The following is a 47,124-nucleotide window of genomic DNA, read 5'->3' on the forward strand; positions in this document are numbered from 1 at the left end:
AGTCCAGGTCGTGGAGCCAGATCGGAAAAGCCTGCAGCGCTGCAGGCTTTTTTTTGCCTTGGATTTTTCCGGGGTGGTCAAAGCGCACAGTGTGACCAGCATGAATGCATCTCAAGTCCTACGATTCAGAGGTAAATATCATGAAAGTCGCTGCAGTCGTTTGAACCAAAGACAGGCCGGGTAAAACTGTCAGTCGCGACAGGCAGAGATCGGCCGATTCTGTTGAAAAAGTCGGAATTTCAGGCTGGAAGAAGGCGACGTTGGCCCTCGCTTCAGAACCTGGTCACCACGTTGCGTGGCTTTCCAGTTCTGCGTTGACCGTTGCAGCTTGGTTAATAGGTTAATTTGAGGGTTTTTGCTGATTCCGGGCGTACCTATCCCGTGGTCGGCGGCCCTTGTGAGGTCAGTTTCGCCAGTCGTCTTAAATTCTGTACCGCAGCGGCCAAGGTAAATTCGTCGTTTGCACCGGTCATTCCTCGTAGCCTTAATCGATCCAGTTTCAGGATTCGTTTGAGATGAGCGAACAACATTTCGACCTTTTTGCGCTCATGGCGAGAGCGCACGTATTGTGGTGTTGCGGCAATTCGCCGAGCAACATTGCGTGCCGCCTCATGGACGCTACGGGCGATTTTTCGGAACGAGGTGTTTGGGCAGCAGCGCTCTTTCATTGAGCATTCAGAGCAGTCTGTTTGCCGGGATCGAAAGATGATGGTGTCGGCTTTCGTGACATGTGATCGCTGGTTCTTGAAGGCCCGCCACTCACTGCGCAGGGCTTGCCCCGTGGGGCAACGATATTCCTGCGCTTCTTCATTCCATTGAAAATCACTGATCGAGAGGCTCTCGTTCTTACGCTCGGTTTTGTCCCAAACCGGCACATGCGGCTCGATGTCTTTTTCGTTCACCATCCAGGCCAGCATCGGTGCGGTGCCGTAAGCGGTATCGCCGATGAGCCGATCCGGCTTGATGTCGAACTGTTCTTCGACCCGCTCGATCATGGTCTTGGTGCTCTCGACCTCGGCGGTTCGATGCGCTGGGGTCGGCTCCACATCCATGATCACGCCATGCTCGACATCAATCAGATAGTTCGTCGAGTAGGCGAAAAACGCCGGGCCTCCTGGCGCTGCGGTCCAACGAGAAAGTGGATCAGTCAATGACAGGCGCTTAGGCAGTGCTTCGCCTAACGCCTCTTCATCCAGCGCTTCAAGGTACTCACGCACGGCGCGAGTACTCAGCGCCGGATCGCGCCAGTTGATTTCATCATCGCCAGGTACACCACGTTGCCGACTGGCATCTGCCTTGATGACGCTGGCGTCGACCGCAAACCCTTCGCCCTTGACCAGACCTGCGTCCATGCAGCGACGCAGCACCTCGTTGAACAGCCAGCGAAACAGCGAGCTGTCACGAAAGCGACCGTGCCGATTCTTGGAAAACGTAGAGTGATTGGGGATTTCGTCTTCGAGGCTTAAGCGGCAGAACCAGCGATATGCCAGGTTCAAATGAGCCTCTTCGCACAACCGACGTTCGGAGCGAATACCGTAGCAGTAGCCCACCACCAACAGGCGAATCATCAGTTCGGGATCAATCGATGGGCGCCCGATTGGGCTATAAAAATCGGCGAGATAATGGCGCAGATCGCTGAGATCAAGGCATCGATCAATGCTGCGCAGGAGGTGATTGGCTGGGATGTGATCTTCAATGTTGAACGAGTAAAACAGCCGCTCCTACCCACTCGATAACTGTCCCATCATGCTGCGTATTCTCCCGCTGGCCGATGGAGTGATTTTGCCCCAGGCCAAACAGGAGAGCTACTTTTTCAACAGAATCGGCCAATAGCGGTCAGTCTACTGATCAGGTGGAGACGGCTAACTGGGGTCAGAACCTCAAGAATCCCCGCACGTTGGCGAACCACAATCCGCAGGTATACAGTCGCGGATGTGGGCAATTATTTAGTAAATGGGGGTGCTGCCGTCGGCGCAGGCGGATGGATGTGGCGAAGGAAAATTGTTCAAAGCAAGGTAATGCGGATAAAGGAACATGTATGGCATCATAAAGCCATCAATCATGCGCCGAGACTGAAGATGGAACTGATAAGTCAAGAAAAGATAATGCAAGTCCTCGACTGGGCCTACGAGAGATCTGTGAATGGATTCTCCGGTCTTGATTCCGCCGAGGAGCTCGCAGCCAGCTACGCCAAGGAAGAAAGCCCTGCCTACGATCAAGCTAATTCCCTGATTCGCTGGCAGAACACCAAATCGGCCACCTCAGGCTTCATTACCGGCCTCGGTGGATTGATCACACTGCCCGTCGCGTTGCCCGCCAACATCACGAGTGTGCTTTTCGTACAAATTCGCATGATCGCCGCCATCGCCCACTTGGGTGGCTACGACGTCAAGGATGACAAGGTAAAGACCCTGGTTTTCGCCTGCCTCACAGCCAACTCCGCCAAGGAAGTGCTGAAAGACATCGGCATTGCCGTCGGCAACAAGCTGGCGATGAACGCAGTGAAGTCGATTTCCGGTAAGACGCTGATAGAGATAAACAAAAAGGTAGGCTTCAAGCTGTTCACCAAATTTGGTGAAAAAGGCGTGATCAATCTCGGTAAAGCCGTGCCCCTGCTGGGTGGCTTGATTGGTGGGAGTTTCGATGCCTACACGACCAACACCATCGGTAACGTAGCGCGCGATACATTTACACCAAAAGAAGTCGCGACGGCATAACGACCCGCCTTAGTGATAGCCGGATTTCCCTGTGGCCAGGGCGTCAGCTCCCCTGCCACAGGTTAAGTTTGCTGGGGGTAATTGGGGTGAATAAATCTTAACCTAGCACCACACACCGTGAATCGGCCCATTCGTGGATGCTGACTGGCTGCTTTTGGCTGTGGATTCAACCGGTCGATGCAACAGATTGGCTAAATCGTTCAGCGGGCGTTTCGTAGTTTAGTGTTTTCCGAGGGCGGCTATTTAGCTGCCTTGCCACCTCATTGAGCGTGGCTTGCGAGTGATCAGCAAGGTCAGTCCCTTTCGGGAAGTACTGTCTTAACAGCCCATTGGTGTTCTCATTCGAAAAGGGATTGGCATGGCCAAGCTCATCAAACTATCGGATACATCCTGGCAACAGCCATTCCGCGACCGTAAAAAGGAACACATTCTTTGGGGCTCCCACACCGAGGTTCGTGAAAACTGCAATTTCGTAGACGGCACACGCCGCCTCCTACAAATCTCATTCGAGCCACGATTCGAACTGGATATCGTCGATTACTTTCAGATCACTAGCGGACGCGAGATCAAGTTCCCGAAAGTGCTCGTTGATATGATCAGCCCCATCGTGCTGGAAAATTCCGAATCCAGCTTCATCGTTACTGTGCTCGATGCCGTTGAACATGAAGATGGCCAGGTCGGGAGTACAAAAGATTTGGCTAACCTGATTACCGCTCGGGCAACGACAATCATGGCCCGCGTCGGCCAGCAGAAGTTCAGGAAGCAATTGATGGGGTTTTGGGGTGATGCTTGCGCACTCTCCGGAGTAAAGGAGCCCAAGCTGCTGGTCGCATCGCACATTGTTCCCTGGAGCCAGTCAGAAGCAGATTCCAAGCTCGATCCATTTAACGGCTTGCTACTGGCGCCACACTACGATCGCCTGTTTGACCAAGGTCTGATCTCATTCAAAGATGATGGCTCTATTCTGCTGTCCAGCATTGCCGAAAAGCTGCCTCCAGAGTTTGGTCTGTCGAAATCCATGAAGCTACGCAAGCTCAATCCAAAGCATTTGCCCTACCTTGCTGCCCATAGGGATACGTTCGGCTTCGCGTAGTTCACACCCACCAATATCAAAGCTGCCGGGAAGTAGGTCGCACACAACGGCATGGGCTGAACCGTACCAGATTTAATCGACGCTCATGAAAGGCCGAAACTGACCGATTACGCCCTCTCTTGAAAGGCGGCTTACTATCCAAAGCTCGCCGTAAGGGCTAACGAATTGCTACCACGATTAAGTGAACCCTATACGCTCACGGCGTGGTTCATTACGCGAAAACAGAACACAAACGAGGAGTACAACAGTGAGCAATGGCAACCGCCCGCCGGTATGGCAGATGGTTCGGGAAGCGGCGCAGCAGATGAACGGGGAATGCACATACCCTGCGATTAAAGCAAAGGTAAGGTCGATGTATGGTCATGACGTCAACGACAGTTCGATGACATGCAGCATCATCTCGGGGGCGGTGAATCACCCATCACGTATTCACTACAACGAGAACAAGAAACCACGGCTCACCGACACGGCCTACGATTACCTGTATAGCACTGGGCGCGGCCGGGTCGTTTGGTACCAACCAGAGAAGCACGGCGTGTGGGAGATCGCACAATCTGGCGATGGCGCACTGATCGTCCGCCTCGCTGACGGGGTGGGTGAGAATCCGCTGCCGATCGTCGAAGCTGTTGAGGCATCCGATGAGGCGTACAGCATGTTCGCTCTGGAGGCACACCTGCGCGATTACCTCGCTAAAAAACTTCCAAGGTTACCTGGCCACGATGCGCCGCTCACGCTATACCACACGGACGATCGCGACGGCGTGGAGTTCCAAACTGACGTCGGCCCGATCGACATCCTGGCGACGGGAAACGGCGACTTCTACGTCCTCGAACTGAAAGTAGGCCGTGGGCCGGACGCGGCAATGGGACAAATCCTTCGTTACATGGGCTGGGTGAAAGAGCACCTCGCGGGCGAGAGGAGCGTGTATGGCGTCATCGTCGCTTCTGACATCGGCCAAAAACTACGGTACGCGGCATCACAGGTGCCAAACGTACGCCTGATGGAATATGACCTTGCTGTGTCGCTTCGATCGGTGGGCCTGCATAGTTGACCGGACGCCACCCCTCCTAGCAAGGCCGTGACCAGCCGACATCTTCCCGTGAATAGAGCGTTGACCCGGCAGAGTCACGGTCTCTTTTTGGCCGATTGTGTTGAAAAAGTCGGCTTCGGTTTCCACGGCAGAAAAGTGCGCGTCTGAGATTGAAATCTGTGTTTAGCGCAGAAGGTTCAGGACTCAGATTTGACGTAGCGGCGTGCAAAAAAGGCGCTTTCACCGCTCAATGCATGGGTCACCAGGTCGGGTCGACTTTTTCAACACAATCGGCCAGAAGCTGTCACTCCGTATCATTCGAAATATCAGAATCATAGAGAATACGAGCATCGCGAAAACCTTCGGCGTTCTCTGCTACCCACATCCACAATGGAATCATCCGCGCTAGCAGGCCCCGTCCCAGCTCGGATAATTCGTAGTCGACACGTGGCGGCACCTCGTTGTAATCCCGGCGTAGAACCAGGCCGTCTCTTTCCAGCTGGCGCAAACTGCGGGTCAACATCCGCTGCGTCACGCCACTCATGCGCCTGGCTATCTCCGCATGCCGCAGCCGTCCCTCCACTCCTAGTGTGTGGACGATTCCCAGCGACCAGCGATTACCTGCATGGGTGAGAACTTCCCGCTTCAAACCATCATCTTCTGCGCTGAGCGCTTCGCATGCAGCTTGCGACTGCCTAATGATTTCTTCGTTATCCATTCGCCCCCCAGGATCACTCGTGTACCTACTTATGGGCAGGCTCCAATGGTGACAGGATAACGCTCACTCACGTTGATCTGCACATTGGAGAACATTCATGCAAGCGCCAAAACCAGTGGAAACCGACAACATCCTGGTGCTGGGGGCCGGTGAACTCGGCATGTCCGTGCTGCGCGAGTTGGCCAGGGCTGTGCCAAACAAGAAGGATGCAGGCGTTCGTCTTAGCGTGCTTCTGCGTCCACCCGTGGCCGTGATTCAAGACGCTTCTAAAGCGCACGCCATTGAAGAACTCCGTGGGCTGGGCGTATCCATTTTGCAGGCTGACGTCATTAACGATTCAGTTGAGGAACTTGCCGAGCATTTCGCCCGATTCGACACGATCATCAGTTGCGTAGGTTTTATCGCCGGTGCTGGCACCCAGCTGAAACTCACCCGTGCTGTGCTTCAGGCACGTGTAAAACGCTACGTGCCGTGGCAGTTTGGCGTGGACTACGACGTGATTGGCAAAGGCAGTGCGCAGGATTTGTTTGATGAGCAACTTGAGGTCCGTGAACTACTGCGTGCGCAGCGCACAACCGAATGGATCATCGTCTCCACAGGGATGTTTACAAGCTTCTTGTTCGAGCCGGCGTTTGGCGTGGTTGACCTGGCAAAAAACACTGTTCATGCGCTAGGCAGTTGGGATACTCAGGTCACCGTTACTACGCCAGAAGATATAGGGATGCTGACGGCGAAGATTGTGTTCGCCAAGCCTCGCCTTGCCAATCAGGTGGTCTTCGTGGCCGGAGACACCCTGACCTACGCACAGTTGGCGGATGCGATTGATGCAAGACTCAACCGCACGGTATCTCGCATCGAATGGAGCGTTCCCAAATTGAAGAACGATCTCGATGCTGCTCCGAATGACCAGCTAAGCAAGTACCGGGCTGTGTTCGCTGAAGGTAAAGGAGTTGCTTGGGATAAGAGCCAGACCTTCAATGCCGCACACGGTATTGATCTGACGACGACGGCCGGTTGGATTGAGCAGAACCTGAAGTGAATGGGGTGGTCTGCCAGATGTCTAGTCCTGAAATAGGTTTACACCTATTTCAGGACTAGACAGGGTTGACCCAACAACCAAAGCGCCCAGCGTGATTGGCATGAAGCTGTCTCTGATCCTTCGATTCAGAGGTAAGCCCCATGAAAGTCACTGCAGTCGTTTCACTTAGCCACGGCCTAGGTAAAGCTGCACTCACGGGCGACTACCGGAAAGCGAGCAGGGTATTGGCGGTGTCGCGCGGTATCCATAAGACTCCTTCATGGGTAGTGGCGCGTTATAGCAACGCTTGGAACGCTTGGCCCGGCATAAATCCCTGCCCTGGTGCCAGCCACCGGCATGCCCGGGCTACAGGTTGCGGGCGATGTTCAGCGCGGCGTAACTCTGGGCTACCGGCATGATTTCCACCGAGTTGATGTTCACGTGCGGCGGCTGGCCTGCGATCCACACCACCGTGTTGGCCAGATCCTCAGGGCGGATTGCCTCCACGTCGCGGTACAGCGCGTTCACCGCGTCCTGGTCACCGGCCAGGCGTACCAGTGAAAACTCCGTGCCCGAGCACAGCCCCGGCTCGATGTTGCTGACCCGTACCCTGGTGCCTGCGAGGTCTGCGCGCAGGTTCAGGCTGAACTGTTTAACGAAGGCCTTGCTGGCGCCGTATACGTTGCCGCCCGGGTAGGGATACGTGCCGGCAATGGAGCCGATGTTGATGATCAGCCCGTTGTTAGCTTCCACCATGGCCGGCAGCAGCTTGTGGGTGACCATGGCCAGGCCGGTGACGTTCGTGGCGATCATGCGTTCCCAGTTCTTGGCATCGGCGCTCTGGGCGCGGTCGATACCCAGTGCCAGGCCGGCGTTGTTCACCAGCAGGTCGATGTGCAGCGACGAGTCGCGAATCGATTCGCAAGCCGCGTCCAGCGAGGCGGCGTCTGTCACGTCCAGGGGCAGGGCAATGAAGTGCTCGCCCAGTTCGCGCTTCAGTTCCGCCAATTTATCTGCGCGGCGGGCGCCGCCGATCACGCGGTAATTGTCAGCGATCAATGCGCGGCAGATGGCCTTGCCGAAGCCAGCGGAAGCGCCGGTCACAAATGCAGTTTTCATCAGGTTCTCCTTGAGGGTTGAATCAAGCCAGGTACTTCACGCCAAGGCTGGCGAACAGGCAAAGCATCGAAAGCACCAGCACCTTGCGCACAACATCGTTGCCTTTACGGATGGCCAGGGCGCTGCCTATGTGGTTGCCCAGGATGTTGCAGGCCACTAGTGGCAGGGCCAGCAGGTACACCACCTTACCGGCCACAATGAAGGCGACCAGCGCGCCAATGTTGGAGGCGAAGTTGAAGCTTTTCGAGTTGGCCGAGCTGGACACCAGGTCCATCTTCAGCAGGTAGTGGAAGGCGATGATGAACATGCTGCCAGTGCCCGGCCCGAAAAAGCCGTCGTAGAAACCGATGACCAAGCAGGTCAGGGGCACTACGGTGAAGAGCATGCGGTTGCTGAGTGTGTGCTCTTGTACCGGCCGGTCCTTGGGCGTGAGAAAGATCAAGATGCCAAGAGGGATAAGCGCCAGGATGATCTTGCCCACGGTTTCCGGGGAAATCGACACGATCAGGTGGGCGCCCATGTAAGCGCCCAGCAGCGCGAACGGCACGCCCACCAGCGCCACTTTCCATACCATCTTGCTGTTGGCGAAGAAGTTGCGGATGGCGGCCAGAGTGCCTAGGGTGCTGACCAGCTTTTCCTGGCCCAGCGCTACCTGCGGCGGCAGCCCCACCAGCAGGAAACCAGGCACTAGGAACAGCCCGCCCCCCCCGGCAATGCTGTCTACGAAGCCGGCGACAAAAGCGATTGTGCCCAGCAGCATGATGGCCAGTATCCAGTGCTGGGCCCAGAACGATCCGAGTAATTCCATGGTGGTACCTGTTTAGTCAATGTGGCGATCAGGAAAGGACTTCGTAAAGGTGGTCGGCGCGGCTGTGGCAGCGTCGACTGCGGTCTTGAGGTTTGCGCTTTCCATTTCAGGTGAAGTTCCATATTTTGATGTGGATGGGTAAAAAATATTGAATCGATTCAATCATTCTAATTCCTTGAAATAAATCGACTCAATATGTTTTTGATACTTAAATTGACATTGTTTCGCTTGACTGATCATAACCTGATGATTTTATTGATTTTAATTGGCAATAAAATCTGCAGCAGCTGCTGCCGGACTGCACTTTCCCTCCCCTATGGTGCAGATGCTCCGTGCAAAATTCGGTCGCGTTGCCTTGCGGTGACGGCTGAAGTCTTGTGTTTCGGTAGAAAATAAATGACATGCATTTGATCGGTGTAATGTTTTGAATCGACTAATATTGAGTCGATTGTTGTGCGATTACGCTTATGAAAAATTTCATGGTAGGATTTCGCGCTTCAGTTGTTTCTGGTGTCGTTCCTATGTGGGTTCCTGAATACAGCGGCCATGGCCAGCCGGTTTACTTGATGATCGCCGACGCACTGGCGCGGGACATCGCTTCCGGACACTTGGCCGCGGGCGAGCGCCTGCCTACCCTCAAGGAACTGGCTGAGGCGTTGAAAGTGACGCCGGGCACCATCGGCCGCTCCTACGACGAGGCGGCCAAGCGCGGCCTGGTGATCGGGGAAGTGGGGCGAGGCACATTCGTGCTGCCGACCCGCGGTGTCTTGGCGCCGGTGGCCAGACTCGGCGTTGCCTCCAAGGTAGATACCGGGCAGATAGACCTGTCGATCATCAAGCCCTGCGACGCCGGCATGAGCGACTGGCTGCGAGGAGCAATCGAGGAGTTGGCGCAGGCGCCCGAGTTGGGATCGATCCTGGATTACGTCACCGACGGCGGCCATTCCGTGCATAAGGAGGCCGGCGCGTTGTGGGTGCAGCGCTGCCTGCCGGACGCCAACGCCCAACAGATCGTGTTGACCGCTGGTGCCCAACACGGCTTGCTGGTGGCCATCGGCGGCCTGTCCAGCGTCGGCGATATGATTTTGTGTGAGGAATATTGTTATCCAGGGATCATCTCCCTGGCCCACAGCCTAGGTCGTCGCCTGCACGGGGTGCAGGTCGATGAGTACGGCCTGGTGCCGGCGGCGCTGCGGGCCGCGTGCATCGAGCACCGGCCCACGCTGCTGGTGACGGTGGCGACGCACCAGAACCCCACCAACTCGATCATGCCCGAATCGCGTCGCCTGGAAATCGCCGAGATCGCCCGCGAGTTTGACCTGTACGTCATCGATGATGATATCTACGGCTTTCTTGAGACACGCCCCGCGCACAAGCCGTTGTCGGCCTATGCCCCGGAGCGCTCGGTATACCTGACCAGCCTGTCCAAGAGCTTGCTACCGGCCCTGCGCATCGGTTACCTGTACGCGCCGCCGCAAACCCTATCGCGGCTGTCGTCCATGGTGCGCAGCAGTGTGTGGATGCCGTCGCCGCTAATGGCCCAATTGGCCAGCAACCTGATCACCAGTGGCCGTGGGGCGCAATTGGTGCGTGTGCAACAGGAGGAAGCCGCGGAGCGCCAGCGCCTGGCGCGGCAGCTACTGGGCTCGTACGACATTCGCACCCAACCCAACAGCTTCCATGTGTGGCTCGAATTGCCCGAGCCCTGGACCAGCGACGAGTTCGCCAACCTCGCGCGCGCCAACGGCGTGATCGTGGTCAGTGGCAGCCAGTTCCTGGCCCAGCGCAGCGCCAGCACCCGTGGGGTACGCATCGCCCTGATGGGCCCTAGCCGTGCGGAGTTGGGGTTTGCGTTGACCAAGTTGGTCAGCCTGCTGGCTGCGCCGGAGCCGCGGTTGTTTTATTGATTGTTGTGGGGAGGTCGGCGGGAGGCCTGAAGGCGATTGTCTTGAGGTCTTTTGCGCTCTCAAGATTGAGCGCCGCTCGTGCGACGTTCCTCGGCTCACCTTCTCTGCCGCGAGAGTTGGCAAGCCGGATGTCAGCCTAGTCCCGTCATGATACGACTCGCCCAAAACCTTGCGCGGCCAGTCACCCATTCGGCTTCGCGGTTTTTTAGCGTTCTTGTGATCTAGCTGCCCATCGTCGGATGGCTTTCTTTGCCGTTGGCGATATTTTTTAGCCATATGGCGGAGGGGGGAGGGCATGATTCCGGCGAGCAAAACCCTACAAGCAACAGCATACGATCCGGCCAGGCCTTTACCGCTGCTGTTTGGTGAAGGCACGAAACTCAAGACCACCAGCGCATTTGAGCTTCATTCGATGATGGAGAAAGGATTTCCGTCGGAGTTGGTAATCGCCCCCGCTACGTGACCACCATGTGTTTTCGAAGGTGCTCGGGCTTTCGGATCGAACAGTGCAGCGGCGAACCTAAGCGGTGACAAATGAATGCCCTGCTATTATAATTTGATTATCATTGATCGATTTAGGCGACAGGCAATTCCATGGAAAACAAGACTGCACGACTGACTGTGCTCATTGATCCCGTCAAGAAAAAAGCCCTTGAGGAGCTTTGCGCGTCTCAGGACCTGACACCTTCTCAGGTCGTTCGTCAGCTGATTCGGGACTACCTCGAGACGCATGGCGTGTCCTACGCGACCAAAAGCAAAATTGCGGCCAATGCCAAGTAATTCATCCCTGTATGAGCGGGCACGACAAGTGCCTGCTCATCGCGCGTCATTCACTGCCTCCTACGTCTCGCCCTGACTCTCGTTGATCTGGGCATGGCTGACCAGTGCGCCATTGAAGTCCGCATGATAATGCTGTGAACCGAGCACCTGAAGAATCCCGGCCCGGTCGAGCTTGCCAAGCACTTTCTCATTGGCTTCACACAGCTTTACGACAATGCCGCGCTTGTGCAGTTGCTCAATGACTTCGAGCAGCGTTTGCAAGCCCGTGATGTCCATGAACGGCACGCGCTTCAGGCGAATAATCAACGTTCTGGGATCGGTGTGCGTTTGCGCCAAAACACGTTCAAAGGTTTCTGCGGCGCCAAAGAACAGAGGCCCCTCGATGGTGTAGACCAAAACACCGGGAGGAAGATGTGCATGTCCATTTGTACGCAACTCTGCCTCCAGCTCATCTTCGACCATTAGCTGTACCTCGACAGAGGACGCCATGCGACGCATGAATTGCAGCATGGCGAGAATCACCCCAATGTTCACGGCGATCGTCAGGTCACTGAAAACGGTCAGGCCGAAGGTGATTAGCAGGATGGCAACGTCGGCTTTGGGCGCGCGTTTGACCATGCGCTTGAAGTGCTTCAGTTCGCTCATGTTGTAAGCGACCACGAACAAGATCGCCGCCAATGCGCAAAGCGGGATATCCGAAGCCAGCGGCGCCAGAAAGAAGATCAGCAAAATCAACGTGAGGGAGTGGGCAATACCCGCGATTGGGCTATTGCCGCCATTGCGGATGTTGGTGGCCGTTCGAGCGATCGCCCCTGTCGCAGCGAAGCCACCGAACAGAGGGGTGACCAGGTTGGCAATGCCTTGTCCGATCAACTCCTGATTGGAGTCATGTTTGGTGCCGGCCATCCCGTCGGCGACAATCGCCGACAACAGTGACTCGATAGCCCCAAGCATCGCGATTGCAAACGCAGGGCCAATCAACTCAATGACCTGGGGCAGCGTTATTGCTGGAAGGCCGATTTGGGGAAGGCCTTGAGGAATGCCCCCAAATGCACTGCCGATCGTGGCCACGCCGTCGAACTGAAAATAGGCATGCAACGCCGTGACCACGACCATCGCGATCAGCGGGCCGGGAACACGCTTTAAACCCGGCAGTTTAGGCGCGAGGATCACCAGTGCCAGGCTCAGCAGGGCCAACAGTGTCGTGGGTACATGAAGGTTGGGAAATGCCTGGATGAGGTGCCACAGCCGCTGGTGGAAGTGCTCGCCACTGATTTTCGGCAAGCCCAGAAAGTCTTTCCATTGCCCGACCCAAATGATCACCCCGATGCCGGCGGTGAATCCCACAATCACCGGGTCAGGTATGAACTTGATGAGTGCGCCAAGTTTGGTGATGCCGAGCAGCAACAAAATTGCCCCGGCCATCATTGTCGCGACCTGCAAGCCATCAACGCCGTACTTGGCTGTCACGCTGGCCAGAATGACGATGAATGCGCCTGTGGGGCCCGCAATCTGCAGCCGGCTTCCGCCGAACAGCGAAACCAGCAAACCACCCACAATGGCCGTGTAGATCCCCTGTTCCGGCTTGACGCCGGAGGCGATCGCAAATGCCATGGCCAAGGGCAGCGCCACGACGCCGACGATGATCCCTGAGACGATATTTCCAAGCCAATGCTCGCGCCCTAACAAGCCCGCTTTCCAAGCTTCTCGTATCGCAATCATGACTAGCCTCGTTCTGGTGGCATGTGCATACTATTCACACGTTATGATAATAGCAAAGCAATTGGCCTAGCCTCGGTACAACACCGGCGACGCTCTAGATTCAGTGCTCAGAGAGCTGAGCCCTATGCTCGGAGACCGCGCATGAAACGCGAAGATGTCAAAACCAAACACGGGGAAGGCATGCACTTCGACACGCATGTGATAGCCAACCCGGCCAACACGCACGAGTGGATCATTCTTTTCAAAAAGGATGCCGGGAGAAGCTATTTTCTGGTCAATGACAACGAGGAAGTGGAGTCATTTGGACGCCTCGATGATCTGATCCATGAGCTTCGCGAGCTGGGTATCAAATCTGCCGAAGTACATTTCTGACAGCCACCCTCAGAAAGGTTGAGCAGGTCAGTAAAGATTGAGTTCTGTTAAAGAAAGAATCGACGCCCCCCATCCTTTTTCGCGATCGCCTGACACGGATCAACGCTGATCCGGCCCCATGAGCCGCGTCGACGCCCGTATGTAACCGTGTCAGGCACTTACGCGATTGTCGAAGTGCGTAGGGCGGCTCCAAGACGCGATAAGCAAACCCCCGAGTCCTAGTGTGTCGTGCTTGGTGCGTAGCGCGCCGGGCTTTCGAGCGCGCAAAAAAAAGGCCACGCAAGGTGGCCTAAACGGGTTCAAGCATAGGAGGGCTCTATTGGCCAAAAAATACAGGCCCGCCCTGAAGTCTTAGGGCCAATAGTGTTGGTCTGCTGGCTGACAAACCCCTTCGTCAGCAGCATTCAAGCCGGCAACTCGATCCTGGTCTGTGGCTCAGGACCTCGTTGCCTTGTATTATAATAGTGTTAACATAATATTGTAATCAACGTCTAATTAGGGGCTCGCATGACTACCGACTTCAAGAAGGCTGCACTGGATTACCATGAATTCCCGACCCCAGGAAAAATCGGCATTGCGCTGACCAAGCCTGCCGATACCGCTGCCCAACTCGCACTGGCGTACAGCCCTGGCGTGGCCGAGCCCGTTCGCGAAATCGCGAAGGACCCGGAGAACGTCTATCGCTTTACCGGAAAAGGCAATCTGGTGGCCGTGATCACAAACGGTACGGCCATTTTGGGTCTCGGCGATCTGGGCCCCTTGGCCAGTAAGCCGGTCATGGAAGGCAAAGCGTTGCTGTTCAAGCGTTTTGCCGGTATCGACTCGATCGATATCGAAGTCAATGCCGAGAGTTCCCAGGCTTTTATCGACACCGTTGTGCGTATCGCCGACACCTTTGGTGGGATCAATCTGGAAGACATCAAAGCCCCTGAGTGCTTTGAAATCGAGGACGCACTGATCGAACAGTGCAACATCCCGGTCTTCCATGACGACCAGCACGGCACCGCCATCGTCACCGCGGCCGGCATGCTCAATGCGCTGGAGATTCAGGGCAAAACGCTGGAGAGCGCGAGAATCGTCTGCCTCGGCGCCGGTGCCGCAGCCACGGCGTGCATGCGCCTGCTGCTCAGCCTTGGCGCGCAAAAAAGCAATCTGTACATGGTCGATCGTACCGGTGTCATCCACTCGGCGCGCAAAGACCTCAACCAATACAAAGCACAATTCGTTAACGACGGTGGCCCGCGCACGTTGATGGAAGCCATGAACGGTGCCGATGTGTTCGTGGGGTTGTCTGGAGCCAATCTGCTTCCGGCTGAAGCGCTGGCGGCGATGGCTCCCAAGCCGATCGTGTTTGCCTGCTCGAACCCCGATCCTGAAATCAGCTACGAGCTGGCCATGGCCACGCGTGATGACTTGATCATGGCGACCGGTCGCTCCGACTACCCGAACCAGGTCAATAACGTTCTGGGCTTTCCGTTCATCTTCCGCGGCACCCTGGATGTTCGGGCAACCCGGATCAACGAAGCGATGAAAATTGCGGCAGTGGAAGCACTGCGCCAATTGGCCAAAGAGCCAACCCCTGTGGAAGTGCTGCGAGCGTTCAACGTCGACAAGCTTGAGTTTGGGCGCGATTACATTCTCCCCAAAGCGCTCGATGCTCGCCTGCTCGGGGCAATCGCCGGCGCAGTGGCCAAGGCCGCTATCGACACCGGTGTTGCGAAGCTGCATTACCCGGCGCACTACCCGCTGTAAGCGGAGGTCCATCAGGCTGATGTGCGGCAGTTGCACGACCTTTTGCACGGTTGGCAGCTGTCGCACTCGGCGGACATCCGGCCGCCGCAGCTCCTGAACATCGACAGCCCGCCATTTGCAAGATCATCCGTTCTTGAATGATCCGAGCCACAACCCGTCTTCCTTTTATGCCTGCCTAAAAGCGATCTCACCCTGTCACGCACAGGCGTTCTAAGACCTTGGTATCATCCGGAAAACGCTGCTTTCTACCACGTGGAATTAGCATTGTATGTTAATGTTATGCGCGTCATCGATGGAGCAAATGACTGCACGCTTGATCCGGGCGCTCACCTGTAACCGCCGCATCCATAGCGAGAGCTGACACCCGTTCAGGTCGCTCGTCAATTGATCCGCAATGACCTGCGCGGTCACGGCGCGGAGGATGAAACATAGCACTCTGCCGCGGTGAAAGCCGTCAGACAGTCAATGCCTATCAGCAGACTCGTGACACCAGTCTCAGTGACCCCATCAATACAGCAGGCTGACACAGCGCTGTTAAGGAAGAGACCATGAGCAAAACCATCGCAATCATCAAGGGTGACGGCATCGGCCCTGAGATCATGCAAGCGACGCTACGCGTACTCGATGCCCTTGACTGCAATCTTCAGTACGACTTCGTTGAGGCCGGCTTGGAGGCCTTGCAGCAGCATGGGCAGCTGATGCCGCCCGCGTCCATCGATACGATCGCCAAACACGGCGTCGCACTCAAAGGCCCTCTGACCACGCCGATTGGCCGCGGCTTCTCCTCGATCAACGTCCACCTTCGCCGCCACTTCGATCTCTACGCCAACGTCCGACCGGCGATCAGTTTCCCCGGCACTCGTTCGCGCTTTGAAGGTATCGATATCATCACGGTGCGTGAAAATACCGAAGGGGCGTACCTGCCAGAAGGGCAAAGTATTTCGGAAGACGGCGAAGTCGCTCTGGCAAGTATTCGCGTAACACGCACAGCCTCCGAACGCATCGTGCGCTACGCGTTCGAGCTGGCTCGTAGCAAAGGTCGCAAAAAAGTGACCGCGGTACACAAGGCCAACATCATCAAGTCGTGCTCCGGGCTGTTCCTTGACGTGGCGCGTGAGGTCGCCGAGGATTATCCGGAAATCGAATTCCACGAGATGATCGTCGACAATGCCTGTATGCAGTTGGTGATGAATCCCCATCAATTCGATGTCATCGTCACCACCAACCTGTTTGGCGACATCCTTTCAGACCTGTGCGCAGGCCTGGTCGGTGGGTTGGGCTTGGCGCCGGGGTCCAACATCGGCGCCGATGCTGCCATCTTCGAAGCGGTCCACGGTTCGGCACCGGACATCGCCGGCAAGAACATCGCGAACCCGTGTGCATTGTTATTGGCCGCCGCAGACATGCTTGATTACCTGGGTATGGTGGACAAGGGCACGCGCATTCGTACTGCTATCCGCGTTGTTCTGGAAAACTCCCGTGATCAAGTGACACCCGATATGGGCGGGGCCGGTACCACTGAGTCCTTCGCCGATGCCTTGGTGGCCTACTTGCATGCCTGAGTAGAGCGTCAGGAAACGCGCGCCAGCTCACTGCGAGCTGGCGACTTTCTACGTGTGCTCCACGCGGACCTGCCCGTAGGGCCGCTGGCTGGAAAACCTTCTGATACTCGAGTCCTCCAGCAGTCTTTTGTTGCCATAACGTTGGCGTTAATAGACGTTAATCCAACATCATTATTTGCTGCGATCGCACTTGTAGATGCGCGAGGTGCCAAGGAAACAATTCAGAAATGAATTTCAGCTACCTTGATACCGATTTCGCGCAGCTCATGAATCAAATCATCAAGGTACCGAAAAGGTTCGATTTCTTCGTTGTCATTGACTAGGAAGAAGCTTCTTCCGGCATCCTTTTTAAAGAAGACGATCCACTCCTGGGTGTTGGCCGGGTTGGCAATCAAATGGGTATCAAACTGAATGCCTTCAGCGTATTTGGTTTTTACGTCTTCACGTTTCATACGGGTCTCCAAGCGCTCACGTAGTGCTGCTTTCATGCATGTCTCTGCCTCCTGGCAATCAATCAAAAGACCTCGTCCGGGCCTGAGGCCAGGGCGACGTCGATTGCCTTTCTATTATCACTGCATGATAATATTATGCACATATGATCCAGTGGAGGATAGTCGTGTGCAGAGCTGTCGAAGCGCCTGAGCCACGCGGGTCCGCCCAATGCCCTGGCGTTCAAGGCACACCGCCATGCGGCTGGCTTTGCTTTTGATTCAATGCATAAGGTTTCTGAATTTTAAGGACGACAGTCATCATGCGCAAAACAGCAATTGAGAAACGCCTTGCGCTGAATGCTCCACCCCTGGAGCCAGGGCAACGACTGTTGGTTGGCCTTGAGCAATGTGTCGTCGTTCGGCAGCGAGAAACAGGGATCTATCAAGTTGTATTCGACTGCAAAGCCCCCAAGACTGCTCGGGTTTTTTGGGCGGAATATGAGTGGATGTTCATCGGCCGGATTAAGCGGCACGCTGAGCAAGATCCTTCATTGGAACGCTTTGTCTCGGTGCTGAGAGCAGGGGCTGAAGACTGACAGGCAGTCACGGCTCTGATCGACAGTACGCTTGGCTGAGCGCAGCCAGGTTCGCCTAGGATACGAACTTGATTGGGATCATCGTAAAGATATAAATCAGCCTGATTTCATTGGGACACAGATGCTGGTTTTCTATTCGCATCCAGGTCGTGCCAGATAGAGAAAAGCCTGCAGCCCTGCAGGCTTTTTTGCTGGTGTCGTTCCAGTCATCCAGGCGCACGGTGTGAGCAAGCCGAGCGACACTTCAATCCAGCAAGCGCTTCAACCCGGCGACGCCAACCGGCGGCTCCGCCGTCCACGGCACTACGATGACAGCATGGTTGGTTTCTTCGGCCACTCTCGCCATTTGTTTGCGCTCGCTATCCAGGCGCGCTCGCAGCAGCGGGTCTGTCGTATCGGTGGCCAGCAACGACTTATTGACCACCCAGGCAAACGGTTCGATGTCGGCCCTGCGCAAGTCATCCTGCAGCGCTGCCGCCTGCGACACCGGGGTGGCTTCGGGCAGCGTGACGAGGATGATCTTGGTGTAGTCCGCATCTTGCAGGCGCATCAGCGGCGTGACGATGTGGTCCGAGGCTTTGCCTTTGAATTCGCGAACCATCTGGCGGTGATAGGCGCCTGTGGCGTCCATCAGGAGCAGGGAGTGACCTGTGGGGGCCGTGTCGAGTACCACGAATGCACTTCTGGCTTGCGCAACCACACGGGAGAATGCGTGGAACACCGCGACCTCTTCGGTACACGGGGATTGCAGATCCTCGATGAGCAAGGCGGTTTCGTCTTCCGTCAGGCTTGGCGCGCGGGAGGCGACGATCTTGTCCACGTATTTTTGGGTCTCGACCTTAGGGTCGATGCGGCCGACGCTGAGTCCCTGCACGTCGGCATTGAGGGTTACCGCCAGATGCGCTGCAGGATCTGTCGTACTCAGGTGTACGGACTTGCCATGCTGTACCAGTCCCAGGGCGATGGCGGCGGCAATGGTGGTTTTGCCCACGCCGCCTTTGCCCATGACCATGATCAGGCCGCGCTGGGCGTGGGCTAACTCGGCGATCAATTCCGCGAGTGCGGGATATTCCAGGCGCGACGGAACTGGGTTTGCAATGCTGGCAGGGACAGCAAGCTCGGGTGTCAGCAGTGCGCGAAGCGCGGGTAAGCCAACCGAATCCACGGCCTTGAGTGGGATGTAGTCGGCTGAAAGCTGACGCAGTGACGCGGGCATCTCGTCGAGCGCTTGCTGGCCCATAGCTTCGATCGCGGCGGCGATCGGGTCATTTAAGTCGCTGCGTTTAAATACAGCATTGACCACCAGGCGCTGGTGGTTCAAGCCCAGTTCACGGAGTTCGTCGCTGGAGCGTGCAGCCTCGCTGAGGGCGCCTTTATCAGGGCGCGTCACCAGAACAACGGTGGTCAGGGCTGGATCATTGAGCGCCACCAATGCCTGATTGAACAACTGCTCCTGCATTTTCAAGCCCGAATGCGGCCCCAGGCATGATGCGCCACGATCGTTGCCTTTTAGAAAACCGCTCCACGCTTTTGGCAGGCTCAACAATCTGAGCGTGTGCCCCGTGGGCGCGGTATCGAACACGATGTGGTCATACGCCGCGCTGCCCTGCGACAGCAGGTGGGAGAACTCATCGAAGGTTGCGATTTCGGTCGTGCATGCCCCGGAGAGTTGCTCACGCACCAAGGCGATGTCTTCATCGCGGGCATGGTCGCCCATTTGCTCGATCACCCGGGCCCGATAGTCAATTGCTGCGGTCCCTGGGTCGATATTGAGCACGAACATTCCAGGCACGTGCGGCACCGCGACAGGCTGATTGCTCAGCTCGACGCCGAGCATCTCGTCAAGGTTCGAGGCGGCGTCCGTGCTGACCAGCAGTACCTTCTTGCCGGCCTCGGCCAGTGCGAGTGATACCGCGGTTGAGACCGACGTTTTGCCGACACCGCCCTTGCCGGTGAAGAACATATATCGGGTGGGTTGATCGAGCAATTTGAGGGTGGGCTGCATGGCGCGCTGACTCCCTTGCGGAGCATGACTGGGTTTTGCAGTTTAGACCGATGTTCAGAATCGCCAATGGGGTCATATCAATCAAACGGTAATTTTTACCGTCCTGATAGAGGAGTGTTCTGTCGGAAGAGGGCAGTAATCCACAGCCCAAGTGAACAGCCTGTTTGGCTGGTTTTTGCCCTGCGGATCACATCGTCGAGCGTGCTGCAATTCAAATAATTGGAAAACAGAGAAAAGCCCCACAGCACACGCCGATTTTTCGACGTAGGTATTTCTTTAAAAAGCCTTGATCATCGACGCCGCTCTCTCACAACAAGAGGGCAAATCTGAAAAGCAAAGACGAGCTGGCTGACAGTCATCCGCCTGTGGAGCTGTTTGCTCTAGAAAAAGGTTGGCATTGAGACTTGCTCCCCAGTAGTTAGTTGAATGCCTGCATAACTTGACGTGATAAGGAATAGTCGTGTGAATAAAAAATTAATCGTATGCACATTGTTGGCGTGCTCTGCATTTTCGGCGCTCAGCCATGCGGCGGACGGCACTATTAACTTCACCGGTACGATCACCGATGCCGCGTGTACTGTTACACCCGGTACTGCCAATCAGACGGTGACAATGGGGACGGTCAGTTCAACGGCATTGGCCAATGTCGGCGATACCGCGGCCCCGACCCGGTTCGATATCGTCCTGACTAACTGCCCGGCCACGGCCACCAGCGCGGTCGTAAAGTTTGATGGCCCGACCGACGGGAATAACAGCAGTTTGATTGCCCTGACGAGTGGGGCTGGAACCGCCGAGGGTGTGGCGATCGGTGTGTATGAGGGGGATGCCTCTACGTTGATTCCCGTGGGCTCCCCGTCCGTCAGCAAGCCTCTTTCTCCGGTAGCCGACACCACCTTCAACTTCTTCGCCAAATATGTGGCAACCGCTCCAGTGGTGGCCGGTTCCGGCAACGCCGTCAGTGATTTCACAGTTATTTATAACTGATCACTAAGACAGGCCGGGCACGCTGCTCGGCCTTCTCAACAAGTGGGTTTGCTCACGTGCAGGCTTGAGCAAAGCGTCGGTAGGAGATACGTCGATGGGGTGGCTGAAATACATGTTAACCGCCGGCCTGCTGGTCAGTACGGTGCATACGGCTATTGCGGGTGTGGTGGTGGGGGGCACGCGGGTGGTGTACGACGGCTCAAGGAAAGAAGCCTCGATTTCGGTGAAAAACACCGAGAAGACCAAGCCGTATCTGATTCAGTCATGGGTCGATGACGGGGCGCAGACTGCACCTGGCAAGGCACCGTTTATCATGACGCCGCCGCTGTTTCGGCTGGATGCCGAGCAGGAGAATGTGCTGCGCATCATTCGCACCGGAGGGGATTTTCCGCAGGACAGAGAGTCGGTGTTCTGGGTGAATATCAAGTCGATTCCCGCCTCGGAAAAAACCGAAGAAAACCAACTGCTGATTTCTGTGAAGAGTCGGATAAAACTCTTCTATCGCCCGCCGGGAATGCCAGGAGAGTCGATGAATGCTTATAAGGCACTGGTCTTTACGCGGGTAGGTAAAGCGTTGCAGGTCAACAACCCTACGGCGTATCACGTGTCTTTTTTTCGCGTGAGCGTGGGTGACCAGGTTATTAACGATGCCGGTATGGTTGCTCCCAAAAGTACATTGGCCTGGCCGATGCCGGAAGGTGCAAGTGGAGCCGTCAGTTGGCAAGCCATCAATGATTATGGCGGTATTACGCCGCAGGCCAGTGCGCCACTCTAATTCATAAGGGCTGTTAGTTTTAACGGCTACCTGTTTCGTTAATGCGTTGGATCAACCGCCCTTTGGTGTTGGGGTGGCGGGCATTGTGTTGCCCGGATTGCGGGGCTTCTTATATGAACGCTATAAATAATGGAATGCTACGCCTGAAACTAAAGGTGCTGGCCGCGCATGCACTCAAATGCATAATAGGCATTACGCTGTGTTCGTCCAATGCGCTGGCGCGTGAGTATTTTAATGCCAGTGCCTTGGAGATCGACAATGCAGAACAAACGTGGGTCGACCTCGACGCATTCTCCAATCAGGGCGGGCAGTTGCCTGGAAGTTATTCAGTGGACCTCTACTTGAACGACCGACGAATAGCCAGTCGCGATATTAACTTCGTTGCGCTGGACGGTCTGTTGCAACCTGAACTTACCCCACGACAATTACAGGAGATGGGCGTCAAGTTGCAGGCGTTTCCTGCGTTGCGCGAACTGCCCCAGGAAACCCCCATCAGCAACCTGCTGGCATACATTCCAGATGCGGGCAGCGTGTTCAACTTTCATCAGCGCCGTCTGGACATCAGCATTCCCCAAGCGGCGCTCACCCGTGAAGCACGCGGGCAGATTGATCCTGAACAGTGGGACCAAGGCCTGCCGGCCGCGCTGCTCAATTACAGTTTCAGCGGCGCGAACACCCGGCGCGAAGGGCGTTCCGGCAGCGATGACAATTACTACCTGAACCTGCGCAGCGGGTTGAACCTGGGCGCCTGGCGGCTACGTAACTACTCGACTTACACCCAAGGTGACAGCCGAGCCCAATGGGCCAGCCTCAATACGTACCTTCAGCGTGATGTGCATTCGTTGAAGAGCCAGTTGGTCGTGGGGGACAGCTTCACGCCGGGAGAGTTGTTCAACAGCGTGCAGTATCAGGGCATTCAATTGGCCTCGGACGACAACATGTACCCCGACAGCCTGCGTGGGTTCGCCCCGGTGGTGAGAGGCATCGCCCGCAGCAACGCCCAGGTGACGGTGCGCCAGAACGGTTACATCATCTATCAGACTTATGTGCCCGCCGGCGCATTCGAAATCACGGATTTGTACCCCACGTCTTCCAGCGGCGATATGGAAGTCACCATCACCGAGGCCGATGGCAGCGTGCGCAGCTCGATTCAGCCTTTTTCGGCGGTGCCGGTGATGGTCCGGGAAGGGCGCTTCAAGTATTCGCTGGTTGCGGGCGAATACCGTTCGACGGCGAGCAAGAGCAGCACCCCCGCATTTGCCCAGGGTACGCTGATTTACGGGTTGCCCGGTGACACCACCGTGTACGCGGGTGTCCTTGCCTCGGCGAAGTATTCGGCGACGTCCTTGGGCGTCGGCCACGGGTTTGGCGAATGGGGCTCGCTTTCCATGGATGTGAGCCAGGCCCGCACCGAGTTGCGCCAGGGTTCCCGGCACGATGGCCAGTCGGTGCGCTTTCAATATGCGAAGGATATCGCGGCCACCAACACCACGTTCACCCTGGCCGGTTACCGTTATTCCACCAGCGGTTATTACGATTTCCAGGAAGCCAATGAGATCGACCCCGGCAACTTCAATGACTGGCGACGCCTGTATAACCGGCGCAGCCGTGCGCAACTCAATATCAACCAGTCCCTGGGCGAATACGGCAACTTTTATATCAATGGTTATCAGCAGGACTTCTGGCGACAAACCGGTTACGAACGGAGCCTGAGTGCCGGTTATAACCTGAGCCGGGGCGGCGTGACCTACGGTTTGAGTTATGCCTACACGCAGACCCCCGCGTATAACGGGCGCAAGCGCAATGACCAGCAACTGGCATTCAATATCCAGTTGCCGTTGGGGAGTGCTCTGCGTAATAGCTGGGTGAATTACAACCTGAATACCGATGCACAGGGAAAGACCGCCCACGAACTGGGGCTCAGTGGCGCGACGCTGCCGGACGATAATCTGATCTACAGCGTCAGCCAGGGTTATGCCAGCCCAGGGCAAGGCAACAGCGGCAATGCTCACGCGACGTATAAAGGCGCTTACGCGGAAACCAAGCTCGGTTACAACTACGAGCGACACTCCCGACAACTCAACTATGGCGCACAGGGTGGCGTCGTTGCGCACCCGTTCGGCATTACCTTCTCCCAACCCCAGGGCGAAACCATGGCGCTGGTGCGCGCGCCTGGCGCTGCCGGGGTCAAAGTGCAAAACAACACCGGGGTCAATACCGATTGGCGCGGTTATGCGCTGGTTCCTCATGTCAGTACCTATCGTCGCAACCGCATTGCGTTGAGCACCGAAACACTGGCCGATGACATCGACATCGAGGCCAATACCCAATCGGTCATCCCGACCCGTGGCGCGTTGGTGCTCGCGGATTTCCAGACCCGCGTCGGCAGCCGGGTACTGATGGCCCTCACATATCAGGGAAAACCCGTCACGTTCGGCGCCAGCGCAACGCTGGTGCAAGAGTCGACGACGTTTGCCAGCAGCGGCATTGTCGGCCTGGAAGGGGAGGTTTATCTAAGCGGCATGCCGGAACAGGGTGAAGTGAAGGTTCAGTGGGGTGAGCAAGCGGACCAACAATGCACGGCAGCTTTTGTTTTACCGATATCCATTGAAGGGTCGCAGCCTTTTTCAATCATCAGGACGTTATCGGTGTCATGCAATTAATCGAGGGCTTTTTATGCTGGGTGTACAACGGACGCTGATTAGGTTGTTCTGTTTTGGCAGTGCGGCATGGGTTTTAACGGTGTTATCGAATAACGCATTGGCATCGTGCCGTTTTTACAATGGCGTGTCGTCGGCGTTGACGCGAACGGTAAATTTTGGAACGTTGATTGTCCAGCGTGATACTCCCATCGGCACGGTTTTGGCAACCGCCAATACCGGCGCCTACAATGGTGGCCGGTATTTTTACGGCTGCAGTGTGAATTATGTGCATCGCTTTGCAATGGAACAGTTCAGAGTCATCAGTGCATATGGGAATAACGTATACAACACCAATATAGCGGGTGTGGGGATTCGTGTATTATTCTTCGGCGGCGCTATGCCTTACGATGTCAACTTTAACGGGCCCAGCACTGTTGCGCTGCCTGAACCCGGAATTACCGTGCAGTTGGTAAAAACCACTTCGGGGGCAGTTGGGGCCGGTGTTCTGACGAATGGAAGACTCGCCTCAGGCAGTATCGTTAATTATTTTTATGCTGCTTACGCCAGCCTGTCCGGCAGCAATACCATCATTCCCGTCGCTTGTTCGGTCTCCAATACGTCCATCCCTGTGCCCATGGGCAATGTGCCGCGAAGCCAGTTCACCGGCCCGGGAAGCGCGGGAGATGAAATCAACTTTTCCATCCCGCTCGATTGCGATGCCAATACACGGGTCAAAGTTGCCCTGGATGGCAACGCCCACAGCTCCGGGATTGCTGGGGTGCTGGCACTGAATGCGTCTCCTACCGCCGCAACCGGGGTTGGCGTAAGGCTCTACTACAACAATGCCCCCGTCACGCTTAGAACGCCGATTGCCGCGGGCACTACGGTTAGCGACGGCCCCTATGCAATCCCGTTGGTGGCACGTTACTACCAGACCGATGCCAACGTTACCGCCGGCCAGGCCAACAGCACCGCGACGTTTACCATGACCTACAACTGACCAAACCCGGAGGTCGGACGTAGCGCTGCGGGGTGTGGGAATTTTCTGCTGTAATGCCGGGGCTAGAGCAGGCGCAGCCCTGCGGCACTAACCTGGTTTTTCACGGTCAACAGCCCCCGCACCATCGTTGATGGTTGTCGGTTTATCCTCAGCCAAAAGATCTAGAACATGTACCTACGCAACATTGCAGTCGGGCTGTCGGCCCTTGTTTTACTCTCGACCGCGGCCCATGCCCGCAGTCTGCCTGACCTCTACACGGCCACCGAACAACGTGCCTCCTTTGATGGCTGTGCCGATCTTTTCCCCGCCGCCAAACCCATCAACACTGCCACCGTGCGCGCCAGCATGCGGCCCCTGGCCCTGTGTTCGGACAATTTTGCGGTGCTCTATTCGCAGACCAGCAAGACGCCGCTCGTGGTGGTCGAGCGCCTGAACGCCGAGCAATTGCAGGATGCCAAGGGCGAGGAGCGCACCAACCTGTTCTACCCCGACCCGCGCATCCCCAAGGATGGCCGTGCAGAGTTGAGCGACTACCACAGCCAGCATCCGGCCGTCGACCGTGGCCACCAGTCGCCGGCCGCCGACGCACCGAACGCCCATGCCATGGCGCAGTCGTTTGCACTGTCGAACATGGTGCCGCAAGACCCTACCAACAACCGTAAGATCTGGAGCAAGGTCGAGGCGGATGTGCGCAAGTTCGCCAAGCGCGCTGGCGGTGATGTGTTTGTGTTCACCGGCCCGTTGTTTGACCCCGGCTACGGCACCATCGGCGACAACCAGGTCTGGGTGCCGACGCGCCTGTTCAAGCTGGTGTACGACGCTTCGTCGAAACGCGCCTGGGCTTACGTGCTGCCCAACGCGCAGACGCGCATCCAGCGGCCAATGGACTATGACGCGTTCGTGAAGAGTACCGGGCTGAAGTTGCTCGGTAATCTTCCGGTCTCCGGGTCAGTAGGGCGCACGTAAGAGGGGGCGTCACCCGGCGTCGCGCTACGCCACATCGAGCGTGCGAAACTCGACGGTGAGGTGACTCACTTCATGCACCGGTTTGAGGCGCTCGCGAATGCTGTCGGCATCCGCTGTGGAGCGGCCGACAACGCTCACGATTGCCGCATGCACACCGGGTCCTACCTGCCAGACGTGCAAGTCGGTAATCGTCGCGTCGCCCGGTTGTTCCACCAGCTCCCGGATCTCCGCAGCAACATGCTCATGGGTCTGATCGAGTAGTACGCCGGCAGTCACGCCCATCAAGCTCCAGGCCCAGCGTGCGATCACGATGGCGCCGACGATACCCATCAACGGGTCCAGCCAGACCCAACCCAGGTACCGCCCCGCGAGCAGTGCAGCGATTGCCAGCACCGAGGTCAGTGCATCGGCGAGCACATGCACATAGGCGGATCTCAGGTTGTTATCGTGGCCATGGTGGCCGTGGGCATGTTCGTGTTCGTGATCATGCCCGTGGCTATGACCGTGGCCGAGCAACAGCGCACTGACGATATTGACCACCAGCCCCACCACGGCAATCAACGTCGCGGTGCCGAACTGCACGTCGGTCGGTTGCAACAGGCGCATGACCGACTCGATGCCAATGCCCAGGGACACCAACGCCAGGATCAGCGCCGAGGCAAAGCCGCCCAGATCGCCGACCTTGCCGGTGCCGAAGCTGAAACGCGGGCTCGACGCATGGCGTCGGGCATAGGCGTAGGCCGCGGCGGCGATGCCCAACGCACCCGCGTGGGTGGCCATATGAAAACCGTCGGCCAGCAGGGCCATCGAACCAGTGAGGGCGCCGGCGGCGATTTCCGCGACCATCATCACCACCGTCAACATCACCACCCATAAGGTGCGCTTGGCGTTTTCTTCGTGGGCCGAGCCGAGGAAGACATGCTCGTGGGTATGATCAAGGCTCATTTGGAGTACCGCCGAATGGCTTCAAGCAACTCTTCGACGCCCTGGTTGCGTTCTTCCTCGCTGAGGGATGGGTCCGCCACATGCGCCCGGGCATGTTCTTCGATGATTTCTTCCATCAAGCCGTTGATGGCGCCGCGTGTGGCGGCGACCAGGTGCAGGGTCTTGGCGCAATCGCTGTCCGATTCCAACGCTCTTTCCACCGCTTGAATCTGACCGGCAATGCGCTTGACGCGCTTGATCAGACTGTCTTTATTGGCCGCTATATGGCTCAAAATATACCCCCCCTACCTATGAGGTGCGGAGCATGGCATACCCCACCCCCCTATGCAATCTCCCGCCGAGAGACAGGCCCTCTCGGTTTATACTCGACGGTCTGGTCATCAACCCCCTTCAAATGAATTGAGATACCTCATGAGCACCTCTCTTTCCACAACCTCTGCGCGCAAGCCTGTCGCGCCCCTGGTGGCCTTTGTGCTCCTGGTGCTGGGCGCCGTGTTCCTGCACAACCTTGTCGGCATGCGCCAGGTGCTGTTGCTGGTCGTCGGCGCCGCGCTGGGCTTGACCCTGTACCACGCCGCCTTCGGTTTCACCTCGGCCTGGCGCGTGTTTATCAATGACCGGCGCGGCGCCGGTTTGCGTGCGCAAATGGTGATGCTGGCGATAGCGGTATTGCTGTTCTTCCCGGCGCTGGGGGCGGGCACGTTGTTCGGCCAGCCGGTGGTCGGGCTGGTAGCGCCGGCCGGGGTATCGGTGGTGTTCGGTGCGTTCATTTTCGGCATCGGCATGCAGCTGGGCGGCGGCTGTGCGTCGGGCACCCTGTTCACCGTGGGCGGCGGTAATGCGCGCATGTTGGTGACGCTGTTCTTCTTTATCTGTGGTTCGTTGATCGCCACGCACCATGTGGGCTGGTGGTTTGCACTGCCGGCGTTCCCGGCGACGTCCATCGTCAAAAGTGTCGGCGTCATGCCGGCGCTGCTTCTGAACCTGGCAGTGTTCGGCCTTATCGCAGCCGTCAGCGTGCGCCTGGAAAAGGCCCGTCATGGTCAACTGGAAGCCGGCGTGACCAGCGAACACCAAGGCTTGCGCCGTTTCCTGCGTGGCCCCTGGCCCTTGGTGTGGGGCGCGATTGGCCTGGCCCTGCTCAATTACGCAACCCTGGCCCTGGCCGGGCGGCCGTGGGGCATCACCTCGGCGTTCGCGCTGTGGGGCGCCAAGGTGGCGAGCGGCCTGGGTGTGGAGGTGGGCAGTTGGGCGTTCTGGCAAATGCCGGGCAACGCCAAGGCCCTGGCCGCGCCGGTGTGGGAAGACATCACCAGCGTGATGGACATCGGCATCGTCCTCGGTGCGCTCCTGGCCGCCGGCCTGGCCGGGCGTTTCGCCCCCAACCTGAACATTCCTGCGCGCTCGCTGATGGCGGCGGTGATCGGTGGCCTGCTGCTCGGTTACGGCTCGCGCCTGGCCTACGGTTGCAACATCGGCGCGTACTTCAGCGGCATCGCCTCCGGCAGCCTGCATGGCTGGGTGTGGCTGGTGGCGGCGTTCATCGGCAACAGCGTCGGCGTGCGGTTGCGTCCGTTTTTCTTTGCCGGCGAGCGGCCGCAGGTGGCGTTGAGCGGGTGCTGAGAATGCCCGCACACGTGCTGCCCCGATGCGCTTTGTCTTGAGCCACCCTTTGTTTTAATTGTGCGGTGTCGGCTGCAGAAACTGTGTGATCAGCGCGACGACCTGCTGCTGGATCACCTGCCGTGGCCGCGCGCCGTCGCCGTCCCGGCAGATCATCCCATCGCCTGGCGAATCTTCCTCAATCAACGCCACCGCGCCGGGCTTGCAGATCGACATAAAGCTGAAGTGGGTCGCGTCGCTGATCGCTACGTAGCGCGTCGAGGCTGTTGGCAGGCGCCTGGCCAAGTCGGCGGACTCCAACTCGACGGGCATATCCTCCGAGGGCACCGCTCCCGCGATCACCAGCGTCGGCACTGACAATGCGGCCAGACTGGCGTCGGTCATACCGCGTGACAGGCCCAGGTCCAATGACACCACGGCGCTGACGCGCTTGTCGCGCAGGTCCGCGGCCAGTTGGGCCTTTGCGGCTGGCGTGTTGGCGGGGTTGATCTGGTGGTAGACGATGCAACCGCCCAACTTCGGGTGTGCGTCGCAGTCGTGGGCGAAAAGGTCGGGGTCGAACCGCGCCCCGGCGAGTTCCATCACGGTCCAGCCACCGAGGGAATGACCTGCCGCAGCGATCCGGTTTTTGGCGACCGCGCCAAATTGCTTCGGCTGCGCCAGCACCGCATCGATGGCCCGGCTCACGTCTTTGGGCCGTTGCCATAACTGCGCGGCGGCTTGCGGGCTGCGATCCCTGGTGGTGGTGCCCGGGTGATTGACCGCTGCGACGATGTAACCCCGGTGCGCCAATGCACTGGCCAGCCACGCCTGATTGCCCCAATTACCGCCGTAACCGTGGGAGAGCACAACCAGCGGATGCTCGCCGCTCGCCGGCGGCGCGTTGGGCACCGCGAGGGCGCCGATAAAAGCCACGCTGTCGGCGATCGGTTCGGCGGTTGCGGTGGTGGCGGCGGGGTACCAGACGACCATCTCCAGCGGACGCTCATGGTGAGCATCGGCCAGCGTAGCGGTTTGGAAGCCGATGGCGTTGTCGACCGCGAGCGCGGGCGTGGTCAGGCAGATCAGGAGCAGAGCGGTGAGGGCGGTTTTCACGGTTTCTATCGTCCTTGATGTGAGCGCCGCATCATAGCCTGAAAGGCTGCCCAGCCAGATACTCGCGAGCGGCCCAACACGCGCGCCCTCTGGCTGAACACGCTGTTCTCGCTACTCGAACATCCGACGTCGACCCCGTGGGGACCTACGCATGCGTAAGCCCAGTCAGCGTATCCGCAATCGTCTTGGTCCGTTGCGCGGTCCCCTCGGTGGCGCGGCTTGACGCCTCCAGCGCATCGAGCATTTCGCGCAAGGCGCCGACGCCGCTGGACTGGTCTTCAATCTGCTGGGCAACACGCTGGATTTCGCCGGACAGCAGGTCGATATCCACACCGATTTCCGCCGCATTCTTGCGGGTGATTTCCGCCAGCTTGCGCACTTCATCCGCCACCACCGCAAAACCGCGGCCCAGGTCGCCTGCGCGCGCGGCTTCGATCGCGGCGTTGAGCGCCAGCAGGTTGGTCTGGCCGGCGATTTGCTGAATCACCTGCACAATCGACTGGATACGCAAACTCGAACCGGCCAGGGTCCGCGCGCCGACCACGGCATCATCCGCCTGGCTGGACAAGCCCTCGACCGTCGCCCCGGCCTTTGCAGACACGCTGTTCTGCTGGTCGATGGTGCCCACCAGTTCGTCCATCGAGGCGTGCAGTTCGCCGGAGTAATGCTTGATCTGCGAGGCGATTTCCGCCTGTTGACGTTCGGCCTGGGCCAGCACCTGGCCGAGGTCTGCCAGGCCCTCGAACACCGGCAGGATATTGCTGTCCAGCCCGCGGGTATTCAGGGCGCCGCTGAAGTCATTGTTTTTGAACGCGGCAATCTGCTTGACCACCACATGGTTCAATCCGGCCAGCTTATTTACCTGGCGGCGTAGGAAGAAGGCTTTGAACTCGCCGTAGTGCGCAATGAAGTTGTCCAGGTATTCGTCGCTGTAGCTGGCGCCCTTGGCCACTCGAAAGAAGAAAATCGCGGTCAGGGTCTGGTTCAGGTTCAGGCCGAGGATTTCACCGAAGGTCGACAGCCCCGCCAGCGGCACATCGCCAAACGTCCCGGCCATGCTGCCCAATTCGCTGGGGTTGTTCAGCCTGCGCAAAATGCAGTCATTGAGAATGCCCGCCACCGGCTGGCCGCCCTTGCCGCGCAGGAACTGCGCGTAGTCCGTGCGGGTGGCTTCACGCAACGGCGTGCGCCGCACCATCACCAGCTCCTCGCCGGGGGCCACGTCGCAATACAGCTGGACGATCTGCTGTTCATAGTCGATCCGTGCGATGGAGCGCACGAACAATTCATTGCCCACGCGGATGGCGAACGAGAAATCCGCCAACTTCGATTCCAGCGCCTGGGGCGCGCAACTGAACGCGTCACACAGCGCCTGCACCATGCTCTTGATATTGCCCGCGCTGTCGATCACCTGGTCAATCGTGCGGTCCTCTTCGGAGGCGGTCAGCACGCTGAAGGTCAAGTCAGCCGGTTTGAAATTCTGGCTTTTAAATACGCCAAAACGCACGTTCGCGGCGGTTTTCAGGAACACGATCTGTGCGTGGTTCTGATAACTGCGCTGGCCGTCATGGATCAGGGTTTTCTGGAAATCCAACTTACCCCCGGCCGAACCGCCGACAAACAGGCAGGGGAAGCGCCCCGACTCATACAGCGCCTCCATGAAAAACGACTCCGACGCGGACAGCCCATCGAACACCACATAGGCCAGGGTGTCGCGATGGTCGATCGGCGTGTGTGCCTGTACCCGCTTGATATTGCTCGTCAGCTTGGCAATCCGCTCCTTCATCCCCATGCGCTTGCCGCCGCTGCGGATGTCCTCACACTCCAGCGGCACCATCACCACCTCGGCCGAGGCGATCAGACTGTCGTCGAACAACTGCAGGACAATCCGGTCCCAGCGCTCGCCGGTGGTGCAATACAGCGAATTCGCCGCGTTGCACAACTCGCCAGCGGTGGTACACAGGCTGATGCTGGTGTGGGGAAAGCGACGCTTGAGCTTGGCGGCAATCTGGTCGATGTCCAGGTGCGGAGAGATGAAACCGGTGATCAGCACGGGCGCGATGCGCAGGTTGGCCAATGAGGACTCCAGTTCATTGGCGGTGCAGGTGAGGGTGGCGGTGCCTTGTCGATCGGCCCGGGCTTTTTTTAGAAGGTTGAGTGGGTTCATGGCGGCGGGCTCGATCCAGTCAGGGGCGCATGCGTTGGGCTTGCGGTTAATCAAGTTATCGGCCGATATGGCGGGGGCTGGAGCCGTAACAGAGGGGGTGCGACAAAGTGAACAGGACAATTTATTGCCGCCATTTAACTGGCGAATAAGTGTGCCCCCTTTATCGCGGATCAGTGTAGGCGTTGACTGATAACTTCACCGGTCTTGGCATCTTCCAGCCAGATTTCCCATTGATTGAGGCCAATATACTTTGCGCGCGCAATTGTCTTTTGGTCGCGGGCGCCATTGAACTCAAGGTCGGCAAACATAAAGTGTCGAAGCCGCCGGTATTCCAACTGGATCTACGGTTGCGCGGTCCACACGGCCAGTTCATAGCCGTCGGGATCAATGAAGTGGAACCTGCTTCCACCGGGGAACGCAAAGGTTTCGCGGGAGATCACCGCGCCCAGAGCCTTGAGCCGCTGTAGCGCGTCTGCCAGATTGTCCGAATACAAGATGATTAAAGGGCCGCCCGGTCGAACCGGCTCCCCGGTGGTGAAACCACCGGTCAGCCGGCCATCGCTGAACTCGGTATAGGTCGGGCCGTAGTCGACGAACGTCCAGCCGAAGGCGTTGCCGTAGAAGGCTTTGCTGCGGGCAATGTCGCTGACATTGAATTCAATATTGTCGATCTGTCGATCTTGACCACGAACGCTCATGGTTGCCTCCTTGGCGAATGTCCAAAGCGGCGATTGTAACGGTTCGAGCGTTGAAATGTCGCTGGGAACAAGGCGCTAAGCCTTGCCATACGCCATGTACTCGTTCTGCAACACGATGTGATCCGCCACGTACTTCGCATCATGCCAAACCCCATAGATAAACGACGACGCCCGGTTCACCAGGTTTGGCAGGCCCAGGAAATAGATCCCGCTCTGCGCCGAAATCCCGCGTTTGTGGAACGGTTCGCCGTTCTCGTCGAACGCATCCACCTTCAACCAACTGAAGTCGAACTTGAAACCGGTGGCCCATAGGATCGTGGTCACGCCGGCTTCGGCCAGGTCCAGGCTGAGGGTCGGGTTCAGCAGGCATTGCGGGTCGGGCAGCAGTTCCCAGGCTTGCGGTTCTTCGGGGAACGGCAAGCCGTTTGCCTCGATGTACGCATCGGCGTCGCGTAGTACGTCGAAGTACGCCCGATCGCCCTGCGCCACGTTGGCGGCCAGGCCTGGGGCGAAGGTCATGACGCCTGCGTTCCACTGTTCGGTGACGCCCACCAGGTTGATCCCTTGATGCGCGAGGCGGCGGAAGTCGACGGTCTTGCCGCCTTCGTAGCCGCTGACGGCAAAGGCCACGTGTTTTTTCTTCGGCTGGATTTTGACTTCGTCCCACAGGCCCAGGGCGCCGAGCCACCAGCAGTAGTCGCGGCCGCGATAGGCGCGGGGAGGGCGGTAGTGTTCGCCGACCGAGAGGTACACGGTTTTGCCGGCCTTTTGCAGTTCTTCGGCGATTTGCGTGCCGGAGGCCCCGGCGCCGACCACCAGCACGGCGCCTTCGGGCAGTTGGCCGGGGTTCTTGTAGGCGCAGGAATGCAACTGATGCAGCGGCGCGGTGGCGGGGACGATGTCCGGGATCGAGGGGCGTTGGAACGGGCCGGTGGCGGCCACCACGTTAGCGGCCTCGATCACGCCCGCCGAGGTGGTCACCTTGAAGCCGGGGCGCCCGACATGGCGCTCCACTTGCTGCACTTCGACGCCGGTACGCACCGGGGCGTTGAGCATTTCGACATAGGCTTGGAAGTAGTCGGCCATGCGCTCCTTGGGCGGGAAGGCTTCGGGGGAGATGCCGTCGAATTTCAGGCCGGGGAAGCGGTCGTGCCAGGCCGGGCCGTTGGCGACCAGCGAGTCCCAGCGCTCCGAACGCCAGCGCTCGGCGATGCGGCTGCGCTCCAGCACGATATGCGGCACGCCCATCAGGGACAGGTGTTCGCTCATGGCGACGCCGGCCTGGCCAGCGCCGACTACCAGGGTGTTGATGGTTTCTACTGACATAGGAAGGGCCTGAATAGTAAGAAGTCTGTCTGAAAAGAACGGGCGCGGTCGCGGTGGACCGCCAATGTGGACGCGTGGGTGATACCGTTCACTGCGGCGGCTCTGCGAGCAGTTCGGCCACCGCCGTGAGTGCCAGTTGGTAACCCAGCGCGCCCAACCCGGCGACCACGCCGGTGGCGGCTTTGGACACGTAGGAGTGATGCCGGAAGCTTTCGCGCTTCCAGATATTGCTCATGTGCGCTTCGATGATCGGGCCGTCGAACGCCAGCAGCGCATCGAGGATCGGCACCGAGCTGTAGCTCAGCCCGGCGGCGTTGATCACGATGGCGTCGGCGTTCAGGCGGGCCTCTTGAATCCAGTCCACCAGCACGCCTTCATGGTTGCTCTGGCGAAAGTCCAGGGTCAGGCCCAACTCCGCGGCGTGGCCCTGGCAACGCGCTTCGATGCTGGCGAAGCTGGCACTGCCGTAGGTGCCGTCCTTGCCCAGCCCGTAGAGGTTGGCGTTGGGGCCATTGAGGAAGTACACGGTGTAGGGCATGAGGTTCTCCGGCTTATTCGGCGAGGTGCAGCACGAGGTGGGCGTCGGCCGCCTTCATACGCTCCAGTCGTCCGGCACCACTGCGATCACATCGATCTCCATCAACCACTCCGGTTGACCGAGGCCGGAAATCACCAGCCCGGTGGAAATCGGGAACACGCCCTTGAGCCATTTGCCGACCTCCTGGTACACCGGCTCGCGGTAGCGCGGGTCGATCAGATAGGTGGTGGTCTTGACGATATGGGACAGGTCGGAACCCGCCTCCTCAAGCAGTTGCTTGACGTTTTTCATGGCCTGTTCGGCCTGGGCACGCGGGTCGCCGAGGCCGACCAGGTTGCCGTCGAAATCGGTGCCGATCTGGCCGCGCACATAGATGGTGTTGCCGGCGCGCACGGCCTGGCACAGGTCGTTGTCCAGCGCCTGGTTGGGATAGGTCTGTTTGGTATTGAACATGCGGATACGGGTATGGGTGGGCATGGCGAGCGACTCGTCGGCAGCGGGATGCAGTCAGCTTCACATCGCCGGTCGCCGGACGAAACCAGCATTTGTGCGGGGTAGTGCTTAGGAAAAACCGAAGCCCGTGCAGGTCATCGCCCTGCGCAGGGCCCGCGCCTATCCCGGCATGAACCCTGCAACGCGCTGGGCATACAGTCATTACCGAGGTACAGGCCTGATGCTCAGTCGTATCACTCAGCGCCAACTGGAATATTTCGTCGCGTCGGGCGAGGCCGGCAGCATCAGTGCCGCGGCTGAACGCATCCATGTTTCGTCGCCGTCGATCTCGGCGGCGATCACTCACATGGAGGCCGAGCTGGGCATCCAGCTGTTTATCCGGCATCACGCCCAGGGCATTTCGCTGACGGCAGTGGGGCGCCTGGTGATGCAAGAAGCCAAGCAGATCCTGGAGCAGATGAGCAACCTCTACACCATCGCCTCGGAGTCGTTGAACACCGTGCGCGGGCCGCTGCGCGTGGGTTGCCTGGAGTCGCTGGCGCCGATGATCACCCCCGAGCTGGTGTTTGGTTTCGGTCGTGCGTTTCCCGGCGTGCGCCTGACCCAGGCCGAAGGCAACCACGAGGAACTGCTGGAAAAACTGCGCAGTGGCGAGCTGGACATCGCCCTGACCTACGACCTGGTGACCAGCCCCGACATCGATTTCCAACCCCTGGCGCACCTGCCGCCGTATGTGATGGTCGGCGAGTACCACCCGCTGGCGAGTCTGTCGGCAGTCAGCATGCAGGACCTGGAGGCGTACCCGGTGGTGCTGCTCGACACGCCCTGGAGCCGCGACTATTTCCTCAGCCTGTTTATGCAGGCAGGCACCACGCCGAACATCATCATGCGCTCCACCAACCTCGAAACGGTGCGCGCCATGGTCGGCAATGGGATCGGTTATTCCTTCGCGAATGCGCGGCCCAAATCGAACCTGTCCCAGGACGGCAAACGCGTGATCCGCCTGCGCCTGGCGGGCGCGCATCGGCCGATGAAGCTGGGCTACGCCACGGCGAGCAACACCCAGCTGTCGCGTGTGGTGTCGGCGTTTGCCGAGCGCTGCCACATGTTTGTGTCCGACCAGTACATCCCCGGCATGGCCCCGCCGAGCTTTTTTGACCCGCATGCGGTGCGCTCGCTCAGCAGTGTGAGCTGAATTTGCACCAAAAGGTGGCGTGTTCGGCGCGGTGAGTTCAGGCGCGCACCCTTTCGGTCAGGGCCTACAGCCTATCCAATGTGGGAGGGGGCTTGCCCCCGATTGCAGTGGGTCAGCTTGCTGATGTGTTGCTGATGCGCCGCTATCGGGGGCAAGCCCCCTCCCACATTGATTTTTGGTGGTTTCGAGGGCGGCGGGGGGCTGCGTAGGTTCTGCCTACCCAGTGGACCGGGTTTTACGAATTGACCCCAAGGGCCCGTCCCCACGACTCTGATTTCATTGACGCAGATCAATTTCCTTCTTTTGGGGCAGGGCAGCGCGACGATGACATTCGACTGGAATTATATGTTGGGTCTGCTGGGTGACGCCGAGTTCTGGCGCGCAACGTGGACGGTGATCAAGCTCAGCACCCTGACCTGGGTCTTGAGTATCGGTCTGGGCTTTCTGCTGGCGCTGGCCAAGCAATCCAGGCATGGGCTGCTCAGCGTTCCTGCGCGTGGCTATATCTGGCTGTTCCGCAGCCTGCCGTTGTTGGTGCTGTTGATCTTTATCTACAACCTGCCGCAAGCGCTGCCCGGCACGTCGGCGATTCTGGCCGACCCGTTCTGGTCCGGCCTGCTGGCCCTGGTGATCTGCGAAACGGCGTATGTGGCCGAGATCCATCGCGGCGGTCTGCTCTCGATCCCCAAAGGCCAGGGCGAGGCAGCGCGGGCGTTGGGCTTGAAGTTTTTCGGCACCCAATGGCGCGTGGTGATCCCCCAGGCCGTGCGGGTGGCGCTGCCGTCCCTGGCCAACGAATACATCTCCATCGTCAAGCTCACCTCGCTGGTGTCGGTGATCTCGCTGACGGAAATCCTGATGGTCGGCCAGCGCCTGTATTCGCAGAACTTCCTGGTGATCGAAACCATGGCGGCGGTCGCGTTTTTCTACGTGTTTATCGTCACCGTGTTCGACTTCCTGCTCAAACGCCTGGAGCGCTTTCTCGACGTCAACCAACGCAATGTGTCGCGGGTTCCCGATGCGGCGGTGCTGGCGCTGGCCACGCAACAACGGGTTGCGCTGCAACGCCCGGCAACCACCGGGGCCCCGGCGCTGCAAGCCACGCGGCTGCACAAGGCCTACAACGACATCGAGGTGCTGGGCTCGGTCAACCTGCAGGTCCAGCCTGGTGAAGTGGTGTCGGTGATCGGGCCGTCGGGGTCGGGCAAAACCACCTTGATTCGCCTGCTCAACGGCCTGGAGCAACTGGACAACGGCGAGATCAGGATCAACGGCCAGCCGTTCATCCACCTGAACAAAACCGGCGCGCAGAAACCGCAGTACGTCGAACACGCCGAGCATCGCCTGAACATCGGCATGGTGTTCCAGAGCTTCAATCTGTTCCCGCACTTGAGCGTGCTCGACAACCTGCTGATGGCGCCGAAATACCACGGCCTGGGGCGTACCGACGCGCTCAAGCAACAGGCCTACGCGCTGCTGCACAAGGTTGGCATGCTCGACCACGCCTGGAAGTACCCGCACCAACTCTCCGGCGGCCAGCAGCAACGCGTGGCCATCGCCCGCGCGTTGATGATGCGCCCGCAGATCATGCTGTTCGACGAGCCCACCTCGGCGCTCGACCCGGAGAAAGTCAACGAAGTACTGCAGGTCATCGAAGCCTTGGCCGAGGAGGGCATCACCATGGTGATCGTCACCCACGAGATGAATTTCGCGTTCAAGGTCTCCGATCGGATCGTGTTCATGGAGAAGGGGCGTGTGGTCTGCGACGACACGCCTGCGGTATTGCGCAGCGGCCAGAACCCACGCGTGGAGGCGTTCCTCAAGGACGTCTCGCTGGCGTGACCCTCTAACGTTCAGGAAAAACAAAATGATCGAGCAACATCAAATCGAGCAGTTCCAGCGCGACGGCTACCTGGTGGTGGAAGGCGTGTTGTCGATGGACGAAGTGGCCGCGCTGCAGCACGACTTCGACCAATGGGTAGAAGAAAGTCGCCGCCATGACCAGGGCTGGGGCACCACCTTGGATGGCCGCGCACGCTTCGATCTGGAGGGCGACCATCGCGCCGATCACCCGTCGCTGCGGCGGGTCAGTTCGCCCACCGAGATTTCCCCGGTGTATGAGCGCGTGGCGTTGCATTCACGCATGGCGGCGATTTCCGCGCAGTTGATCGGCGCCAGTGGCACGCGCTTTCACCACAGCAAGATCAACTCGAAGCTGCCCCACACCGCGACCCAGGTGAAGTGGCACCAGGACTTTTTATTCACGCCCCACAGCAACGACGACATCATCACCGCCTTGCTGATGGTCAGCGAAGTGACCCCGCAAAACGGCCCGCTGAATGTGATCCCCGGCAGCCATAAAGGCCCGTTGTGGTCGCACTGGCAGAACCAGCGTTTCACCGGCGCAGTGGACGACGCCGTGGTCGCGCAACACTGTCGGCAACCGGTCGCCTGCTACGGCCCGGCCGGTTCCGTGTGCTTCATGCACACCCGGCTTTTGCATGCCTCCAGCCCTAACGAGACCGAACTGCCGCGCACCCTGTTCATCAGCGTCTACGCCGCTGAAGACGCGCTGCCATTCGGCGAAAACCCTCTGCCCAGCGCACATGCCGGCCTGCTGGTGGCCGGTGAAGAAAGTGGCTTGATACGTTCCACGGACAACCAACTGCGCTTGCCGCAGAAACCCCGTGGCGCGTCTTTCTTCGTGCAACAGGCCGGACAAGATTCTGCCACTGCCTAACCTCCCAACCCCTTGCAGGTATTGACCATGACAGCGTTTCGTAAAAGTGTTCGTCCCCTTGCCGTGTGCCTGCTGGGCGCAGCGGTTGCGATGACCTCGTTGGCGGCTTCGGCGTTCCAGCAGGACGGCAAGATCATCGCCGGTTCCGATGTGACGTTCTTCCCCTATGAGTACATGGATAACAACCAGCCAGCGGGCTTCGATATCGAGTTCATGGACGGCCTGGGCAAGGTCATGGGGCGCAAGGTCGAGACTCTCGACACGCGTTTCCCCAACCTGATCACCGGCCTGCAGGCCGGGCGTTTCGATGTGACCAACTCGTCGATGTACATCACCGCCGAGCGGGTCAAGGTCATCGACATGATCCCCTACCTGAAAAGCGGCGAGTCGATCCTCACCCTCAAGGACAGCACCTTCCAACCCAAGACCCCCGAGGAGTTCTGCGGCCACAAGATCGGTTCCATGGGCGCTACGTCCTGGCTCGCGCAGATGAACAAACTGTCGGCCGAGTACTGCGTGGCCAAGGGCTTGAAGCCGATCCAGATCAGCGAGTACAGCACCGACCCGCAAACCACCCAGGCGCTGCTGGCCCATGCGGTCGAAGCGCAGATCACCGACGCGGCCGTGGCCCGTGGCGTGATCGACAAGCTCGGCAGCCGCGTGGTGATTTCCTCCGACGCCTTGATCTACCCGGTGCTAAACGGCTTCGGCGTGAAGAAGGGCAACGACACGGTGAAAAAAGCCTTGCTCGATGGCCTGGAGAAGTACCGCGCCACGCCGGAATACGCGGCCTTGCTCAAGAAGTACAACTTCGAGGCCCCCACCGATGCCGACCTTGCGGCGCTGATGCCCAAGTAAGCCTATTGCGCGGCCGCCGTCTTGCGGTCGCGCCCTGCGGAGACCGATCCATGGCGTTATCCCTCGAAGAACAGACGCGCATCGACCTGGCAGCGACCTTTCGCATCGTCGCCCACCTGGGTATGCACGAAGCGGTGGCCAACCACTTCAGCGCTGCCGTGTCGGCCGATGGCAAACAGTTTTTGCTCAACCCGAAGTGGAAGCACTTCTCGCGCATTCGCGCCAGCGACCTGCTGCTATTGAACGCCGATGACCCCAACTGTGCCGACCACCCGAACGTGGACGCCACCGCCTGGTCGATCCACGGGCAGATCCACCAACTGCTGCCGCACACCCGCGCCGTGCTGCACCTGCACCCGGTCTACACCACGGCGGTGGCGTGCCTGGCCAAGCCGCACATCCCGGCGATCGACCAGAACACCGCGCGCTATTTCAACCGCGTGGCGGTGGACGAGCTCTACGGCGGCATGGCCGATACCGAAGCCGAAGGCGCGCGCCTGGTCGGCCTGCTCGACGGCAAGAGCCGCCTGTTGATGGGCAATCACGGCGTGATGGTGACCGCTTCGTCCATCGGTGAAGCGTTCGACGATATCTGGACCCTGGAGCGCGCCTGCCAGATCCTCGTCACGGCGTGGTCCACCGGGCAGCCGTTGCGGGTGTTGTCCGATGAAGTGGCGGAAAAAACCGCGCGGGGCTGGGAAGGCATTGCTGATTTCTCGCGCCGGCATTTTGAAGAAATGAAGCAAATGATGATCGATGCCGATGCGTCGGTGCTCGACTGAGGAAGCGCTATGACCTTTTCCGTTGTTGCCCGCTGTGCCGAGACGGGCCAGTTGGGGATCGCCATCAGTTCGTCGAGCATCGCCGTGGGCGCGCGTTGCCCGTGGCTGCGCCCCGGTGTGGGCGCGGTGGCGTCGCAGAACATCACTTTGCCGAGCCTGGGCCCGCAGATTCTCGACCTGCTGGAGCAGGGCATGACGCCGAGTGAAGCCGTGGCGGCAGTGTTCGCCGGGCAGGACCACCGCGACTATCGGCAGGTGACGGTGATCGATCGGCTGGGCCGCACCGCGCACTTCAGCGGCGCGCAGACTCTCGGCCTGCATGCCGCGCTGAGTGGCGAGCAATGTGTTGCGGCGGGGAACATGCTGGCCAATCCCGGTGTGATTGCCGCGATGGTCGGCGCGTTCGAAAACGCCTCGGGGCATCTGGCTGACCGGCTGCTCGCCGCGATGCACGCAGGCCAGGCCCTCGGCGGCGAAGCGGGGCCGGTGCATTCGGCGGCCCTGGTGGTGGTCGACGATCTGCTCTGGCCCATCGTCAATCTGCGCGTGGACTGGGCCGATGCCGAGCCGATCGGCGCCCTCGATCAGTTGTGGCAGGCCTATCGCGGGCAACTGCAAGACTACCTCGACCGCGCCCTCCACCCCCACATCGCGCCGGGCTATGCGGTGCCGGGAGATGACCGATGAGCCACAGCCGTGACCTGCTGGCGCAACTGGTGCGCTTCGACACCACCAGCCGCGAATCCAACCTCGCGTTGATCGACTTCGTGCGTACTTATTTGCAGGGCCACGGCGTCACCTGTGAACTGGTGTTCAACGAACACAAGAACAAGGCCAACCTGCTGGCGACCATCGGCCCGGCGGATGTGCCCGGCATCGTGTTGTCCGGGCATACCGATGGGGTGCCGGTGGACGGCCAGCGCTGGAGCGTGGCGCCGTTCGACCTCACCGAACAAGACGGCAAGTTGTACGGGCGTGGCACCGCCGACATGAAGGGCTATATCGCCTGTGTGTTGGCCTGTGTGCCGGCGCTGGTGCGGGCGTCGTTGCGCATGCCGGTGCATATCGCGCTGTCCTATGACGAGGAGGTGGGGTGCCTGGGCGTGCGTTCATTGATCGAACGGTTTTGCGCGCAGCCGGTCAAGCCGCTGTTGTGCGTGATCGGCGAGCCTACCGAGCTCAAGCCGGTGCTGGGGCACAAAGGCAAATTGGCCATGCGTTGCGATGTGCATGGCGCGGCGTGTCATTCGGCCTATGCGCCGTCGGGCGTCAACGCCATCGAATACGCGGCCTGCTTGATCCGGGAACTGGTGCGGCTCGGTGAAGAACTCAAGGCGCCGCAACACCTGAACGCGGCGTTCGATCCGCCGTTTTCCACGGTGCAAACCGGGGTGATGAGCGGCGGCAAGGCGCTGAATATCGTGCCGCAGCAGTGCAGCTTCGATTTCGAAGTGCGCTCGCTGCCGGCCCAGGATCCGTGGCAGGTGGCGCGCCAGTTACGGTTGTATGCCGAGCATACCCTGCTGCCGGCGATGCAGGCGGTGAGTGCGAAGTGCGCGATCGACTTCAGTGAGTTGTCCAGCTATCCGGGGTTGGCGACTTCGTCGCAAAGCCAGGCCGCTGAGTGGGTCGCGCAGTTTTGCGGTTCGCGGGACTTCGGTACCGTCGCCTTCGGCAGCGAAGGCGGGTTGTTCGATCAGGCGGGGATTCCCACCGTGGTGTGCGGGCCGGGCAGCATGGAGCAGGGGCACAAGGCGGATGAATTCATCAGCCTGCAACAACTGGATGCCTGTGATCGAATGCTGGAGCGGGTGGTGGAGTTTGTGCGTCAATAGCCCTCGCACTGACACTCGTGGTGAAGAAGGGGCCCCAGTTGAACGAACACACATTGTCCATGCGCCTGGAACGCGTGGCGGCGCATGTGCCGGCCGGGGCGCGGTTGGCGGATATCGGCTCCGACCATGGCTACCTGCCGGTGGCGTTGCTGCGCCGCGGCCTGATCGCGGCGGCGGTGGCGGGGGAGGTGGCCGCGACGCCATTCCAGGCCGCCGAACGCACCGTGCGTGAAAATGGCCTGGAGCGACATGTCAGCGTGCGCCTGGCCGATGGCCTGGCAGCCATCGAACCCGGCGACGCGATCAGTGCGATCAGCGTCTGCGGCATGGGCGGCGAGACCATCCGCGACATCCTCGACAGCGGCAAGGCCTGCCTCACCGGCCAGGAGCGCCTGATCCTGCAACCCAACGGCGGTGAACAACCGTTGCGCCAATGGCTGATGGACAACGGTTACCGCATCCTGGTCGAAGAGTTGTTGCGGGAAAACCGCTTCTACTACGAGATCATCGTCGCCGAGCGCGCCGAACCGCGGGTGTACAGTGCCGAGGAGTTGTACTTCGGCCCGCTGCACCTGCAGGCCCGCAGCCCGGACTTCCTGGCCAAGTGGCAACGCCTGCTGCGGCAAAAGCAGAAAACCCTGGCCGGTTTCGAACAGGCTCGCCAGGCGTTACCGCCGGCCAAGGTGCAAGAGGTCGCCCGGCAAGTGCAGTGGATCACTGCGTTGCTGGCGTGACCGCAGCGGGTTGATCGAACCCACTCGCTACGCGGTCGTTCCCGACGCTGAGTGCTTTCGCCCCATCTTCGCGCACGGCACACGATTTTTCGGGTGTCGCACCGCCTGTTCAGGGGGGCGCTCTCTGCGGCCCGTATCTTGCTTGAGCCTTCCCAATCAATGACATGGCACTTTGCCGTTAGTCATTTCAAGGCGTCACCCATCGTTGCCGCGTGTGGGTGGTTTTAGGGAGTAGTCGGCCATGCACAGTCTTTTGTCACCCGGTATCCGCCTGCTCGGACGTTTCGGCTTCGCACGCAAATTCCAGATTCTGTTCATTCTGTTCATGCTGCCCTTGGCCGGGAGCCTCTGGATGATCGGGCTGGACTATCGCGACAAACTCGCGGTGATTTCCAGCGAAAAGTCCGGCGTTTCTCAACTGCTGACCCTGGACGCGCTAGATGGCCAATTAACGGCCCAACGCAACCTGGCGTCGCGCTGGAAAGCGCTGGACCTGCTGCGTGAACCGACTCCCGCAGCCAAGGCAGCGATGGACCAGGTGGATGCGAACAACCCGCTCATCCTGCAAAGCCTGCAAGCCCTGGGCGACGCGCTCAAGAAACAGGGCGCGAGCGCCGATACCCTGGCCCGCTTCGATGCGTTGCAGGCAGCGGTCAAGGGGATGGATGTGCAATCCCTGCGCACCGTCGGCTGGTGGCCAGACGGCTACGACCGCTTCACCTCGGCGCTGAGCGCCATGCAAACCCTGCGTGAACAGATCACCCTCGACGCCGGCCTGATCCTCGACCCCTGGTTGGAGACTTACCTGCTGATGCAGATTTCCAGCCAGCACACGCCGGACCTGATCGAGCGTATCGGGCGCATGGCCAGTATCGGTCAGTCGTCCATCGCCTCGGGCCAGTTCACCTTGCAAAGCCGCTTGCAGATGCGCGACCTGCGCGGCCGTATCGGCGATGCGCGGGACCAGTTGGTCAAGGCAGCGGCATCGCTCAAGGCCAAGCCATACGCCGGCCTGGAACCCTGGACCGCGCAGTACGACAACAGCCTGCAACAACTGGACAGCGAGCTCAAAGTGCTCGACGACGGCGTGTTTGGCGGCACCATCAAGCTTGACCCTGCCAGTTTCGAGCGCAGTGTCGACACCATGCTCGGCAGCCTGGGCGCGTTGCGCAAGCAATCGCTCGGCTCGCTGGATGCGCGCCTGACCCATTACCACGACCGCTCCTTGCAGCAATTCATCCCCGTAGCGGCTGTTTTCAGCCTGCTGGCCCTGGCGGCGCTGTACCTGTTCATGTGCCTGCAAGCCTCGATCCGCCGCAGTGCCAGCGGTATCACCACGCTGGCTGAGTCGTTGCGCGACGGCAACCTGTGTGTGGAAGTGGCTGTGGACGGTCGCGATGAGCTGGCGGCGATCAGCGCGGCGCTCAACGTGGCGGTGGTGCAACTGCGTACCAGCCTGCTGGGGGTCAATCACGAGACTCAGCAACTCGGGTCGGCGGTGCTTACGCTCAATTCGCAGTCGGGCAGCACCCTCAGCGACGTCGAAGACCAGCAACACCAGATCAGCCAGATCGCTGCGGCGGCGACGCAATTGGCCGCCACCTCCATGGGCGTCGCCAAAAGTTGTGAGCAAGCCTCCGGCAGCGCCCAACACACCCGCCGCATCGCTGAAGACAGCAGCCGCGACAGCCAGCGCACCACGGCGAGCATCCAGCAACTCAACCAGCGCCTGACCGACACCGCCAACGCCCTGGAGCAAGTGAGCCAACAGGGCCAGCAGATTCAGTCGGTGGTCGACACCATTCGAGGTATCGCCGAGCAAACCAACCTGTTGGCACTCAACGCCGCCATCGAAGCCGCGCGAGCCGGCGAACAGGGCAGGGGGTTTGCCGTGGTCGCCGATGAAGTGCGCAGCCTGTCGCAACGCACCCAGGCCTCCACCGCGCAAATCGCCGGCACCGTCGACAGCCTGCGCGCCACGGTCAGCCAGGCCGTCACACTGATGAGCGTCGCCTGTGCCCAGGCGCTGACCGATGCCGAATCCGTTACCGGGCTGGGCGCGCGGCTGGGCGAGATCGCTGGAGCCGTGCAGAACGTCACCGACACCCTGGCGCACATCGCGGCGGCGGTGGAAGAACAAGCGACGACGGCGGACGAGGTGAGCGGCAATATCCAGCAAGTGGACCAGGCGGCGGGGCGCTTGCTCGACGGCGCGCGGGCGGTGAATCAGGCAGCGGATACGTTGAGCAAGGGCAGTCGTGCGCTGAGTGACAACACCGCACGTTTCCGCCTGAGCTGAATAGGCCGCCGGGTGTAAGCCGGTCTAGTTTGTGTCCTGACTGGACTCTACCTCGAGTTTCAATCGGTCAGCCTTGCTGATGTACTTGTCCTTGGTTTTCGGCGCCAATTTGGCACTGGCCTTTTTCGCGTTGGCCTTTAATAGCTGATTGATCTTTTTACGACGGTTCATGTTGGTCTCACCCACCTGGTCAATTCTCGAATGATATCAGCTAAAAACAATGGGCCCGATTTTGACGGTGCGGTGTCATAAAATAGTGGCACAATGCCTCATTCTCAGGCATCGCAAGCACAAGGAGATGAGCCTTGCACCTATTGATCACTCGCGCCGCCTCACTCAGGGCCACGCTTCATCGCCCTGAACCCTTCAACCTGTTCACGCTGTTGCGCAGCGCTTCGGACGAGGTCCGCCTGCACTCTCGCTACCTGGCTTTTTTGCTCAACCCCAAGGGCGGCCACGCCGCGGGCGGGAAACTGCTGGAGCTGTGGCTCGCGGCGTTGAATATAGAAGGCTTCGATTGTCGCGCTGTCACGGTGGATGTCGAGTACCGCAATGTCGACATCCTGATCCGCAACGGCAAGCGCCAGGCGATCATCATTGAGAACAAGCTCAACGCCGAGGACCAGGACGCCCAGTTGCACCGTTACCTGGAAGCGCTCCAGGGCGAGGGCTACCAGACGTTCCCGCCGTTGTACCTCACCCTGGACGGGCGCGACGCCGACACGCGCAGTTGCCTGGGCATCGACTACCAACGCATCAGCTACGCCGCCGACATCCTGCCTTGGCTTGCGCAATGCCAACCTTGGGTGATCCGCGAAGCGGGCGTGCGAGAAAGCCTGCTGCAGTACATCGACCTCATCGCAAAACTGACTTTCCAGAACCAAGGACACGCCTACATGGACGCGCTCAAGCAGACGTTACGCCAGGACAACAACCTGCTCGTGGTCAAGGACCTGCAGAGAGCCTTCACCGAGACGCTCAAAGACCTGCAACTGGAACTCTGGCAAGCCGTTGCCAAGTGCGTCGAAGATAAATACCCCGCGCTGCCCAAGCCCTCTGAAGCGCCCACTGCGGCGGTTATCGACCGTTACTACAGCGCGGCCAAGAATAACCGTTATTACGGCCTTCACTACGAGCTGGGCTTTATGGCGGGCTCGGTCTACATCGAGCTTAATCATCGCTTCTATTGTGGCTATTGCTGCGATGCCGAATCCCATCCTCGCGATTTCGGGCAACTGGAAATGTTGACGCTGTTGTTGGAGAACGATGGCGTCAGCGACAATGGCTTGCTCTGGCGCTTCACCACCGAACTCAATATGAAACACCCCAGCGACGAGCACCTGATGACACTGCTTGCATCGGGGACGCGAGCGCAAGCGGCAGAGCGCATGGCAGACGACCTTTACGACCTCTGGTACAAGGCGCGTGAACTCTACGGCGCAGCAGCGTCGGGCGCGGGCCGCGTGACGGCCGATCAGCCAGGCTGAGGCTTGGGGTCGCGCCGCTGGACAGCTACTTGCCCTACTCAGACTCCCGAGCCTGAGTAGGGAAAAGAATTTTCAGGCGGGGGTTGACCACGTAATTTAATCCTGTATTATTTGCCTCCCGCTAACGAGCAGTTCGCTGCTGGTCTGGCTTAAGTAATTGATTTTGTTGATAAAATTAAAAACTTTTAGGGTTGCTACTTCGAAGAGTGTGCTGTAGAGTGCGCTCCTCGGTTGAGACGAAAGATCTTAACCAACCGCTCTTTAACAACTGAATCAAGCAATTCGTGTGGGTGCTTGTGGAGTCAGACTGATAGTCAACAAGATTATCAGCATCACAAGTTACTCCGCGAGA

At 59.2% G+C, this 47,124-nt stretch carries 43 protein-coding genes and 1 pseudogene; 27 read left to right on the forward strand and 17 right to left on the reverse strand.

What is annotated here, in order from left to right; all coding sequences use genetic code 11:
- Nucleotides 1-374: 374 nt before the first annotated feature.
- Nucleotides 375-1,715, reverse strand: a complete 1,341-nt coding sequence (locus tag INT12_RS24940; RefSeq protein WP_226926299.1) for a transposase — start codon at nucleotides 1,713-1,715, stop codon at nucleotides 375-377.
- Nucleotides 1,716-2,105: 390 nt separating this feature from the next.
- Here INT12_RS24940 and INT12_RS24945 point away from each other — a divergent pair, with 390 nt between their 5' ends.
- Entirely contained in the window at nucleotides 2,106-2,717 is a 612-nt protein-coding gene (locus tag INT12_RS24945) for an EcsC family protein (protein WP_223522833.1), read from the forward strand.
- Between the two features lie 166 nt (nucleotides 2,718-2,883).
- Here INT12_RS24945 and INT12_RS24950 read toward each other — a convergent pair.
- Nucleotides 2,884-3,063: pseudogene (locus INT12_RS24950) on the reverse strand (transposase); the annotation flags it as partial.
- Nucleotides 3,064-3,075: 12 nt separating this feature from the next.
- Here INT12_RS24950 and INT12_RS24955 point away from each other — a divergent pair.
- Together INT12_RS24955 and INT12_RS31785 are read left to right on the forward strand one after the other, a co-directional pair.
- Nucleotides 3,076-3,810 (forward strand): HNH endonuclease, encoded by a 735-nt coding sequence (locus INT12_RS24955; RefSeq protein ID WP_193040676.1) that lies wholly within the window; start codon nucleotides 3,076-3,078, stop codon nucleotides 3,808-3,810.
- A gap of 247 nt (nucleotides 3,811-4,057) precedes the next feature.
- Nucleotides 4,058-4,861 carry an endonuclease NucS domain-containing protein gene (locus tag INT12_RS31785; RefSeq protein ID WP_193040675.1) on the forward strand — a complete coding sequence of 268 codons (804 nt, stop codon included), beginning with the start codon at nucleotides 4,058-4,060 and terminating at the stop codon, nucleotides 4,859-4,861.
- 283 nt (nucleotides 4,862-5,144) lie between these two features.
- Here the strand turns inward: INT12_RS31785 and INT12_RS24965 are convergent, their stop codons facing one another.
- Nucleotides 5,145-5,558, reverse strand: coding sequence for a winged helix-turn-helix transcriptional regulator (locus INT12_RS24965; protein WP_193040674.1), 414 nt, complete (start codon nucleotides 5,556-5,558; stop codon nucleotides 5,145-5,147).
- 97 nt (nucleotides 5,559-5,655) lie between these two features.
- Here INT12_RS24965 and INT12_RS24970 point away from each other — a divergent pair, with 97 nt between their 5' ends.
- Entirely contained in the window at nucleotides 5,656-6,597 is a 942-nt protein-coding gene (locus tag INT12_RS24970) for an aromatic alcohol reductase (protein WP_193040673.1), read from the forward strand.
- A gap of 345 nt (nucleotides 6,598-6,942) precedes the next feature.
- Here the strand turns inward: INT12_RS24970 and INT12_RS24975 are convergent, their stop codons facing one another.
- A complete protein-coding gene (locus tag INT12_RS24975; RefSeq protein ID WP_017845883.1) occupies nucleotides 6,943-7,695 on the reverse strand; it encodes an SDR family NAD(P)-dependent oxidoreductase in 753 nt (250 codons plus the stop codon).
- Nucleotides 7,696-7,717: 22 nt separating this feature from the next.
- Nucleotides 7,718-8,503: a sulfite exporter TauE/SafE family protein gene (locus INT12_RS24980; protein WP_017845884.1), complete on the reverse strand. Its 786-nt coding sequence runs from the start codon at nucleotides 8,501-8,503 to the stop codon at nucleotides 7,718-7,720.
- 521 nt (nucleotides 8,504-9,024) lie between these two features.
- Between INT12_RS24980 and INT12_RS24985 the strand changes: the two genes are divergently transcribed.
- The 3 genes from INT12_RS24985 to INT12_RS24995 all read left to right on the forward strand — a co-directional run bounded on the left by INT12_RS24985 (nucleotide 9,025) and on the right by INT12_RS24995 (nucleotide 11,190).
- A complete protein-coding gene (locus INT12_RS24985) occupies nucleotides 9,025-10,410 on the forward strand; it encodes a PLP-dependent aminotransferase family protein (RefSeq protein WP_017845885.1) in 1,386 nt (461 codons plus the stop codon).
- A 295-nt stretch (nucleotides 10,411-10,705) separates the two neighbouring features.
- Nucleotides 10,706-10,873, forward strand: coding sequence for a hypothetical protein (locus tag INT12_RS24990; RefSeq protein ID WP_017845886.1), 168 nt, complete (start codon nucleotides 10,706-10,708; stop codon nucleotides 10,871-10,873).
- A gap of 131 nt (nucleotides 10,874-11,004) precedes the next feature.
- Nucleotides 11,005-11,190 (forward strand): ribbon-helix-helix protein, CopG family, encoded by a 186-nt coding sequence (locus tag INT12_RS24995; RefSeq protein WP_017845887.1) that lies wholly within the window; start codon nucleotides 11,005-11,007, stop codon nucleotides 11,188-11,190.
- 60 nt (nucleotides 11,191-11,250) lie between these two features.
- Here the strand turns inward: INT12_RS24995 and INT12_RS25000 are convergent, their stop codons facing one another.
- The gene (locus tag INT12_RS25000) at nucleotides 11,251-12,912 is read right to left on the reverse strand and encodes a SulP family inorganic anion transporter (RefSeq protein ID WP_104902737.1); all 1,662 of its coding nucleotides are present in this window, start codon (nucleotides 12,910-12,912) and stop codon (nucleotides 11,251-11,253) included.
- A 141-nt stretch (nucleotides 12,913-13,053) separates the two neighbouring features.
- On the opposite strand from INT12_RS25000, the gene INT12_RS25005 reads away from it, so the two are divergent.
- The 3 genes from INT12_RS25005 to INT12_RS25015 all read left to right on the forward strand — a co-directional run bounded on the left by INT12_RS25005 (nucleotide 13,054) and on the right by INT12_RS25015 (nucleotide 16,598).
- Nucleotides 13,054-13,284, forward strand: a complete 231-nt coding sequence (locus INT12_RS25005) for a hypothetical protein (RefSeq protein ID WP_017845889.1) — start codon at nucleotides 13,054-13,056, stop codon at nucleotides 13,282-13,284.
- Nucleotides 13,285-13,791: 507 nt separating this feature from the next.
- A complete protein-coding gene (locus INT12_RS25010; RefSeq protein WP_193040261.1) occupies nucleotides 13,792-15,036 on the forward strand; it encodes a malic enzyme-like NAD(P)-binding protein in 1,245 nt (414 codons plus the stop codon).
- A 548-nt stretch (nucleotides 15,037-15,584) separates the two neighbouring features.
- On the forward strand, nucleotides 15,585-16,598 hold the full coding sequence (locus tag INT12_RS25015) for an isocitrate dehydrogenase (RefSeq protein WP_017845891.1): 1,014 nt from the start codon (nucleotides 15,585-15,587) through the stop codon (nucleotides 16,596-16,598).
- Between the two features lie 221 nt (nucleotides 16,599-16,819).
- Here the strand turns inward: INT12_RS25015 and INT12_RS25020 are convergent, their stop codons facing one another.
- Nucleotides 16,820-17,050, reverse strand: coding sequence for a hypothetical protein (locus tag INT12_RS25020; RefSeq protein WP_017845892.1), 231 nt, complete (start codon nucleotides 17,048-17,050; stop codon nucleotides 16,820-16,822).
- 299 nt (nucleotides 17,051-17,349) lie between these two features.
- Between INT12_RS25020 and INT12_RS25025 the strand changes: the two genes are divergently transcribed.
- A complete protein-coding gene (locus INT12_RS25025) occupies nucleotides 17,350-17,625 on the forward strand; it encodes a hypothetical protein (RefSeq protein ID WP_193040260.1) in 276 nt (91 codons plus the stop codon).
- Nucleotides 17,626-17,869: 244 nt separating this feature from the next.
- Here the strand turns inward: INT12_RS25025 and arsA are convergent, their stop codons facing one another.
- Nucleotides 17,870-19,630: an arsenical pump-driving ATPase gene (gene arsA, locus INT12_RS25030; protein ID WP_193040259.1), complete on the reverse strand. Its 1,761-nt coding sequence runs from the start codon at nucleotides 19,628-19,630 to the stop codon at nucleotides 17,870-17,872.
- 462 nt (nucleotides 19,631-20,092) lie between these two features.
- On the opposite strand from arsA, the gene INT12_RS25035 reads away from it, so the two are divergent.
- The 5 genes from INT12_RS25035 (at nucleotide 20,093) to INT12_RS25055 (ending at nucleotide 25,997) form a co-directional block, all read left to right on the forward strand.
- Nucleotides 20,093-20,614 (forward strand): fimbrial protein, encoded by a 522-nt coding sequence (locus INT12_RS25035; RefSeq protein WP_193040258.1) that lies wholly within the window; start codon nucleotides 20,093-20,095, stop codon nucleotides 20,612-20,614.
- Between the two features lie 94 nt (nucleotides 20,615-20,708).
- The gene (locus tag INT12_RS25040) at nucleotides 20,709-21,389 is read left to right on the forward strand and encodes a molecular chaperone (protein WP_193059062.1); all 681 of its coding nucleotides are present in this window, start codon (nucleotides 20,709-20,711) and stop codon (nucleotides 21,387-21,389) included.
- A 113-nt stretch (nucleotides 21,390-21,502) separates the two neighbouring features.
- A complete protein-coding gene (locus tag INT12_RS25045; RefSeq protein ID WP_193040256.1) occupies nucleotides 21,503-24,052 on the forward strand; it encodes a fimbria/pilus outer membrane usher protein in 2,550 nt (849 codons plus the stop codon).
- A 13-nt stretch (nucleotides 24,053-24,065) separates the two neighbouring features.
- Nucleotides 24,066-25,031, forward strand: coding sequence for a fimbrial protein (locus INT12_RS25050; protein ID WP_052735766.1), 966 nt, complete (start codon nucleotides 24,066-24,068; stop codon nucleotides 25,029-25,031).
- Nucleotides 25,032-25,199: 168 nt separating this feature from the next.
- Entirely contained in the window at nucleotides 25,200-25,997 is a 798-nt protein-coding gene (locus INT12_RS25055) for a DNA/RNA non-specific endonuclease (RefSeq protein ID WP_193040254.1), read from the forward strand.
- A 24-nt stretch (nucleotides 25,998-26,021) separates the two neighbouring features.
- On the opposite strand, the gene dmeF is transcribed toward INT12_RS25055, so the two are convergent.
- Together dmeF and INT12_RS25065 are read right to left on the reverse strand one after the other, a co-directional pair.
- Complete coding sequence (dmeF, locus tag INT12_RS25060; protein WP_017849381.1) at nucleotides 26,022-26,942, reverse strand: CDF family Co(II)/Ni(II) efflux transporter DmeF; 921 nt, start codon at nucleotides 26,940-26,942, stop codon at nucleotides 26,022-26,024.
- Nucleotides 26,939-27,214 (reverse strand): metal/formaldehyde-sensitive transcriptional repressor, encoded by a 276-nt coding sequence (locus INT12_RS25065; protein ID WP_017849380.1) that lies wholly within the window; start codon nucleotides 27,212-27,214, stop codon nucleotides 26,939-26,941. The genes dmeF and INT12_RS25065 overlap by 4 nt, the downstream gene beginning before the upstream one ends.
- Nucleotides 27,215-27,353: 139 nt before the next feature.
- Here INT12_RS25065 and INT12_RS25070 point away from each other — a divergent pair, with 139 nt between their 5' ends.
- Nucleotides 27,354-28,565, forward strand: a complete 1,212-nt coding sequence (locus INT12_RS25070; protein WP_046486823.1) for a YeeE/YedE family protein — start codon at nucleotides 27,354-27,356, stop codon at nucleotides 28,563-28,565.
- A 54-nt stretch (nucleotides 28,566-28,619) separates the two neighbouring features.
- On the opposite strand, the gene INT12_RS25075 is transcribed toward INT12_RS25070, so the two are convergent.
- The 6 genes from INT12_RS25075 to INT12_RS25100 all read right to left on the reverse strand — a co-directional run bounded on the left by INT12_RS25075 (nucleotide 28,620) and on the right by INT12_RS25100 (nucleotide 34,866).
- Nucleotides 28,620-29,660: an alpha/beta hydrolase family protein gene (locus tag INT12_RS25075; RefSeq protein WP_193040253.1), complete on the reverse strand. Its 1,041-nt coding sequence runs from the start codon at nucleotides 29,658-29,660 to the stop codon at nucleotides 28,620-28,622.
- Between the two features lie 145 nt (nucleotides 29,661-29,805).
- Nucleotides 29,806-31,827: an FIST N-terminal domain-containing protein gene (locus INT12_RS25080; RefSeq protein WP_193040252.1), complete on the reverse strand. Its 2,022-nt coding sequence runs from the start codon at nucleotides 31,825-31,827 to the stop codon at nucleotides 29,806-29,808.
- Nucleotides 31,828-32,168: 341 nt separating this feature from the next.
- Nucleotides 32,169-32,525, reverse strand: a complete 357-nt coding sequence (locus INT12_RS25085; RefSeq protein WP_193040251.1) for a VOC family protein — start codon at nucleotides 32,523-32,525, stop codon at nucleotides 32,169-32,171.
- Nucleotides 32,526-32,600: 75 nt separating this feature from the next.
- Nucleotides 32,601-33,851, reverse strand: coding sequence for a flavin-containing monooxygenase (locus tag INT12_RS25090; RefSeq protein WP_046486816.1), 1,251 nt, complete (start codon nucleotides 33,849-33,851; stop codon nucleotides 32,601-32,603).
- 88 nt (nucleotides 33,852-33,939) lie between these two features.
- Nucleotides 33,940-34,389: a type II 3-dehydroquinate dehydratase gene (locus tag INT12_RS25095; RefSeq protein ID WP_169886368.1), complete on the reverse strand. Its 450-nt coding sequence runs from the start codon at nucleotides 34,387-34,389 to the stop codon at nucleotides 33,940-33,942.
- A gap of 54 nt (nucleotides 34,390-34,443) precedes the next feature.
- A complete protein-coding gene (locus INT12_RS25100; RefSeq protein WP_017849372.1) occupies nucleotides 34,444-34,866 on the reverse strand; it encodes a RidA family protein in 423 nt (140 codons plus the stop codon).
- A gap of 196 nt (nucleotides 34,867-35,062) precedes the next feature.
- Here INT12_RS25100 and INT12_RS25105 point away from each other — a divergent pair, with 196 nt between their 5' ends.
- The 9 genes from INT12_RS25105 (at nucleotide 35,063) to INT12_RS25145 (ending at nucleotide 45,285) form a co-directional block, all read left to right on the forward strand.
- A complete protein-coding gene (locus INT12_RS25105; RefSeq protein WP_193040250.1) occupies nucleotides 35,063-36,037 on the forward strand; it encodes a LysR family transcriptional regulator in 975 nt (324 codons plus the stop codon).
- 324 nt (nucleotides 36,038-36,361) lie between these two features.
- A complete protein-coding gene (locus INT12_RS25110; protein ID WP_046486813.1) occupies nucleotides 36,362-37,879 on the forward strand; it encodes an amino acid ABC transporter permease/ATP-binding protein in 1,518 nt (505 codons plus the stop codon).
- Between the two features lie 25 nt (nucleotides 37,880-37,904).
- Entirely contained in the window at nucleotides 37,905-38,777 is an 873-nt protein-coding gene (locus tag INT12_RS25115) for a phytanoyl-CoA dioxygenase family protein (RefSeq protein ID WP_193040249.1), read from the forward strand.
- A 27-nt stretch (nucleotides 38,778-38,804) separates the two neighbouring features.
- Nucleotides 38,805-39,635 (forward strand): ABC transporter substrate-binding protein, encoded by an 831-nt coding sequence (locus tag INT12_RS25120; RefSeq protein ID WP_017849368.1) that lies wholly within the window; start codon nucleotides 38,805-38,807, stop codon nucleotides 39,633-39,635.
- A 50-nt stretch (nucleotides 39,636-39,685) separates the two neighbouring features.
- The gene (locus INT12_RS25125) at nucleotides 39,686-40,417 is read left to right on the forward strand and encodes a class II aldolase and adducin N-terminal domain-containing protein (RefSeq protein WP_193040248.1); all 732 of its coding nucleotides are present in this window, start codon (nucleotides 39,686-39,688) and stop codon (nucleotides 40,415-40,417) included.
- 9 nt (nucleotides 40,418-40,426) lie between these two features.
- Nucleotides 40,427-41,104: a DUF1028 domain-containing protein gene (locus tag INT12_RS25130; RefSeq protein ID WP_193040247.1), complete on the forward strand. Its 678-nt coding sequence runs from the start codon at nucleotides 40,427-40,429 to the stop codon at nucleotides 41,102-41,104.
- Entirely contained in the window at nucleotides 41,101-42,252 is a 1,152-nt protein-coding gene (gene argE / locus INT12_RS25135; protein WP_193040246.1) for an acetylornithine deacetylase, read from the forward strand. Before INT12_RS25130 ends, argE begins: the two co-directional genes overlap by 4 nt.
- A gap of 38 nt (nucleotides 42,253-42,290) precedes the next feature.
- Nucleotides 42,291-42,986 carry a tRNA (adenine(22)-N(1))-methyltransferase gene (locus INT12_RS25140; protein ID WP_026140332.1) on the forward strand — a complete coding sequence of 232 codons (696 nt, stop codon included), beginning with the start codon at nucleotides 42,291-42,293 and terminating at the stop codon, nucleotides 42,984-42,986.
- Nucleotides 42,987-43,227: 241 nt separating this feature from the next.
- Entirely contained in the window at nucleotides 43,228-45,285 is a 2,058-nt protein-coding gene (locus tag INT12_RS25145; RefSeq protein WP_017849363.1) for a methyl-accepting chemotaxis protein, read from the forward strand.
- 24 nt (nucleotides 45,286-45,309) lie between these two features.
- On the opposite strand, the gene INT12_RS25150 is transcribed toward INT12_RS25145, so the two are convergent.
- Nucleotides 45,310-45,456 carry a DUF2986 domain-containing protein gene (locus INT12_RS25150; protein ID WP_017849362.1) on the reverse strand — a complete coding sequence of 49 codons (147 nt, stop codon included), beginning with the start codon at nucleotides 45,454-45,456 and terminating at the stop codon, nucleotides 45,310-45,312.
- A 134-nt stretch (nucleotides 45,457-45,590) separates the two neighbouring features.
- On the opposite strand from INT12_RS25150, the gene INT12_RS25155 reads away from it, so the two are divergent.
- Nucleotides 45,591-46,772, forward strand: a complete 1,182-nt coding sequence (locus tag INT12_RS25155; RefSeq protein ID WP_193040245.1) for a PD-(D/E)XK nuclease family protein — start codon at nucleotides 45,591-45,593, stop codon at nucleotides 46,770-46,772.
- Nucleotides 46,773-47,124: the final 352 nt, after the last annotated feature.

The organism is Pseudomonas sp. K8, assembly GCF_014889455.1.
GTDB classification, from domain to species: domain Bacteria; phylum Pseudomonadota; class Gammaproteobacteria; order Pseudomonadales; family Pseudomonadaceae; genus Aquipseudomonas; species Aquipseudomonas veronii.

What these genes read in the sequence shown, in the direction of transcription:
- INT12_RS24945 (WP_223522833.1), top strand. Translation starts at nt 2,106, where the DNA reads ATGCAAGTCCTCGACTGGGCCTACGAGAGATCTGTGAATGGATTCTCC.
- INT12_RS24955 (WP_193040676.1), top strand. Translation starts at nt 3,076, where the DNA reads ATGGCCAAGCTCATCAAACTATCGGATACATCCTGGCAACAGCCATTC.
- INT12_RS24965 (WP_193040674.1), bottom strand. Translation starts at nt 5,558, where the DNA reads ATGGATAACGAAGAAATCATTAGGCAGTCGCAAGCTGCATGCGAAGCG.
- INT12_RS24970 (WP_193040673.1), top strand. Translation starts at nt 5,656, where the DNA reads ATGCAAGCGCCAAAACCAGTGGAAACCGACAACATCCTGGTGCTGGGG.
- INT12_RS24975 (WP_017845883.1), bottom strand. Translation starts at nt 7,695, where the DNA reads ATGAAAACTGCATTTGTGACCGGCGCTTCCGCTGGCTTCGGCAAGGCC.
- INT12_RS24980 (WP_017845884.1), bottom strand. Translation starts at nt 8,503, where the DNA reads ATGGAATTACTCGGATCGTTCTGGGCCCAGCACTGGATACTGGCCATC.
- INT12_RS24985 (WP_017845885.1), top strand. Translation starts at nt 9,025, where the DNA reads ATGTGGGTTCCTGAATACAGCGGCCATGGCCAGCCGGTTTACTTGATG.
- INT12_RS24990 (WP_017845886.1), top strand. Translation starts at nt 10,706, where the DNA reads ATGATTCCGGCGAGCAAAACCCTACAAGCAACAGCATACGATCCGGCC.
- INT12_RS24995 (WP_017845887.1), top strand. Translation starts at nt 11,005, where the DNA reads ATGGAAAACAAGACTGCACGACTGACTGTGCTCATTGATCCCGTCAAG.
- INT12_RS25000 (WP_104902737.1), bottom strand. Translation starts at nt 12,912, where the DNA reads ATGATTGCGATACGAGAAGCTTGGAAAGCGGGCTTGTTAGGGCGCGAG.
- INT12_RS25005 (WP_017845889.1), top strand. Translation starts at nt 13,054, where the DNA reads ATGAAACGCGAAGATGTCAAAACCAAACACGGGGAAGGCATGCACTTC.
- INT12_RS25010 (WP_193040261.1), top strand. Translation starts at nt 13,792, where the DNA reads ATGACTACCGACTTCAAGAAGGCTGCACTGGATTACCATGAATTCCCG.
- INT12_RS25015 (WP_017845891.1), top strand. Translation starts at nt 15,585, where the DNA reads ATGAGCAAAACCATCGCAATCATCAAGGGTGACGGCATCGGCCCTGAG.
- INT12_RS25020 (WP_017845892.1), bottom strand. Translation starts at nt 17,050, where the DNA reads ATGAAACGTGAAGACGTAAAAACCAAATACGCTGAAGGCATTCAGTTT.
- INT12_RS25025 (WP_193040260.1), top strand. Translation starts at nt 17,350, where the DNA reads ATGCGCAAAACAGCAATTGAGAAACGCCTTGCGCTGAATGCTCCACCC.
- arsA (WP_193040259.1), bottom strand. Translation starts at nt 19,630, where the DNA reads ATGCAGCCCACCCTCAAATTGCTCGATCAACCCACCCGATATATGTTC.
- INT12_RS25040 (WP_193059062.1), top strand. Translation starts at nt 20,709, where the DNA reads ATGGGGTGGCTGAAATACATGTTAACCGCCGGCCTGCTGGTCAGTACG.
- INT12_RS25045 (WP_193040256.1), top strand. Translation starts at nt 21,503, where the DNA reads ATGAACGCTATAAATAATGGAATGCTACGCCTGAAACTAAAGGTGCTG.
- INT12_RS25050 (WP_052735766.1), top strand. Translation starts at nt 24,066, where the DNA reads ATGCTGGGTGTACAACGGACGCTGATTAGGTTGTTCTGTTTTGGCAGT.
- INT12_RS25055 (WP_193040254.1), top strand. Translation starts at nt 25,200, where the DNA reads ATGTACCTACGCAACATTGCAGTCGGGCTGTCGGCCCTTGTTTTACTC.
- dmeF (WP_017849381.1), bottom strand. Translation starts at nt 26,942, where the DNA reads ATGAGCCTTGATCATACCCACGAGCATGTCTTCCTCGGCTCGGCCCAC.
- INT12_RS25070 (WP_046486823.1), top strand. Translation starts at nt 27,354, where the DNA reads ATGAGCACCTCTCTTTCCACAACCTCTGCGCGCAAGCCTGTCGCGCCC.
- INT12_RS25080 (WP_193040252.1), bottom strand. Translation starts at nt 31,827, where the DNA reads ATGAACCCACTCAACCTTCTAAAAAAAGCCCGGGCCGATCGACAAGGC.
- INT12_RS25085 (WP_193040251.1), bottom strand. Translation starts at nt 32,525, where the DNA reads ATGAGCGTTCGTGGTCAAGATCGACAGATCGACAATATTGAATTCAAT.
- INT12_RS25090 (WP_046486816.1), bottom strand. Translation starts at nt 33,851, where the DNA reads ATGTCAGTAGAAACCATCAACACCCTGGTAGTCGGCGCTGGCCAGGCC.
- INT12_RS25095 (WP_169886368.1), bottom strand. Translation starts at nt 34,389, where the DNA reads ATGCCCTACACCGTGTACTTCCTCAATGGCCCCAACGCCAACCTCTAC.
- INT12_RS25100 (WP_017849372.1), bottom strand. Translation starts at nt 34,866, where the DNA reads ATGCCCACCCATACCCGTATCCGCATGTTCAATACCAAACAGACCTAT.
- INT12_RS25105 (WP_193040250.1), top strand. Translation starts at nt 35,063, where the DNA reads ATGCTCAGTCGTATCACTCAGCGCCAACTGGAATATTTCGTCGCGTCG.
- INT12_RS25110 (WP_046486813.1), top strand. Translation starts at nt 36,362, where the DNA reads ATGACATTCGACTGGAATTATATGTTGGGTCTGCTGGGTGACGCCGAG.
- INT12_RS25115 (WP_193040249.1), top strand. Translation starts at nt 37,905, where the DNA reads ATGATCGAGCAACATCAAATCGAGCAGTTCCAGCGCGACGGCTACCTG.
- INT12_RS25120 (WP_017849368.1), top strand. Translation starts at nt 38,805, where the DNA reads ATGACAGCGTTTCGTAAAAGTGTTCGTCCCCTTGCCGTGTGCCTGCTG.
- INT12_RS25125 (WP_193040248.1), top strand. Translation starts at nt 39,686, where the DNA reads ATGGCGTTATCCCTCGAAGAACAGACGCGCATCGACCTGGCAGCGACC.
- INT12_RS25130 (WP_193040247.1), top strand. Translation starts at nt 40,427, where the DNA reads ATGACCTTTTCCGTTGTTGCCCGCTGTGCCGAGACGGGCCAGTTGGGG.
- argE (WP_193040246.1), top strand. Translation starts at nt 41,101, where the DNA reads ATGAGCCACAGCCGTGACCTGCTGGCGCAACTGGTGCGCTTCGACACC.
- INT12_RS25145 (WP_017849363.1), top strand. Translation starts at nt 43,228, where the DNA reads ATGCACAGTCTTTTGTCACCCGGTATCCGCCTGCTCGGACGTTTCGGC.
- INT12_RS25150 (WP_017849362.1), bottom strand. Translation starts at nt 45,456, where the DNA reads ATGAACCGTCGTAAAAAGATCAATCAGCTATTAAAGGCCAACGCGAAA.